The sequence below is a fragment of the Sphingobacterium bambusae genome (genome assembly GCF_033955345.1).
In the GTDB taxonomy this organism is placed as follows: Bacteria; Bacteroidota; Bacteroidia; order Sphingobacteriales; family Sphingobacteriaceae; genus Sphingobacterium; species Sphingobacterium bambusae.
Window position 1 is genome coordinate 3,978,284 of the sequence record NZ_CP138332.1, and the last position, 57,671, is coordinate 4,035,954.

General features: G+C 46.0%; 36 protein-coding genes (1 of these 36 cut by a window edge). 31 read left to right on the forward strand and 5 right to left on the reverse strand.

Going from position 1 to position 57,671, the window contains the following annotated elements; translation table 11 throughout:
• The 10 genes from SCB77_RS16565 to SCB77_RS16610 all read left to right on the forward strand — a co-directional run.
• Nucleotides 1-679: the 3' portion of a DMT family transporter gene (locus SCB77_RS16565; RefSeq protein ID WP_320183112.1), read on the forward strand. Its footprint begins 221 nt before the window's first position; 679 of the gene's 900 nt are visible here — the last part of the coding sequence; the start codon falls outside the window, past its left edge; the stop codon is at nt 677-679.
• Nucleotides 680-1,006: 327 nt separating this feature from the next.
• Nucleotides 1,007-1,714: a hypothetical protein gene (locus SCB77_RS16570; RefSeq protein ID WP_320183113.1), complete on the forward strand. Its 708-nt coding sequence runs from the start codon at nt 1,007-1,009 to the stop codon at nt 1,712-1,714.
• A gap of 302 nt (nt 1,715-2,016) precedes the next feature.
• Nucleotides 2,017-3,207: a BamA/TamA family outer membrane protein gene (locus SCB77_RS16575; protein WP_320183114.1), complete on the forward strand. Its 1,191-nt coding sequence runs from the start codon at nt 2,017-2,019 to the stop codon at nt 3,205-3,207.
• A 164-nt stretch (nt 3,208-3,371) separates the two neighbouring features.
• Nucleotides 3,372-3,962: an RNA polymerase sigma factor gene (locus SCB77_RS16580; protein ID WP_320183115.1), complete on the forward strand. Its 591-nt coding sequence runs from the start codon at nt 3,372-3,374 to the stop codon at nt 3,960-3,962.
• A gap of 129 nt (nt 3,963-4,091) precedes the next feature.
• Nucleotides 4,092-5,117 (forward strand): FecR family protein, encoded by a 1,026-nt coding sequence (locus SCB77_RS16585; RefSeq protein WP_320183116.1) that lies wholly within the window; start codon nt 4,092-4,094, stop codon nt 5,115-5,117.
• A 64-nt stretch (nt 5,118-5,181) separates the two neighbouring features.
• Nucleotides 5,182-8,778, forward strand: coding sequence for a SusC/RagA family TonB-linked outer membrane protein (locus tag SCB77_RS16590; RefSeq protein ID WP_320183117.1), 3,597 nt, complete (start codon nt 5,182-5,184; stop codon nt 8,776-8,778).
• A gap of 72 nt (nt 8,779-8,850) precedes the next feature.
• Nucleotides 8,851-10,260 carry a RagB/SusD family nutrient uptake outer membrane protein gene (locus SCB77_RS16595; protein WP_320183118.1) on the forward strand — a complete coding sequence of 470 codons (1,410 nt, stop codon included), beginning with the start codon at nt 8,851-8,853 and terminating at the stop codon, nt 10,258-10,260.
• Nucleotides 10,261-10,314: 54 nt separating this feature from the next.
• Entirely contained in the window at nt 10,315-12,246 is a 1,932-nt protein-coding gene (locus tag SCB77_RS16600) for a peroxiredoxin family protein (protein WP_320183119.1), read from the forward strand.
• Between the two features lies 1 nt (nt 12,247).
• Nucleotides 12,248-13,336: an alpha/beta hydrolase gene (locus SCB77_RS16605; RefSeq protein WP_320183120.1), complete on the forward strand. Its 1,089-nt coding sequence runs from the start codon at nt 12,248-12,250 to the stop codon at nt 13,334-13,336.
• Nucleotides 13,333-14,610, forward strand: coding sequence for an aspartyl protease family protein (locus SCB77_RS16610; protein ID WP_320183121.1), 1,278 nt, complete (start codon nt 13,333-13,335; stop codon nt 14,608-14,610). Before SCB77_RS16605 ends, SCB77_RS16610 begins: the two co-directional genes overlap by 4 nt.
• Before the next feature lie 98 nt (nt 14,611-14,708).
• Here SCB77_RS16610 and SCB77_RS16615 read toward each other — a convergent pair whose 3' ends face one another.
• Both SCB77_RS16615 and SCB77_RS16620 read right to left on the reverse strand, forming a co-directional pair.
• The gene (locus SCB77_RS16615) at nt 14,709-15,098 is read right to left on the reverse strand and encodes a response regulator (RefSeq protein WP_320183122.1); all 390 of its coding nucleotides are present in this window, start codon (nt 15,096-15,098) and stop codon (nt 14,709-14,711) included.
• 198 nt (nt 15,099-15,296) lie between these two features.
• Nucleotides 15,297-15,875 (reverse strand): Crp/Fnr family transcriptional regulator, encoded by a 579-nt coding sequence (locus SCB77_RS16620; protein WP_320183123.1) that lies wholly within the window; start codon nt 15,873-15,875, stop codon nt 15,297-15,299.
• A 388-nt stretch (nt 15,876-16,263) separates the two neighbouring features.
• Between SCB77_RS16620 and SCB77_RS16625 the strand changes: the two genes are divergently transcribed.
• The 7 genes from SCB77_RS16625 to SCB77_RS16655 all read left to right on the forward strand — a co-directional run bounded on the left by SCB77_RS16625 (nt 16,264) and on the right by SCB77_RS16655 (nt 29,441).
• Nucleotides 16,264-17,634, forward strand: a complete 1,371-nt coding sequence (locus tag SCB77_RS16625; protein WP_320183124.1) for a DUF6055 domain-containing protein — start codon at nt 16,264-16,266, stop codon at nt 17,632-17,634.
• Between the two features lie 294 nt (nt 17,635-17,928).
• Nucleotides 17,929-21,063, forward strand: a complete 3,135-nt coding sequence (locus SCB77_RS16630; protein WP_320183125.1) for a SusC/RagA family TonB-linked outer membrane protein — start codon at nt 17,929-17,931, stop codon at nt 21,061-21,063.
• A gap of 10 nt (nt 21,064-21,073) precedes the next feature.
• The gene (locus SCB77_RS16635) at nt 21,074-22,684 is read left to right on the forward strand and encodes a RagB/SusD family nutrient uptake outer membrane protein (protein ID WP_320183126.1); all 1,611 of its coding nucleotides are present in this window, start codon (nt 21,074-21,076) and stop codon (nt 22,682-22,684) included.
• A gap of 21 nt (nt 22,685-22,705) precedes the next feature.
• Complete coding sequence (locus SCB77_RS16640) at nt 22,706-23,386, forward strand: hypothetical protein (RefSeq protein WP_320183127.1); 681 nt, start codon at nt 22,706-22,708, stop codon at nt 23,384-23,386.
• Between the two features lie 17 nt (nt 23,387-23,403).
• Nucleotides 23,404-24,393 (forward strand): DUF5007 domain-containing protein, encoded by a 990-nt coding sequence (locus SCB77_RS16645; protein ID WP_320183128.1) that lies wholly within the window; start codon nt 23,404-23,406, stop codon nt 24,391-24,393.
• Between the two features lie 255 nt (nt 24,394-24,648).
• On the forward strand, nt 24,649-27,945 hold the full coding sequence (locus tag SCB77_RS16650; protein WP_320183129.1) for a SusC/RagA family TonB-linked outer membrane protein: 3,297 nt from the start codon (nt 24,649-24,651) through the stop codon (nt 27,943-27,945).
• Between the two features lie 11 nt (nt 27,946-27,956).
• Entirely contained in the window at nt 27,957-29,441 is a 1,485-nt protein-coding gene (locus tag SCB77_RS16655; protein ID WP_320183130.1) for a SusD/RagB family nutrient-binding outer membrane lipoprotein, read from the forward strand.
• Nucleotides 29,442-29,517: 76 nt separating this feature from the next.
• Here the strand turns inward: SCB77_RS16655 and SCB77_RS16660 are convergent, their stop codons facing one another.
• From SCB77_RS16660 to SCB77_RS16670, 3 genes are all read right to left on the reverse strand, one after another.
• The gene (locus SCB77_RS16660) at nt 29,518-30,063 is read right to left on the reverse strand and encodes a hypothetical protein (protein WP_320183131.1); all 546 of its coding nucleotides are present in this window, start codon (nt 30,061-30,063) and stop codon (nt 29,518-29,520) included.
• Nucleotides 30,064-30,067: 4 nt separating this feature from the next.
• Entirely contained in the window at nt 30,068-30,682 is a 615-nt protein-coding gene (locus SCB77_RS16665; RefSeq protein WP_320183132.1) for a hypothetical protein, read from the reverse strand.
• A 152-nt stretch (nt 30,683-30,834) separates the two neighbouring features.
• A complete protein-coding gene (locus SCB77_RS16670; protein ID WP_320183133.1) occupies nt 30,835-33,555 on the reverse strand; it encodes a DUF5695 domain-containing protein in 2,721 nt (906 codons plus the stop codon).
• A 421-nt stretch (nt 33,556-33,976) separates the two neighbouring features.
• Between SCB77_RS16670 and SCB77_RS16675 the strand changes: the two genes are divergently transcribed.
• From SCB77_RS16675 to SCB77_RS16740, 14 genes are all read left to right on the forward strand, one after another.
• Complete coding sequence (locus SCB77_RS16675) at nt 33,977-34,840, forward strand: AraC family transcriptional regulator (RefSeq protein WP_320183134.1); 864 nt, start codon at nt 33,977-33,979, stop codon at nt 34,838-34,840.
• Nucleotides 34,841-34,936: 96 nt separating this feature from the next.
• Entirely contained in the window at nt 34,937-35,836 is a 900-nt protein-coding gene (locus tag SCB77_RS16680) for a dihydrodipicolinate synthase family protein (RefSeq protein WP_320183135.1), read from the forward strand.
• Nucleotides 35,837-35,840: 4 nt separating this feature from the next.
• Nucleotides 35,841-37,301, forward strand: coding sequence for an aldehyde dehydrogenase (NADP(+)) (locus tag SCB77_RS16685; RefSeq protein ID WP_320183136.1), 1,461 nt, complete (start codon nt 35,841-35,843; stop codon nt 37,299-37,301).
• A gap of 103 nt (nt 37,302-37,404) precedes the next feature.
• Nucleotides 37,405-38,403: a 4-hydroxyproline epimerase gene (locus SCB77_RS16690; protein WP_320183137.1), complete on the forward strand. Its 999-nt coding sequence runs from the start codon at nt 37,405-37,407 to the stop codon at nt 38,401-38,403.
• A gap of 24 nt (nt 38,404-38,427) precedes the next feature.
• Nucleotides 38,428-39,687 (forward strand): NAD(P)/FAD-dependent oxidoreductase, encoded by a 1,260-nt coding sequence (locus SCB77_RS16695; RefSeq protein WP_320183138.1) that lies wholly within the window; start codon nt 38,428-38,430, stop codon nt 39,685-39,687.
• A gap of 25 nt (nt 39,688-39,712) precedes the next feature.
• Nucleotides 39,713-41,479 carry a DUF885 family protein gene (locus tag SCB77_RS16700; RefSeq protein WP_320183139.1) on the forward strand — a complete coding sequence of 589 codons (1,767 nt, stop codon included), beginning with the start codon at nt 39,713-39,715 and terminating at the stop codon, nt 41,477-41,479.
• Between the two features lie 8 nt (nt 41,480-41,487).
• On the forward strand, nt 41,488-42,909 hold the full coding sequence (locus SCB77_RS16705) for an APC family permease (RefSeq protein ID WP_320183140.1): 1,422 nt from the start codon (nt 41,488-41,490) through the stop codon (nt 42,907-42,909).
• Nucleotides 42,899-45,142, forward strand: coding sequence for a S9 family peptidase (locus tag SCB77_RS16710; protein ID WP_320183141.1), 2,244 nt, complete (start codon nt 42,899-42,901; stop codon nt 45,140-45,142). Before SCB77_RS16705 ends, SCB77_RS16710 begins: the two co-directional genes overlap by 11 nt.
• 478 nt (nt 45,143-45,620) lie before the next feature.
• Nucleotides 45,621-48,743, forward strand: a complete 3,123-nt coding sequence (locus SCB77_RS16715) for a SusC/RagA family TonB-linked outer membrane protein (RefSeq protein WP_320183142.1) — start codon at nt 45,621-45,623, stop codon at nt 48,741-48,743.
• A 50-nt stretch (nt 48,744-48,793) separates the two neighbouring features.
• The gene (locus SCB77_RS16720) at nt 48,794-50,290 is read left to right on the forward strand and encodes a RagB/SusD family nutrient uptake outer membrane protein (protein WP_320183143.1); all 1,497 of its coding nucleotides are present in this window, start codon (nt 48,794-48,796) and stop codon (nt 50,288-50,290) included.
• A gap of 20 nt (nt 50,291-50,310) precedes the next feature.
• Nucleotides 50,311-50,961, forward strand: a complete 651-nt coding sequence (locus SCB77_RS16725) for a hypothetical protein (RefSeq protein WP_320183144.1) — start codon at nt 50,311-50,313, stop codon at nt 50,959-50,961.
• 8 nt (nt 50,962-50,969) lie between these two features.
• On the forward strand, nt 50,970-51,950 hold the full coding sequence (locus SCB77_RS16730; RefSeq protein ID WP_320183145.1) for a hypothetical protein: 981 nt from the start codon (nt 50,970-50,972) through the stop codon (nt 51,948-51,950).
• A gap of 39 nt (nt 51,951-51,989) precedes the next feature.
• Complete coding sequence (locus SCB77_RS16735) at nt 51,990-53,855, forward strand: DUF4859 domain-containing protein (protein ID WP_320183146.1); 1,866 nt, start codon at nt 51,990-51,992, stop codon at nt 53,853-53,855.
• Between the two features lie 231 nt (nt 53,856-54,086).
• Nucleotides 54,087-57,509, forward strand: coding sequence for a family 43 glycosylhydrolase (locus SCB77_RS16740; RefSeq protein ID WP_320183147.1), 3,423 nt, complete (start codon nt 54,087-54,089; stop codon nt 57,507-57,509).
• Nucleotides 57,510-57,671: the final 162 nt, after the last annotated feature.

Below are 57,671 nucleotides of genomic sequence, written 5' to 3' on the forward strand. Positions count from 1 at the left end.
ACACTGGGTGTTTTTCTATGCAAGTATCAAGTACGCTAATATTTCCGTCGGTGTAGTATGCTACTGCTTGACGAGTTTCTTCACCGCTATATTCAAACCAGTGATCGATCGCAGCAGATTCCGTTTGTCCGAGCTGCTTTTAAGTTCAATGACACTCGCCGGCATATTGCTCATCTTCCATTTCGATGCTTCTTATCAAATTGGTATCGTCTGTGGTGTGATATCTTCCGCCTTTGCGGCGCTTTACACGATCTTTAATGAACGACTGGTCACGAAATACGATAGCCGGTTGATCAATTACTATCAGATGTCTACAGGGACCATCGGCCTAGGGCTTTTTATGCCTCTCTACTTGTACTACTTTCCGGTAGAAAATCTCCTGCCAAGTGCTATGGATACCTTTTATTTGCTGTTGTTGGCACTCTTTTGCACCGTTGGCCTCTACGTTATTTTTGCGGATGTGCTGAAGAAAATATCGGCATTTACGGTTAATCTAACCTTCAACCTTGAGCCTCTGTACGCCATCATCTTAGCATTTCTTTTCTTCGATGAAAGTAAAGCCGTGAATTTTTCCTTTTACCTCGGGCTCGGTTTTGTCTTGGCTTCCGTGGTCTTACAAATGTATTTTTCATCGAAAGAGAAAAAGACACCTGCGTTGGAACCTACCGCTTTGCAGTAAGTAGTCAAACCGCAGTACTAGGCTGTCTCTTATTTTTCCTGAATACAAACATAAGAGACAGCCTAGTACATGTTGTGCATGTCAGTCTAGAATTTGATCTTTCTAAAAACAAATTGGGGATGGCAGCGTGCATGGGATAACCCCTAATTTACATGGCTATGAAAGCAAGAATAAATTTTATCACATTGGCGGATCGGTGATTCGGCGATAGAAAAATCATGCTGCGGACAAGCTTTTAATTTCCGCTGTCGGACCGTAATTAAATTATTGACTATATTATTACAATAGTCAAAAAGTTAATTCAATTCGCTTTGCTAATTTTGGCGCATGTTACGTCCAACACTATTATCACTATTTGAAATTCTATTTTTGATTTTTACGGCCACGTTGGTGGCCTCTGGGGTTATAATTGCCAACATTAATACGGGTTGGTTTGAAGATGTTTATGCTGTCGAAGATGGATTTGTAGAAAACTGGACGTTGGTTCCGCTGCTCATAGCCTGTGGATATGCGCTGTATAAGATCTACACGTTGGGAAGCTACCGAAACTGGCGTTTTAAGCTGCTGATGGTATTGATTGCCTTATTTTCTTTCTTTGTGGCAGGAGAGGAGATCAGTTGGGGGCAACGGATCTTTCAGATCGAGAGCTCGGACTTTTTTAAACAGCACAACACACAGGCTGAAACCAATTTGCACAACATGGTTATTGGCGATAAAAAAGTTAATAAGGTGGTGTTCTCCCAATTGCTGACAGTCGGTGTCGCCGCTTACCTGTTGATATTACCGCTTTTGTACCGCAAGCATGCAACCACGCGACATTATGTGGATCTATATGGCTTGCCTATCGCGCAAAACTATCAGATTGTGGCCTGTATTGCACTTTTTGCGTCGATATCGCTTATTCCCTCTGGAAAAAATGCGGAGATTTTGGAGGCAGGTATTGCTACGCTGTTTCTGTTAATATTCCTCTTTCCTTTTAATGCGCGAACTTTTCAGCAGACAAATGCCGTCGACTATAGTAATCATCATGGTTAGAGGCAGGATAAGCGAGTTCCTCGTTAAGCTAATAGCATCTGTTGTTATTCTTTTACGGCTGAGGGGGAACAACTGGGCTTCAAGTGGGATCTTTTTTGACGAAGGAATACGTATTTGATTAACAACATAAGCTTTGTTTTTCTTTGTATAAGAATTCCTGCAATAGCTAGCAAATTTCAATGATAAATGGTACAATTTGTGCTATTGCTGTAGCCGTGCTACACGCATAACGAAATATGCTCCATTGTTACTGGTTTTCAAAAATTCATAAGATTCTGTTTGTCTTGATCGGCATATGCTGTATGTGTCATGGTGATCTGTTTGCGCAACGTCCCGTAAACGAGATTGAAGTGACTAAGTTTTCGGTCGATACAAGTAAGCAGCTCGATTTAATCGACTTGGGAAAATGCCTGTTTGAAATCAAACCGCCCGCTGCAGTGGATAGCACAGGCCAGAAAATCTATTTCTCCATTCTTCCCTTTTCACAGAATGTACCGGGTGGTGGCCACGCGCTGATCACATCGACTACTGCGGGCTTTTACCTCGGCGACCGTAAGACTACCTATATCTCACGAATTAACTTCACGCCATACACCAATTTCGGCAAGCGTATCGGTATTCCTATTCGGTCTTATATTTGGTTGAAGGAAAACACCTGGGTGATTGATGGTGATATACGTCTGTTAAAGTATCCGCATGAAACATGGGGGCTAGGGCGCGAGCATCGTGCCGATGAAAAGATCATGCTAGACTATACCTACCTGCGCTTTTACCAACATGCGTTGAAGCGCATTAAAGGCGGATTTTTTATGGGTCTTGGCTACGATTTAGACTACCGCATGGGTCTGCGCAGTGAAAGCGAAACTTCCTTGGCTGATTTTACCTCCTATCCTTATGGAACGGAAAACAATGACTCCTATATCTCCTCCGGTCTAAGTGTCAACATGATCTACGATACGCGGGCAAACTCCATCAATGCTTGGGATGGTAATTATGCAAATCTCCAATTTCGGGTCAACCCCGAATTTATGGGGAGCACCCAATCTTGGCAATCGCTGTTCGTGGAGATGCGTCGATACCATCGGCTGACGGACAACCCTAACCGGCAGAATATGATTGCCGTGCGCAATTTCTTTTGGTCCGTTTTCGGCAGTAGAGCTCCTTACATGGAACTTCCAAATCTCGGTTGGGATCCCTACAACAGCTCGGGGAGGGGACTGCCATTGAGCAGGTATCGGGGAAAGTCGCTTTACTATATGGAGGGTGAATATCGGCGGGATATCACAGCGAATGGCTTTTTGGGATTTGTTGTTTTTACCAATATGACGACGGTTAGTGGTCCAGGGAGCAAGCTGTTCCTGAATTGGAACATCGGTGCGGGGGCGGGCGCCCGGATCAAATTTAACAAGAAGTCGGGCACGAATATCGCAATTGATTACGGCTTCAGTAAGCATCATCGGGGTGTTCACCTGTCTTTGGGAGAAGTCTTCTAGCGTCCAATCGATTATCGTTTAGTTCACGGATATCGGTTCTTGGCTATCTGCTAATTTTACAGCAAGCTTACGTATCTTTTGAAACGTTTAATTACTAAACATTCTTACATTTGCTTTATGGCTACATTCGTCTAACTAACAGAAGCGGGCTATATTGCAAAGACATGCCAAATACAATTGATGCATATTGGGTTGATTTTCTCGCAGGAGAACGATCTGCTTTTGAGCAGATCTATAGAAACCTTTTGCCTCATCTGTATGAATATGGTATGCGTCGTACAGCCGACGAAACGCTAGTTAAGGACGCTATCCAAGATATCTTCGTCAAATTGTGGGAAGGTCGGGAAAAATTGAAAACTGTCAGTAGTCCAAAACATTATCTGTTGGTTGCCCTTAAGAATAGCCTCTTAAATGCACAACTTCGCGACGGTAAGCTTGCTCCGATCAGTGAGAAGGAAGAGTTTGCCCTACACTTTAATTTGGAAAGCCAAATAATAAAGACCGAAGATGATCGTATCAAGGCGGCCAAGCTCGCACGTGCACTGGAACAACTTACACCTAAACAGCGCGAGGTCATCTATCTTCGTTATTTCGAGGAGCTGAGCTATGAAGAGATTCATGTACTCACGAATATTTCCGTAAAAAGCTTATATAAATTAAATCATCGTGCTATCGAAACGCTGAAGGATTTTTTGGCGATGCCGAAGGGCGATGTTATCCTATTGTTATCCCTCTTGCGATTTTTATTTTCATAATATTTTCACTTTATCTTTTGTTCTTTTTTGCTCGTTAGCGTGCTATTTTAAATTTTTTTTAAAAAAAGTTTAAATCTCATGGGATAAAATGAATCATTCGTTTGTCTTACACTTAACACAGCCGTAATAATGGAGAAATATAACGTTTATACGACACAGGATTTTTTGGACGATTTGGATTTTGTGCAACATGCAAAATACCCCGATCGTCTAACGTCCCGACAGTTGACCGATTGGCGCGCTTCCGAGCCTACCAATGCGGCTGCTTATGACGAGGCTATGTTTTACATGCGTGGAATGTTGGGACTGCAGCGGTTGCAGCCTACGGATGCATTCGCAGATGCGTTGTATGAAGATATTAACGAGGATATCCAAAGTCGGCAGCGCCGCCGGGTGCAACGCTTACGCTTCCGCTGGTTATCGGGCGTGGCGGCAGCAGCGGTGTTGCTACTGAGCGGTGTGTTCTGGTATTTTACCTCCATGATCACCATTGCGACGGGCAATGGCGAAATGGCTACTATACTGCTTCCGGACAGCAGTACGGTGCAACTGAATGCCAATTCCAGTATTGCATACAGAAGGGCTTGGTCTTGGCTGGGCAACCGTGAGGTGTACAGCACAGGAGAAGCACTGTTTCATGTGAAGCACCTCAATGCGGACACCACAAGAATAAAAGAAGGTGAGCGATTCTTTGCCCATTCGAGCGACCTCGTTGTGGAAGTTCTGGGTACAAAATTCAATATCAAGAATAGAGATAATAGTATTGCGGTTTCTTTGATCGAAGGTAGGATTGCCCTCCGCCATAAAGATCGTCCCAATGAGATGCAAATCCTAAGTCCGGGACAAATGATCCACTATATGGATGGAACTTTTCAACAACCAAGCCAAGAGCCTGAACGTGTAGCACAAGCGACGTCTTGGGCCGAGAAAAATTTAGTAGCGGAAAATCTATCTGTAGGCGAGCTGATTAATGAATTTCGCTACATCTATGGGCGAGAGATCGTGATTCGCGATTCCAGTTTATTGGCCAAACGAATTGACGGACGTATCTCGTTGAAATCGCAGGAAAGTGTCATCTATTCCTTGGCGAACATCTTGCAAGCTGATGTACAAATGGAAAAGGATACCGTATACCTGACTCCTAAGAACGAATAAAGACTAGATAACAAATTTGAATACCCTAACCTATCAATTAAGAATGAAAATGAAATCAAACCCCATGAAACCAAGACGCAGGTTTCTCGTGTTGGTGCTCGCTGGATTGCTATTCAGCATTTGGCAGCCTGCTGTTGGGCAGCAGCGTTTGTCATTGCAAGATGCGATCAAACAGATCGAGCAACGCTTTGATGCCAACCTAAGCTATGAACACAACCTATTGCAAGGTAAGTTTACCAATACGGAAGCACTAAAAGGAACTAAGCTGGAGGAGGTACTCAAGAAAGTCCTTTATCCAAATCAGCTTGTGTTTCTCTATGTCGACGAAAAATCCTTTTCTATTGTAAAACGCAGCGAGCGAGATGTGGAAACAACGCCACAAGCACAGCCTGCGACAACTCCCGATGTAACAGATCGGCTGTCTGGCGCCGTGCGCTCGGCTAGCGGAAAACCTATTCCTTTTGCAAGCATTTGGGTGAAAGATACACGTAAGGGCGGTAAGAGTGATGACAACGGTCGGTTTTTCGTTTACGATATAAAGCCTTCTGATGTTATTATTGTTACGGCTTTGGGCTATAAGGATGCCAGCATAGTTGCTGGAAACAGAACGGAGCTTTCCATCATTATGGAAGAAGAAGAAAATGTATTGGAGGAAGTTGTTATCTCTACCGGTTATCAAAAAATATCAAAGGAACGTGCTACCGGTTCAGCATCCGTCATTACAAGAAAAGAATTGGAAAAAATCCCTTCGCCAAACCTTATTCAGCGTATGGAAGCACTCGCTCCCGGCGTTCAGGTGACTGTAGGTTCTGGCGACCGTAGCTTTAACTACAACAATAACCAGCTCTCGTTGAATTCTACGACCCGCACGGTAGGACAGAATGACTACAGCCTTACGGTTCGTGGGGTCGGATCTATTTCCTCGGAGACCGAAAAATCGCCGCTTGTGGTGATTGACGGAGCTATTTCAACCATGGATCTTGCCACACTCAACCCGAACGACGTGGAGAGCATAACCATTCTAAAGGATGCTGCGGCAGCATCCATCTATGGTGTGCGTGCAGCAAATGGGGTGATCGTAGTAAACACAAGACGAGGATCAGTGAATGGCGTGCCCCGCATTAATTTTTCGGTGAATACTGCGTTTTCTGGTCGTCCGGATTTGGGATACCTCAAACGCATGAACAGCGCAGAACTGATCGACTACCAAGAAGAGCTTGTTGCCAAAAATGTGTTGAACAACAATAATATCGCAACGAATTTATACGCCTACGCGACCTACTATCCCGGTGCGGTGGCCGCAGCGGCTATTCAGTTGAAGAACGGTACAATCACCCAAGCTGCGTATGATGCCTTGGTCAATCCCTTCAAGGAGATTGATAATACAGCGCAAATGCAAACCTACCTGTTCCAACCGATGAACAATCAGCAGTACAATATATCGATCAGCAACGGAACGGAAAATAATAACTACTTCTATTCGGCTTCCTATGCCAACGAAAATCCCTACAGCAAAGGAGATAACGGAAAACGATTGACGTTGAACATGAATAACAGCTGGAAGATATTTAAGATTGCAACCCTATCCACCAGTATCAAAGGAAGCTTTCTTCGTCACCAGAATAATAGTCTTGGCCTAAGTGTCTTCACGGCAAATTCAACTACCTTGTTGCCCTACCAGCTCTTGGCGGACGAACAGGGCGGCGGTATATATTACGATCGCATGAATCCAGATTTTGTTACTGGCCTTGGATCTGCGTACAGAGATTGGCGCTATAATTATCTGCAGGAATTGGCGCTCAATGACAACGTCGTGAAAAACAATAATTACTTGGCAACGATAAACTTGGAGGTGCCCATTTTTAAGGGACTGAAAGGAAATGTCATGTACGCCAATGAACGTACTTTTGGTGATAACCGCCTTTATTATGATGAAGATTCATATTACAATAGGAACCTGCTGAATCAGTTTACGCCGATCGGTGCAAGCGGGAACGAAATGGGAATTACCCGAGGCGGTATTTACAGCATCATCAACACGAATGTCAATAACTATACCGTGCGCGGACAATTGAGCTATGATGGCACCATCAACCAAAAGCATGAGATTACCGCCATCGCTGGTTCGGAAATTAGACAGACCGAGTTAGGGCAGGGCAGCAGCACGATGTACGGCTACAATAAGGAAACTGGCTTTAACACAACGGTCAGCTACTATAGTAATGCCTATACAAATATCGGCGGTTATCTTTCCGGCTTGGGCGGAGCTCCGCAACAAGGAGATCGCCGTCGTCGCTTCCTCTCTTACTTTGGAAATGGGGCATATACCTACAGCGGCAAGTACACGGTCTCTGGAAGTGTTCGGTATGATGATTACAACAATTTTGGTTTGGATCGTAGCTTCCGGGCTACGCCGCTATGGTCTTCAGGTCTGAAGTGGAATGTCGGCAAGGAAGAGTTTTTAAAGGAGCAGGCTTGGCTAAACCAATCGAGTGTTCGTGCTACCTACGGAGTGAACGGTAATATTTCGCAGGATGCTCGCCCGTTTACCTACATTGCGTTGAATGAATCTCGTGACCTAGCAAATCTGCCGTCCGCTGATATTATTTCGCTTGCCAATCCGCAGCTACGCTGGGAGAAAACCTATGTAACGAACTTTGGTCTTGATTTTGGTATGCTGGATAGTCGCTTGTTCGGATCTGTGGATTTGTACTATAAAGACGGTCGCGACCTGTTGTACACTTTCCCTATTGCATCACCTTATGCAGGATCCATCAATAGTGGCTTGTTACAGCGTAACACAGCCACGATGACCGGTAGAGGACTGGATGTTGGGTTAACAGGTGTTCTGTTACGCAAAACAGATTGGCAAATGGATCTTACGGCCAATTTCTCTTATAATACCAATGAGATTACTGACAACCGCTTCGATCCAGCGGATATTGCACCCTATACATATTCCTATACGCCGATCGGCATTAGCTACTTGCAGGGGTATCCCAGCGATAATGTGTTCGTGTTCCGGAATGCTGGCCTTGATGAAAGAGGTCTGACCCAAGTGTACAATAAGAATGACGAGATCGTTGCCGTCAACCAAATGTTGACGGGCGTGGAAGATTTGAAATATGCCGGACGCCGCGTAGCACCTTATTTTGGTAGCGTGCGTGCTAACTTGCGTTACAAACAGTGGTCAGTGTTCGCCTTGTTCACCTATCAGTTTGGCAGCGTATTCATGAAGCCTAGTATTGAAAGCTACATGACGCCAAGTCGCGGAATGACCATTCCTAAGTTTGACCTCAGTGCCGATATTGCAGATAGATGGCGCGAAGCGGGAGATGAGGATATTACAAATATCCCGGCGGTTACTGCTGATATCTATGGACAGTATAGTCTACAGCGGTATACGTATTCCGATATCAATGTGCTTAAGGGAGATTATATCCGCCTTCGCGAGATTTCCCTGAGCTATGCACTTCCGAAATCACTGCTAAATCGGCTGAAAGTAGAACAAGTGTCGCTATCGGGGTCGGTACGCAATCTCGGCTTGGTCTGGACGGCCAACAAGGAGGGATATGATCCCGATTTCGTCAACTACGTGGGCAAATCATCCAATCTTCGGCCAGTACCTTCATACAATTTTGGATTAAACATTAACTTTTAACACGAGGGAATAGCGATGAAAACAGTTTTAACAAAAGGCTCGGTTTTTTACTTTTCTTCTAGAAAGACGATCATGAAATCATTATATAGGGCAACTCTTGCGGCGTTATCTTTATTCGTTTTGGGCAGTTGCGAGAAATATGTCGATATAAAAACGCAAGGACAACTGGTACCCGGAACCATGGAGAACTACCGGTACTTGCTGAATAGCACAACAAATTGGGAGTCGGCACCGGCCATCTCCGATATGGCTTCCGATGATCTAGAGATTTTGGATGGCTCTGCGCAGCAGCAGTCTTTGGCCAATAACGACTACTACGGTTACTATAAACGTGCGTACCAATGGGACGATGTGATTTATCCCATCGAAAATCAATATTACAAAGACGATAACTGGACCCGCATGTACCATAGTATTGCCTATGCCAATACCGTAATTGCGGAAGTGCCCAATGCAAGTGATGGTACAGCGCAGGAGAAAGCGGCATTGATAGCTGAAGCGAAGATACACCGTGCATCGGCCTACCTCATGTTGGTGAATACCTATGCCAAGCCCTACAATCAGGGAAGCGCGAGTACTGACCTCGGCGTGCCTTTGGTTTTGGAGCCCACGACCGAGCAGTCCTTGGAGAGAGGGACGGTGCAGCGTGCTTACGAAACCATATTGGCTGATATCGAGGCTGCGTTGCCCGCTTTGCCTACAACACAGGAGTATGCCACATTACCTTCCAAGGCTTCGGCCTATGGGCTGTTAGCACGGACATATTTATATATGAACCGCTATACAGAGGCTGCGACCGCGGCTGATCAGGCGCTAGCGATCAATAGCCAACTGATCGACTTGACCAGTATAGCAGAGCTCACGGCAACAAGCTATCCGCAACGTTTTTTCAATCCGGAAATTCTCCTGTCGAAAGTCCCCGTCAATGGGATATCGGCCTACACACCGACCGCTTTTCGATTAAGTGCGGATTTAGAGGCGCTATTTAATGACAGCGACCAGCGATATAACCTTTTTACGGTTCCGGGTGACATTATTTCTTCTTGGGATGTCTACGAAGGTCGTTACTATTACTTGGATTACATCATGGATGAAGGCCGGAACGTAGGGCCGACGGTACCCGAAATGCTGTTGATAAAGGCCGAAGCGGAAGCTCGTAACAATCAGCCTGCAGCGGCAATGACTTTGGTTAACCAATTGCGTGCAAGCCGGATACTTCCATCGGGTCAGGTTAACCTCACGGCGAGTAGTGCCAATGATGCGTTGCTAAAAGTGGTGCAGGAACGCCGTCGCGAGTTTATGTTTCGTATGCTTCGTTGGTGGGATATGCGCCGGTTAAAAGATGATCCGTTATTCCAAAAAACATATACAAGGACTGTGGGCGGGCAAACATTCACTTTAGCGCCAAATAGCAACCGTTACGTGTTTCGCATTCCACAGTATGAGATCAACTTGAGTCCAGAAATTGAACAAAATCCATAATTAAAAAGAGTGAAACTTTTCTATCAAAGAAGTATGAAGGATAAGCGTAGTATTATGAAGAGAACATGGAACACATTAGCGGTAGCACTGTTGATCAGTGGTAGTGCTATGGCACAGCAGAAAGAACTTTTTACGGTCATTCCGCAGTTCCCGAAAGAGCGCGACACCGTCCAGTTGGTATACGATGCGCGCACAACGGTATTGAAGGATGCCCCGGCAATATCGGCCACATTAACGGGATTCCAAGATTTTAAGTGGATGCAAGATCAACTGAAGTTTACGAAAACAGATTCGCTATGGCGTGCAACTTATGTATTGCCGCCGAACTTAGGATTGATGAATCTTGTTTTTCAGTCGGATTCGTTAACGGACAATGGCGGCGAGCAAACTTATTCTTACATTCTCACAGCCAACGATGGCCGTCAGGTTTCTGGAGGAATGCTTGGCTGGGGGATGTTACGTACACCTAATATCGTAAAAGGTGTGCCCTATGTTGTCGACACCGCATCGTATAAAACAGACGAAATTTTATTGATGTGGGCAAAATATGAATTGCAGTACCATCCAGAGAATAGATTTCGCGTACTCTATGCGGCAGCCAGCGCGCTCAAGCATATGAATACCGAGGAATCATTAGGGAAATTGCAAAAAGAACTGGAAACCTTGCAACAGATTCCGAATTTGCGCGAGGAAGATCTTGTTGAAATCTTTCGCGTCTACAAGGAGCTGCTGCAGGATACGGTAAAATCAAGCGAACTTGAAGCACAAATTCGCCAACAGTTTCCTAACGGGCAATATGTGAACGATCAACAGCGCTTGGCTGATTTCAAACGTATTCAAGAGGCAAAGACCGATGATGAACGTCGCAACGCCGCTACAACATTTATCGATAAACATCCCTATAAGGAATCGGAGGCCGCATTCAACGATGCCAATCGCATCAGTTATATCAGTGCCTACTGGATTATCTCGGTGTACACCAGCATGCAGAAGGATTTAGCAGCCTATACAAAATATATTTCGCAGGCAGCGCCTTATGAATCGCTTTCCAATGTCATCTATCGATCATTAGATGTTCCTTACATTTCCCAAAAGAGCATGGGAGCCGCGGAGATTTTACCCTATGCGCGTGTCGTGATGGATCGTTTGAATTATTATAAAGACAATTTTCAAGGCGATAAATACGCGAGCTTGTATTATATCAACGCGCCGCTCTTCGCCAAAATATTGGTCGACAATAAGCTTTTTGATGAGGCTTTTGTGTATGCCGCAGCAGCACAGAGCAACGCGAGCTACGAAAATGCAGACTTGAACGACACCTACGTACGTTCACTGGAAGGGCAGGGCAAGGACAAAGAGCTGTTAATGGCCTTGGAAAAAAGCTATTCGTTAAATCAGAGTTCCACGTATATGCTGGATCTGATGAAAAGCCTGTATGTTGCACGCAACAAATCAGAAAAAGACTATAACAGCTACCTCGCTAGTTTGAAAAATGCGGACAAAGGCAAGGAGTTGAAAGAGAAAGTGCAGAAGCTCCTCATCGATAAAGAAATCGCGGACTTCGAGTTGTTGGATCAGTATGGTAACAAGGTGAAACTCTCGGAGCAGAAGGGAAAGGTGGTTGTGTTGGATTTTTGGGCTTCTTGGTGTGCACCATGTAAGGGTGCGTTTCCCGGAATGAAGCTCGCCGTAGAGCATTTTAAGAATGATCCAAATGTAGCCTTCTTTTTTATTGATACGCAAGAGAAGAAAGATATGAAGGAGTATGTGACCAACTACATGAAGGAAAATGATTATCCCTTTACGGTGTTGTTGGATTCCGATAATAAAGTGTCCAAGGCATCGGGCGTAGGTCCTATTCCCCACAAGATGGTAGTAGGACCAAATGGAAAACTTCGTTTCTCGGAAGTGGGTTATATGGGAAGCACTTCTGAGCTTGCCGATGAGATTATTGAAATGGTAAACGTGCTAAAAGCAGAGAAATAACATGAGTAAAAGTAATAAACAGTGCTTGCTGATTGGGGTGTTTGTCCTCTTGGTCAACATGCTCTCCGCACAGGGGTTTAAAAGTGAAGAGGTCATCTTTCAAGCTAAAGGTGATACCATCAGCTTCGGTGCTACGATAACGAGCCCGAAGGAAAAGGGAAGTTATCCGGCCGTAGTGTTGGTTTCGGGTACTGGCCCTCAAAACCGGGATTGCGAAATGGCGGGACAGCCACTTTTTGCGCAGATCGCTACCTACCTCAGTGCGCGTGGCTATGTGGTCTTGCGAATGGATGATCGTGGTGTAGGCAAAACGACCGGCAATTACATGATGGCCACGACTGCAGACTTTGCAAAGGATGCACTACAGGCGGTGGATTATCTGAAAAACTATCCGAACGTCGATACTAAGCGTATTGGTTTGCTTGGTCATAGTGAAGGGGGAGCGGCAATTTCCATCGCTGCATCCCAATCCAAAGACGTTTCTTTTTTGGTTAGCCTCGCCGGATTGGCTACCAGCGGATTGGAATCGTTGTTCCTGCAGAACGAAAGTTTGGTGAACAATTCACCGCTCACCCCGGTCGATAGAAAGCGCTCCAACGAGATCAACCGTTTGATGTTTGCTGTCGCCTATCAATATGCCGAGTCGGATAGTTTGGAGAATAGACTTAACGAGACATTTAATTATTGGAAAGAAAAGGATAACATCTATTTTGCGACCTTGGGAATCGAGCATGATCACTTTCGTTTTCCAATTTGGTCTTACGTGCAGCAGGCTATTGGCCCTTGGTACCGCTACTTTGTACGTTACAATGCGCAGATGGTGTTGAGCCATGTTGATGTTCCTATTTTGGCTATTAACGGAGATAAGGATCTTTTTGTCGATCCGGTGAATCTGGATTGTTGGAAGAATTACAGCAAATCGGGGCAAGAAGGACGTGTGACGACGAAGTTGTTGCCCAACGTGAATCACCTTATGCAAGCCTGTAAAACTTGTGATGTACGTGAGTATAGCACTTTGGGAGCTATGCCGGATTCTACTTTGGTCGCGATCATTGATTGGTTGGATACAACAAATGGTATTACCAGATGATAATAAAAATTAATCTTTTAGGCGGTTTGTTGATGTTTTCAGCAACCGCTTTTGCGCAGGTGGCGAAGGCACCGGCAGAGGTCGAGCAAGTTGTTGCATTGTTGAATGCGAAGGATAGCCAAGGACTGCTTGGCTTGATGGCCGATAGTTGCCGTATAGGCAATCTCCCCGAGATGGATAACACCATGGTGATACCGGAAATCTTGTCCAAATTTAGCGGTATATCGAGCTACGAGATGCTTGGCGATCAACATCAGTCACAGGGTAATACACTGTTTTCACTATTGGTCACTTACGAAGATGGTAAATCGGGAAAGCCTACGTTTTTATTCAATAAGGATGGCAAGTTGGTTAATCTAGGTATTATCAAGGCACGGCTGAGAGGGAATCCTGACGAGGCGCTCGCGCAGTCAATGGCAGCAGCGGAAAAGCCGGATAGTATGCGCGTGCGGTTTGAGCTTCAAAACGGACTGATTTACATCCCTTCACGTCTGAATGGCCAAGATGGTTATTTTATGTTTGATAGTGGTGCACCCGTACTTATTTTACGCAAGAAATATGTGGCTAGTACACATATTAACAAAGATGTCTCGGTAGATTTTACCGGTATGGGTGGCATGATGCAGGATGTGCAGTGGTCCGTGAACAATACCTTGGCTTGGGGAACGATCGAACTTAATGGACTTGATGCTCCCGTAGCATCGATGGACGATATGGAGTTGGATAATGGTGCGCCAATCTTTGGATTGATGGGCTATGGTGTGCTGAAAGGCTATCAGTTGACGTTCGATTATGCTAAACAGGAACTCTTGATGGAGCGTGTGGATGACAAAGGACAGCTCATCGGTCGCGGTTTTGATAAGGGGACGGCTTACGGATCAGCGCCTATGCGCATGAAAAGGCATATTCCCATCGTCGACTTATCGTTCGATGGCAAACTTTATCCTATGGGGATCGACTGTGGCGCCAACGCTAATGTATTAAAACAGGATTTGGCGCAGGATCTAGTGAACTTTATTGATTATGAAGAGGAAAAGGTGGCCATTGCGGGAGTGGGAGGAGTGCAAGCGGATAACCATGTCGCTTATCTAACCGATGCCAAAGTCGGTGATGTCAAGCTTCAAGATATGTATACCGTGCTCACCAAGCAGGATATCGGTGCCGGAAAGGGAGACGATGCCTTACCAATAAAAGGTTTGTTGGGTACACCCTTCCTCAATCAATACAAAACCACATTAAATTTTGTGAAGGGAGAGATTACCTTCTATCCATAAGATATCCATTGATTTAGTTGTTTAGTTGATGGAAAAGGCTGCCTCTCTCGAGTGCAGCCTTTAATTTTCATAAGCAACAGTGACTTTATTCATGTCGTTTACCCTAAATCGGATAGGTAATCGTGAATGTGGTTAAGTAATTCGCCAACGCTCACTTTGTTTTTGTCAAAAACGGCAACCACCCCGGCTGCTTTCATGTCGCTGATATCCTGCTCTTCTGTACTGGTTGAATAGCCTATCGTCACGATATCCGGAAAACGCTCCCTGATCGATGATGCTGTTTCGATGCCATTGCCCGGCTGCATGTATAAATCTAGTATACATACCGCAACTTGTTGTTCGGCGATGGCCAGTTTCTCTAGGAGCATATGTCCATGTTCAGCTTCTATAAGGAGCTCGAAACGATTGTCCTGTTTGATCAGAGTTTTTAAGAGCAGTTGGGTGATGGTGGAATCTTCGGCGTACCCAATAATTATCTTTTTCTTCATTTTTTCCTCTAATGTCATTCCAGGCGCTGCGTTGTTAAAATGTGTAATAAAAAGTTAGACACTACATGTATTTAGTGCGATAAGATCCTGCGTAGTCGGGCAGGTATTGTGTTTTTCATAGTAAGGAATCATAGATGATGACCCGATCAAAAATAGGGGCAATGGTGCTTAAAAAAAAGCACCATTTGGTGCATTTTTCTAAAGCTTGTGCATCGCCCTATTGAACGTATTACGATGAATACCTAGATAGGAAGCAATGTAGGCCGACGGGAACAGTTTGAATATTTCCGGAGATTGCGCTTTAAGCAGGCTGATCTTTTCGGGAGCACTTGCGGCATGGAGCATTTTGCTTCTAGAAAGTGCTTGAAGAAATTGCGGTTGCATGATCAGCATCTCCAGTTGGTAAAAACGAGGGAACTGTTCGTACAGTTCCTTGACCTTTTTGGTGTCCAAAACAATCATCGTGGCATCTTGATAACATTTGTAAGATACTTCTGAAGGACTGTTTTGTATATACGCTTCATAGTTGAAGACTACGTCGTGCTGGGAAGCGGCGTAGAAAAAACCGTGTACATGTTCCTCTTCATTGCTGTCCATGTTATAGGCATACATCAGCCCTTTGATCAATAAGCCGATGCGTGAACTGCACTCACCTTTCTTTAGAAAAAAGCTGTTTCGTTTGAAGTGTTCCAAATGAAGGATCTTTCGAGTTTCCTTTAGTTCTTCCTCGCTCAAGTCAAAATGAGCAAACTTTTCGATAATGTGGTTTATAAACATAGCTGTGATGGGAGTTTTGCTTTGCTTTATTTGTTGCCGAGGTTGTTGATGTTGTACTCTTCTTTTCTATCCATAGGTGGTAAAAACTGTTTTTCATGTGCATATGGGTCAGGGAGCACTAAAGGTACAAAAAAGCATGATGTAGACAATGTTTTGCCTATATTTCCCGTTGGAAGTGTACCGCTATGCATTCCGTAAACAATCCCGAATATCGTTATTTTGTGTCAAATATAGTGTAGCTCTGGTTAATATCTTGGCACGAAGATTATTGGGCAAGCTTTAACTTTGGATCGTGCTCGCGCGTAGAAGCAATGGACTGCAATTGTTACCACTGCAGCAGTTCGATTGTCGCAAAGGCTTATATTTTACTTAAATCATGATACCCACAATGAAACTATTGTTAACCTTACTGTCCGTCCTAATCTTGCCTTCATGGCAGTCCGTGTTGGCACAGTCAACCGCACAGTCAGCTGCTTTAACTATAAGCGAAAAACAAGCCTACATACCATCCAAGGTGTGGCGTGTGCCGGATGACAACGACTATAGTGATCCAAACAGCGAATACAGTAACGATCGAAGAGTCGAGTCAGCAAATATCATAATTTTCTGGGCAAAAGAATACGGTGCCGATCCGACGACAAATGCGGAAGTGAGCAAGCGGTTCGATCCAGCGGAGCTTTTAAAAACATCCGAAGAGTTGTACGGTTTTTATACCAAGGAGCTCAAATTTGTGGAAGTTGGAAAGTCTGTGTCTGATCGGTATAAATTATTGATGTACGTATTTGGAGGCGATGATGGCACGGCTTACGGTGGTGGCGCGGAAGACAAGATCGGGGTGCTGTGGACGCCTGCGGTACGCGTGGCCAAGCCTCCTTATGGTGCGCTGGCGCATGAGATGGGGCACAGCTTTCAATATTTGGCCAAATGCGACGGCAATTGGGCTTTTTCTTCTCCGCCAAAAGGCAGTCGAGGAAATAGTATTTTCGAAATGACCTCTCAGTATATGCTGTGGCAGGTGTATCCAGATTGGGTTACTTTTGAAAACTATCACCTTAAAGGCTTTATGGAAAAAACACATTACGCTTTTTTGCACGAAACCAATCAATATCATTCCCCCTTCGTGTTGGAGTATTGGGCAAGCAAACATGGCATCGATTTCATCGGCAAAATGTGGCGATCGGTCAAAGAGGGCGAAGATCCGGTTATGGCTTATCAGCGTATGACAAATACCTCACAAGAAGCATTCAATGATGAGTTGTTTGACGCCTATCGCCGTTTTGTGACTTGGGATCTGCCTCGTGTAGAGTTGGCTGCTAAGCCTTACGCCAACCAGCATAGCAGTAAGCTACTCAACGAAGGGAAGGGCACTTGGCGAATTGCTCCTTCGCACGCTCCTCAGGACTATGGGTACAATGCTTTCCGTTTAACATTGCCTCAAAAGTCATCTACGGTGTCGCTTCGTTTCGAAGGATTGAAAAATGCGGCCGGCTATCGTACTATACAGCCCGAGCGCGCCGGTTGGCGTTATGGTTTCTTGGCTGTTTCTAAGGAAGGTAAACGTACCTATAGGCCTGTAGAACATAAACCACAAGGTAAAGTTAAATTCAAGGTGCCAAAGGATACGGAATATCTGTGGTTTATTGTGATGGGCGCACCTGACACGCATGCGATTCACCTCGTGGATGGTAAGGAAGAAACAGATGAACAGTGGCCTTATCAGATCGAGATAAATAATATGTTGTTATTCGATAATAAATAATTTTTATTTTTCGGTTTTAATGAATTAAAAAACGCCTTTCGATGATCTCGAAAGGCGTTTTTTTATGCTTTTAGAATGTTTTTATGTCTGTTTTGCGACAAGTTTTTGTTGTTAATTCTTTGGTGTTTGATTTTATTCCTTATAAGAATCTATTATTCTTTATCAGAAATCAAAAAATAGTGCATAATAACCTGTTAAAAAATGGATATGCTTGGTTAATATGTGAGGGAGCAAGCTCTTTTTCGCCACCTATATTTGGTTAATTAATAACTACTAACTACCTAACTAGCCACTATGAAAATTATAGTCTCACTATGGATTTCGGTTTTGGTGTCGGTCAATGTGTATGCGCAACAAATTCGGGGAACAGTTCTAGATCAGAACAAGTCACCGATAGCGGGAGCATCCGTAAAAAACCTCAGCACCTCATTAACAACACAAACCGATCAAAAGGGCGAATTTGCCCTCACTGCCAATGGGCAGCAAATTTTGGAAATCTCTTCCATCGGGTATGAGAAGAAACAGGTGTCAGCGGGTCAGGTGCCGCTGGTCATCACCCTTACTGAAACACTCAGTACCTTGGAGGAAGCCGTGGTTATCGGTTACCAAACGGTAAGCCGTAAGAAAGCCACCGCAGCAATCTCTAGTATCTCGGGAAAAGATTTGGAGAATTTGCCCGCCGCCAGTTTTGATATGCTCCTGCAAGGGCGTTTAGCTGGTGTAAATGTGCAGAATTTCTCGGGAGCGCCCGGCGCTTCACCTACCTTGGCGGTGCGTGGTACCTCTGCGGTAAGCACGCAGTACTCAGGTGATGACTACTATAACGTTATCAGCAGCCCTTTGTATGTTATCGATGGTGTGCCACAGCCTACCGAACAATTCGTTGGTCCAAATACCGGAACAGGTACGAACTACCTAGCGGGTCTTAATCCCAATGATATCGAATCGGTAGATGTGTTGCGGGATGCCTCTGCGGCGGCGATCTATGGATCAAGAGCGGCCAATGGTGTGGTGATGATTACCACCAAGAAAGGTAGAACAGGGGAGCCGCGCGTTATGGTTACCGGCTACACCGGCGTAACGCAAAGGCCCGAACTACGGGACGTTACCTTAGGTGCCTTGGAGCGCAGACAGAAGTTGGAGATCCTGAATCGTCAATTGACCTACAACGACCTGCGTAATATGCCACGATTGTTAACGGACTCGTTGAATCCGGCCTTTAATGGTAATACCGATTGGCAAGATCTTTTCTACCAAAAGGGAAGTGTCAGTAATGCCAATCTTTCCTTGTCTGGTGGTGGAAACTCGACAACCTATCGCTTCAGCGGTGATATGTTCGATGAACAGGGTATTGTGAAAGCTACCGGCTTCAAACGGTATAATGGTCGCTTGACCCTATCGACGAAAGCCTTGAATGAAAGGTTGACGATCAATCCTAACGTTTCTTACTCGTACAACTCGAGAGATCGTGGTAATGGCAGTAATACCAGTCCAATAGCTTTGGGTGCTGGGAACATGCCGACCTCTTTGTTGAACCTGTCCCAATCCAAAAGAGAGTTTTTGTTGGGGCAGTACAGCTCGAACTTGGACGTGAACGAGAATACCAACTTGAACGTTAACCTAAACCTCAGCTTACTATTGGCTCCAGGCTTAACTTTTACTTCACAGTCTGCCTACATTGCTAATGACGCGAAGCGCGATTACAACCGCCCTAGTGAGTTGATGAGTGGTGCGGGAAATTACTCGTCATCGACAGCCTACGGCGATGCACAACTTCGTATATCGAACATTTTGAGCTACTCCAATACGTTCGGAAAACATTCCGTAAGTGCACTTATTGGACAGGAGGCAGAGAAGAACAGGATCGAATCGGTGAGTGCATGGGGTAGTTTAGGGGTTTCTGACCAGATTCAAGTGGTCAATGGATTCCTGCAGAACAACATCGGTGCCTACTCCGATCTGCAACGCTACTCCTTATTGTCTTACCTAGGTCGTTTTTCCTATGATTACGATAGCAAATACCTATTTTCTGGAGCGTTTCGTACCGATGGATCTTCTCGCTTTGGAGAAAACAATAAATGGGGTTACTTTCCGTCGGCTTCGGTGGGCTGGATCCTTACCGAGGAGGAGTTCTTGAAAGAGTCTTCTTGGTTGACCTTGTTGAAGATCCGCGGAAGCTATGGTTTGACCGGTGCGTTGCCGCCAAGCAACTATTTGCAGTACAATCTTTATAATGTAAATGCTGGAGGTTTCTCCGGTAATGGTGGTGCAGCTTCGTACAACGGACAAGTGGTGATCATGCCTAATTTCAATAATGGTGTGGCGCAGAAAAACCTGAGCTGGCAGAAAAACAGACAGTGGAACCTCGGGGTAGATATGGAGCTGTATCGTGGTCGATTCACGATGATGGTGGATTTATTTAACAAAGAAAACTACGACGGGCTGTTTGATGTGCAGTTGCCATTGACCACCGGTTACGATATCGCGCAGACAAACTCTGTCGCTATCCGTAACTCGGGTGTGGATATTCAATTTTCCGCAGATGTGCTTCCGCGCGATTCTAAATTTAGCTGGCGGTCGAACTTCAACATCTCCTATGTGAAAAACCGTATCATGAACCTGCCGAATGGCGGTCGTGATCTGATCATGGAGGGAGATCGTTTTGATAAGTCACATATTCTATCTGTGGGTTCGCCGATCAATGCATTCTACCTATACAAAACCTTGGGCGTGTTCAGTACCGTGGACGATATTCCGGTAAATCCGTATACAGGTGAACGTTTCCGTAATTCAAACGGCACCTTTGGAGCAGGTGATTTTCAGTTTGCAGATCTTGATGGAGATTACTTTATCGATATTTTCAATAGCGGTATCAACCCCGATAAAATGCCTATTGGTGATCCGAATTTCAAATGGGTCGGTGGATGGAACAACGTGCTTTCTTACAAAAACATATCGTTGACCTTTATGTTCACCTATGGCTTTGATCGTGATGTATTGAACTTGTTCGAAGCGGATCAATTCTCGAACTCTACTTCCGGAAATGCACTTTCCAATTTTGTGTACTACTCCACACCAGATTTGGATAAGCTGAACATTTGGAGACAACCCGGCGATCAGGCTGAATATGCAAAATATGATTTAGGTACTTATCGCTACTATTACACGTCGGCGCAGACATTTTTCTTAGAAAGTGGATCCTACTTAAGATGGAAGAACTTTATTGCTTCCTACAATTTGCCGACCAACCTGCTTAAGCGATTGTCTATATCAAACCTGCGTGTTTTCGGTATCATGGACAACGTCTTGATGTGGCAAAAATCCAAAAAGCTTCCTGATGCAGAAGCGGTAAGCCCTTATGGTGAATATAATGGTGGCGGATACCCGATTCCGCGGAAATATACATTAGGTTTAGAAATAACACTTTAACACAGTGAACATGAATAAGATTTTATATGCTGTAGCCCGCTGCCTATTGGTGGCAACTACGATGCTATCCGTATCATGCAAGGACTTTTTGATAGAGGAACCTGTAAACTCGACCTATTCCGAGGCCTTCTGGAAAAGTTCTCGCGATTTAAGCAGTGCATTGGCCGGAAATTATGCGCTTGTCAGAAGCGTGATAAGCTCTGGTAACGGCGGTGGCCCTCGCTATTTTATGTATGGCGATGCCGTTGCAAGATATTATTTCACCCTGCAATATACGGGAGATGGTTTAGAGGGAATTCAAACGGGTGATTACACGTTCCAGTATAATGTGGAGAGTTTCGGTGATTGGCGTGGGTATTACAAAGCGGTTACCATGAGCAACATCATTTTGAACCGTGTGCCTAAAATAGATAACGCGCTGCTGACCGATTTGGCAAACCCAGAAAAATTTAAGAACGAAATCATGGGCGAAGCTTACTTCTTGCGTGCCTTGGTTTACTTTATGATGGTGCGCAACTGGGGTGATGTGCCTATCGTGACCGAAGAATACGAAGATCCGATATCCGCACCTGAACTTGCGCGTAGTCCGAAAGCCGAAGTAATGGCTTTGATTGAAGCTGACTGTAAAAAGGCTTTGGAGCTGTTAGATTGGAATTATACATCTTTGGGCGATGCAAAGGTTACTGCAAACAAAGGATCTGTAGAGGCCTTGTTGGCACATCTTTACCTTTGGCGTGCAACAACGACCGACGTCACAACGGATCAGCCTAATATGCAGGACGTTTTGGCTGCCGAAACGGCGATCGATGCGATCACGACAAATGGTATGTATAGCCAAACGGACACGGCAAATTATTACAGCACATTTATTGGGAAGTCCAGAGAAGGGATTTTCGAAATCGCCATCAACGATGATGTACGCGAAGGAAGTAATGCGCATATCGGTAACATGTTCTTGCGTACGTCTCACATTCAATACTATGGCACAAACTCTCGTGCTTATGTGAATTTGGATTATTTTTCCGATCACTTCTACAAATTTGATAAAGTTTGGAACTGGTACTGGAATGCAACCATAGGTCAGTGGGAATGGCGTGAGGGTGACGTGAAGGTTGTTGATGATAAGGATGTTCGTTTACGGAAGAATTTTACAGATATGGCGACCGATCGTCCAACTTGTATTAAGTATAGCAATGTTTCTTATAGAAATACGGCGCAGAACCAAGACGCCTACCTCAGCAACAACATTATTATATTCCGATTGAGTGATATGTTGCTGTTGAAAGCCGAGATTGCACTATACAAAGGTAATACGTTGGCAGCAATCAATATCATCAACTCCTTCCGTACGCGCAATGGAGCCGATCCGACAGCAATGTTGCCTACTACCTTATCCAAAGACGAAGTATTGTACGAGTATGCATTGGAACGTGGTAAGGAGATGTATTTAGAAGGACACTTGATGTATGATCTGATCCGGACCAGACAGTATGCAAATTTCGTGTCTTGGTTATCGGAAAGTCGATTCAGACAAGAAGGCTTCTACTGGCCGGTGAGTCCTGATCTGTTCCGAAACAATAACAAACTGACGCAGACGACCTATTGGAGAGGAAAGGTTTAATGCTATTTAAACATGAAAGATATGAAAAAATTAATCTTACTAATGGTACTGGCAGTAACGGCTTATGCTTGTCAGAAAGACGATTATAAAAAAGATGGAGGCCAGAGTGATCCTCATGTAAATATGACGACCTACGATTTCTTGAAAAGTCATGGTAGTTTTGATTCGTTGGTGCGGATGATCGATCATGCCGGAATCAAGGATATCGTAAACTCGGATGTGACCTTTTTCGTGACCACAGACTATGGTGCACGGGATTATGTCGCTGCAAAAAAGCAGGAGAAGATTGTGCAGGTTGGTAATGAAAATATTTCTTTTTCGATTACCGATATTCCTGCCCAGCAGCTGCGCGATTCGATGATGATGTACTTGTTTGACGGTGATCTGAACCGTGATAAATTGAGCACGGAGAACACCTACTACACGTCCAAGTTAGGTAATATTCCCGATGTTCGTTTTAACATCAAATTACGTAGAACACGTGATTTTAACACGTATTTAGATTACGTGGATTACGTAAATTTTACCAAAGTGATCAAAACTTTGGACGAAGAAGAGGCCGATTACAATGCTATACCTGATGCGGAACTGGATCGCTCTTTTGATTGCCAAACGTCTGGGCTGATCACCACAACCGGCATTGTGCATGTGTTGGACAACTCGCACAGACTATTTTTTAACCGAGGCAAAATGGCTCAGTAATTTAACGGATAAAGATTATGAAAACTATTATAAAGACGATACTCGCCGTGCCACTGGCCTCGGTTATGCTGTTTTCCTGTTCGAAGATCGAGAATGGATTCCAAAGCGATAATATTCGATATAAATCCAATGTGATCTTTTGTAAACGTGGTATGTCGCTCACGATGTCTGACCGGATCAATGCGGACGGTTCAACGCCGCCTTATAACTTTGAAATGATGAACCTGCGGGATGCTTCAACGGGGCAGGCTGCACCAGCCGAGTTCTTTACGGACTATGAAATGTTGGTATTCAAAGACGGAATGGTATTCAACGCCGAAACCGATACCACGGTTGAACTGTTGAATAAAAAGCGCGAAACGGTAAGCAGGCCACCCATGGAGTTTAATCCGGTGAGCGGACAGCTGATCTTTAACCGTGCCTCGGCCAATCTTCCTTTGGGACGCTACGCTTTCGATGTGAACTTTACCAATACCCGCGGTGCAAAACTATTCGAGAACTTGGCTACCATTGAGATTGTGGATCCAACGATTGAAGATATGTTTGAAGTTACCTACCAGGCGGCAACAGGTTCCAGTGCTAGTGAAGTGTTCACGACGACCACCGCACCGCGCCTCAGCTGTCGGAAAGTGTCCAATGAAGGGGCGCGTGTGATCTTGAAGATCATTGATAAAAATGGGAACGCTTTTAATCCTAGAGCCGGCGAGATCGTAAAACGCGGTGACCGCCCCATGTTTGAGTCGCATGTGAAATTCAACCCGGTCGTCACAACCGATACGGCGTTGATCTGTGATTTTGAAGTGGCTCCTTTTCCGCTTACGAAATTGATCGCTAGTAATGGCACGGACTGGGGGTATCTAAATTATTACCGTATTCCGATGGCTTATGCATCGATCGACAACCTGCCTAATAATAACGTCAATCCGGTGTTTGGTTTCCGCGTGTTGATGGAAGGTACGTATATCGTGGAGGTAAGGCTTCCAAGCGTTACCCGTGTGCCCAGATAATATTGTTTAGTTAGTCTAGTTGGGCCGCCTATTTTAAATAGCGCGGCCTTTTTTTGCTTTGGTGTCTCTTGTTGATTGTGTTGGTTTCTGTTTAGCTTGTTGTTTTTAGTTGTTTTAGCACTTTTTTTTGTTTAAAAACCTGCTATTGGTTAATATTTGTATTTTATTTATCAAAAATAGGTAGCTAAATCGTGTTTTATCTGTCTAGATTAGTTTTTGTTAAATGTTGATTGACTAACTAAACGATAAGATTGCATGAACAGACGAAAAATTGCTTTTTTAGCAGCAAGTCTTTTCTTTTCTACAGCCTTGTTTGCGCAAACGCAGTTGAAAGGGAGAGTAGTGGATGAAAAAGGTGTGCCCATTGCTGGTGTAACCGTCACGTTAAAAGATGGGACGGCCACACAAAGTGGTACCAATGGTGAATTTACGATTACCTACAAACAGGCTGGTCCATTGCGCCTGTCTGCGGTGGGGTATGGGCAAAAGGAGGTGGATCTTTCTAGCCAAACAACGGTGGAAGTGATCTTAAATGCTGATAGTGAAGGATTGGAAGAAGTTGTGGTGACAGCTTTAGGTCTTTCCCGCGAAAAGAGATCCTTGGGCTATGCGATTCAAGAATTGAAAGGTACTGAACTTACGCAGACCAACCAACAGAATGTGCTCAACTCGATGTCCGGTAAGATATCCGGCATGCAGGTTACCGCTGCTAGCGGCGCCGTTGGTGCGGGCAGTCGGGTCGTGCTACGTGGAAATAACTCCTTTGGCAATAACCAGCCTTTGTTCGTGATCGACGGGGTGCCTGTCAGTAACTTCTCAACCGATGTGGGCTCTGGCGGCTCCGTGGATTATGGTACAGGCATAGGTGATATCGATCCGAATAATATAGAGTCGGTATCGGTGCTAAAGGGAGCAAACGCTGCGGCACTTTATGGGCAACTGGCCGGAAATGGTGTCATTATTATCACCACCAAGAATGGAAAAGGAGCTACATCCCCAGTTATTTCTTATTCCGGAGGGATCTCTTTTGAGAATCCTTACATCCTACCACGCTACCAAAATAGCTACGGACAGGGTAAATACGGCGAGGAATATCTATGGAAGTTATACCAGCAAGGTGACTTGCAACTCTCGGATATCGGATCGTCCAATAGTTTAAATCCAACGACCTATCAGGAGTGGGCCGAACAGATTGGCTTCCGTTATGTCGACGGATTGGGGAATGGCGTAAACGATGGTGTGGACGAAAGCTGGGGCCCGCGTTTGGATGCTGGACTTCTGCTACCGCAGTACAATAGCCCACTGGATGCAAACGGAAACAGAACAGCTACACCTTGGGTGTCCAATCCAAGTAACGTGCGCGACTTCTTCCAAACTGGCCACACGATGGACCACAGCGTATCCTTAAGTTCTGCTTTCGGTAAAGGAACAAGTCGCCTGTCGCTCGGTAATCAGAAGCAGGCCGGCACCGTTCCCAATACCGATCAAGATCGCTATACCGTCTCGCTAAATGCTACGCAGCAACTGACCGATAAGCTGGAGGTCAATGCTGTCATGAACTACGTGCGCTTGGAGAACGATAATTTGATTGGACAGGGCTATAACAGTTTTAACCCTATGCAGTCCATAGGCGGTTGGTTCGGCCGTCAGGTCAATATCAAAGACTTGAAGGCCAATTGGGATTCGGAGTTCGAAAATGGGTTTCCCTACAACTGGAACAATAATTTCCATGACAACCCTTTCTTCAACACCAACAACAATACCAACTCCCGTTATAAAGACCGTTTGTTCGGAAACGTGAACGCTTCGTATAATTTCCATAAATGGTTCAAAGCGATGTTGCGGGTCGGTAACGACTGGTCTTACGAGAAGCGTATGGCGCTGACGTACAACAAGTCCAACTCGACGTTAACAAGCATGGCAAACCGTACCTGGGGCGGCGGCAAGTTTCGTCAATCCAATTACGGGCTGAACGAGCTTAATGCGGACCTGATCTTGACAGGTTCTGGTAATATCTATCCGAAATTAAACCTGTCTTATACTGTCGGGGGCAACTACCGCGACTACAAGTATAGTTATGATTTAATGGGCGCCGATCAGCTGACGGTTCCGAATTTGTTCCGCATAGGAAATACCAAAGGATCGCCGGTTACGGACATGTCTACCCAGCACCTGCGCTCCAACAGTTTGTTTGGTCAGGTTTCTGTCGGTTATGACGATGCCCTTTACTTGGATCTGACAGCAAGAAATGACTGGAACTCGACCTTGCCGGCCAACAACCTTTCCTACTTTTTTCCTTCGGCCAGTTTAAGTTGGATATTCAGCAAGTCATTGAACATCAATCCTGAAATTCTAAGTTTTGGAAAGATCCGTGGTAGCTGGGCCTCGGTAGGTAAAGGTGCGGGTAATGCCTATTATACGCAGGGGACATATGTGCCCAACACGGCGGCATTCAACGGAGTAAGCTTGTACAGCATCAGCAGTATACTGCCACCGCTTAATCTTTTGCCCGAGCGTGCAAATAGTTTGGAGATAGGTGCAGAGCTACGTTTCTTGAATGATCGTATCGGGTTAGACTTGACTTACTATGACAAAAAGAGTCTCGATCAGATTATGCAGGTTGATATCTCCGGAGCAACAGGCTTTGGCTCGCTTCGCCTAAATGCTGGTGAAATACAAAATAGAGGTATAGAAGCGCAGCTTAATCTGGGTATCCTGCGTAATCCGGAAGGTCTGCAATGGGATATGAATGTCAATTGGGCGAAAAATACAAGCGTGGTGAATGAGTTGTATACAGATCCGAACACGCAACAGGCATTGGAGTCGTTCAATATCACTTCCGCCTGGAGTATGACGGTAGATGCAATTCCAGGGCGCCCCTTTGGCGTGATGCGCGGAACGGCATTCCAGCGCGATGAATCGGGTGCTATTTTGGTTGGTACGGATGGTCTTCCCAAGTATACATCCTCACCACAAGAGTTGGGAAACATTACTCCAGACTGGGTAGGTGGTATAAACAATCGTTTTACATATAAGGATTTTAGATTGAGCTTCTTGATCGATATGCGCAAAGGAGGTGATGTATTCAGTGTTACCCAGTGGTTTGGGTTACAGTCTGGCGTATTAGAGGAAACCGTTAAAGGTGGAATCCGTGAAAACGGCATGGTGCTCGGTCAGGATTACATGAGCGATGAGCGCTTTGTGATGGAAAATGGCCAGCAGAATGATATTCGTGTTGGCGCACGTGATTACTTTCAGAGTCTTTGGGGAGGTCGCGAAACAGGTATCATAGACGGAAGCTTTGTGAAGTTGCGGCAGATCGAGTTGGGGTATGACTTTCCTCAGCATCTATTCAGCAATTGGAAAATTGTCAAACGAGCTGGTGTTTCTCTTTTCGCCCACAATGTGGCCTTGCTCTACACCTCGAAAAGCAATTTTGCACATATCGATCCAGAAACTGGATTTGGTGTGGGCAATGATGGGGTCGGCATCGAGCAATACCAGATACCGTCGAACCGAAGCATCGGGATGAAACTAAACTTAACCTTTTAATTGCGGAAGACATGAACAACACTATATTTCGAACATTTAAAAAATGGAATAAATCGACCTTGCTCTTAGGGCTTGCAGGCTTGGCATTGACGCAGGCATGTACCAAAGACTTTGACGCCATCAATACGAACCCCAATCAGCCAGTAGAGGCGCCCATGACCAACGTATTGGCCTATGTGCTGCAAGATTTTTCAGCAAATTTTTACGATGCTTGGGGGAATATGAACGAGCCGTCGACTTATAGCGGGCATCTGGGTAAGATTGCTTATATCGATGAAGCGCGTTATATGTTTAGAAGCGGTACAATCTCTGACCTTTGGAATAAATTCTACCGCGATGTGAAAAATGCACAATTGGTAATCGATCGTGCAGAAGCTGAAGGAGCAACGAACATGCGTGCTGTGGCACTCACGTTTCAAGCCTACATGTGGCAGCTGGGAACGGATCGTTGGCGAGATATGCCTTTTACGGAAGCTATCCGTGGCGATGAGGGCTTCGTGACGCCGAAGTATGATCGTCAAGAGGATATTTATCCTGCTATCATCGCACAGTTGGAACAGGCGGCCGACTTGTTCGCTGAAGGATCAAGCGATCAGTTGGGAGATGGTGACCTCCTTTTCGGGGGCGATGTGGAAAAATGGCGTAAATTCTGTAACGCATTGCGCCTACGCGTTGCATTGCGCTTATCTGCGGTGGATGCTGCTGGCTCACAGAGTACCGTGCAACAGATCTTTGCCGATCCGCAGAAATATCCCCTTATGGAATCGAATAGTGATAATGCCTATTTCTATTGGGTGGGGAGTAACCCTTATGTAGAGCCATGGAACAATGATTCTCGAACACGCGATGATCATGGTGTTAGCGTTAATATTGTGGATACCTTGAAGAAATATGCAGATCCGCGATTGGCGGTGTATGCGAAGCCCGCACCGTCAGATGGTGAATATCGCGGTGTAATTATCGGTCCAGCAAGTTCGCCTACGGTGTCGCTTTACTCCCGTATTGGTGCTCGTTTCCGAGACGATGCCGCAGGCTTTAGCCCATTTATGAACTATGCCGAGCTCAATTTCGTGATAGCCGAGTTGGCGCAAAAAGGTTGGAGTACCGGAAGTATCACCGCACAGGAGGCTTATGAACAGGGGATTACGGCATCGTTCCAAGAGAACGGGCTTTCCGCCGCACAGTCTTCGGCCTACCTCAGCGCGCCGATAGTGGCCTGGGGTAATCGCCCAGCGCAGATTCACCTGCAAAAATGGTTAGCGCTATTTAAGAATGGTCATGAAGCTTGGTCGGAAATGCGCCGAACGGATTTTCCATTGTTACCCGCAGCTACAGGATCTGCTTTTCCGGGACACAACAGGCCGCCATTGCGCTACCCATATCCTGCAGAAGAAACAACCTTGAATGGACAGAACAGCGCGGCTTCAAGAGCTGACGTGGACGATAATTTCTGGGGAAAGCAAATGTGGTGGGATCAACGAACCGGAGTCAACTAGACTGCTGACGCTGATCTGATCTATAGCCATCGCCTTTCACGGGCGATGGCTTTTTCGTTCTAAGTGACGAGTAGAATCAATCCGTTAGTTGTGAAGGTATGTTTAAAATCACCTCTTTAGAAAATGAAAAGCGAATGTTGTCCGAATTTTTTCCTGATAGGTGGAAGGTGGTTATTCCTGGCTCGAAATTGCAACGCGAAAGAATTTCATCGGTAAAGTTTATTGATAACATCGCAGCAGCATAATCGTCTCTGAAATCACGACTGTCGCTAGGAAATAGATCCTGCAGTATGTCCCGTCCTATAGTAATCTCCTCGCCATCAATTTTCATCGGTCGATCCATCGTTACCGTTATCGAAGCTTGATCGATAGCGTTTACATAGGTATTGCTCATATCTCTGCGAAATGCATATGCTGTGGGCATAATTTGCCAACGGCTTCCAAGGCTTAGCGTTTCAAACTCCACACGCATGGAAAATGGCGCCCTAATATGGTCTGCTTCGGAATCTACAGGAACAAGATGTTGTATGCTGAAGATGCCATTTTCGGTGATTACCGTAAGGTTAGGCTCGCAAGACAGTATAGGCAATATCAAAAATAGAAGGATATATACTTTTTTCATAGCTTTAGTTGATGGTAAAATTAAAGAAGCCTCCTTGTGATTTTCTTCTAAGCGGAGCGGGGTTTGAAATCTGATACACCGTGTGGCCTGTGCCATCTGTGCGGTAGGAAGTGGCTTGATATTGCATAAAATCGTTGTAGTAACCAACATGAATGATGCCGCCAAATGGAAAGCGGATAGCCAAGCCAAAGGATCCACCGCCCGTAAAGCTATGTCGCGCCGTTCGCTCACCGTACAAACTTCCTGCACGTGCTTCAACCATCGGGCTAAACCGCTTTTTTTCGTTGAAATAATACCGGAAAGAACTACTTAGTACCAGTTTTGTTTCCTTTTTTAGAAAGATGTTATCGGCAGCTAGCGATCCCTTATATGTTTTTTGATGCGTGTTCATATGGCTGGTACCTAGCCGAACACCAAGCCATATTTTGGGATGTATGACATAATGCATCGCTACTGCGGGACTAATAAGTAGGTATTCGTCCGTGTAGTTGCCTATCTTAAAATCATAACCTATCCGGAATTTTTTGTACCGATCGATGCTGTCTTTCTCTTGTGCGAAGCAAAAGCAGCTACAGCAGGATGTTATTGCACATAGCAATGTTAATAAAATGGTTTTCATGGTATAAGCAAATATAGTGTATGTAATAGATTTTGGAAAAATTAATTACATGAAATAACGAGATCAGCCTTATCCACACGCTGGCGAAAAAAAAAACGTGCCCTCCGGGAGGAGTGGCACGCTTACAGTTAAAACTAGAAAATAAACAATATTTATTTGCCGACCTTGACGAGTTTAACCGTTGCGGTCTGGCCAGGAATCACATATCGTCCCTGTTGATCTTTTTGTGCGTCTTTTATGGCATAGCCGCTCGTTGCCGATAGGTTTAGCAAGGTTGCAGGCGTAAAGGCCGGATTGTCAACGCTAAGCTGCAGCTCTATCTCTTTGCTCTTCGTGTCGTAGCTCAAGGAAGCGATCTTGCCGGCATCGGTAGTTAGCCAAAGTTTTTCTTCGGCAAGGAATACGCGTCCTTTGGAAGCTGTTTTTACATCGACTTTTATCTTGTCCTTTTCTTGGTTTAAGCTGCCGCTAAAGGCCAACCAACCAAATTCTGGATGTCGAATAATGTACGTGCCCGAGTTGACGGCATAGCCGTAGAAGCCCGTGCCATAATCGCCAGATATTCCATCGTTTGCCAAAGTAGAGGGGTAAGAGTGGAAAGCGCCAGGGGCAAATCCATCCTCTGTTACGTTTGCCAATGCACCCATCATGCCGGCGTGTCCTACACGCAACAGATAGAAATCGTCTGGATGTTCACGGTAGTCCGTTAATACCGGAATAGCATTCAAGGCCGAACCATAATGGTGAATCTGCCGTTCGATACGCGCTAGCTTTCCTCCATAAACAAAGTCCCAGTATCTTCTAGCGCTACCGTTGTAACCCCAGTGTGGCACAGTAGGCATATAAGCCAAAATCGCATTTAAAGTAACCTGCGCCTTCTCGTCAAAGCCAAAGTATTTAGACCATACATACACTTCTTCTTGGCCAGTCGAGTCCCAAGGCATTTCACTGCCGAATGGATAGTTCAGCGTTTTCCAGTGCAGGGCCCTTTCTTTCATCAAGGCTTCTAGTTTTTGCGCCGATTCGTTAAGCCCTTCCTTCTTAAGATCCATCAGGATCAAGAGAAAGACACTGCCTTCCATCTGCCCAAACTGCGCATAGTGTGGAGCCTTCTCAACCATGGCAACGGTTGTCTGAAAAGCGCGATCGAGGTAGGTTTGCCATGTCTCTTCCGGTACCAATTGTTGGTAGTTTCGCGCTAGACGATAGAGCACCCAATGGGCTGCTGCAACGTGTGGATAGTTGTAGGAACGACCAATATTGTCGGCCTCTTTTTTCGGCCATGCTGCCCAAGTTTTGTAATTGATGGCATCGCTGTATGTTCCTTTGGGAAGGGAGTCAGGCTCATAGTAAAAAAGGCTCTTCACAACAGCGTATTTGTTCTTTCCTTCCTTGTGCTGTATACGTCCAAACATGGTTTCATTGGCGAATCGTTTCAGCTTGTTGATTTCCTCCACGTTGGGCTGCAAAAGTTGTTTCATGATGGCCGCCAACCAGCTGGCAGCACCCGCTTCGTCGCTGAGGCCTGCAAACCAGGCATTCTGGTGCTGTGTGACCGGCGTTTTCGTCTCGTAGTCGTAGGTAATAACGGATGGCGAACGTCCAAAAGGATCGTTGGGATTCTCATACCATTGCGCTGTTGTCAAGAAGTGGCCAAGGTCTTTTACGACCTCCTCCTCAGGCTTAATAACTTTGTATTGTATGGTCTGTACCAAGCCGTCTGCGTAGGTAATTTGCAAACGGGAGCGTCCCCAAGTATTGCCCTTTACGGTATAGCTAGCCCATTTGCCGGCCGTTTGTGGCTGCGCTTCCACCGATAGCGACCCCGAAGGGAAAACAGCAATGTTTTTTACCTTTTTACCGTATTTCAGGAAGAGTTTTGCAGGATTGTCCATCGGTAGCAAGTAACCAGGGGCGCCGACAGCTACGGGTCTGTTTTGTCGAACAAGCTCTTCCTCGATCTGCTTAATGCTTGGTGCCAGCACAAAGCGTACGGCAAAGCTCTTTGATTCACCAGGCTTTAATGTGGTCGATGTTGGGTCGTTCCACTGCTGTACACCCTTCCAATCTGTTTCTGCATAGGCCTTGCTATGTATTGTCCACTCGTGAAAGCCTTCAAAAGTAATGCTACGCGGAGTAGGGTCGCTGTTTAACGGGCTGTAGGCCTCGAAAGCGGCATTTTCCTGCGGAATGACCAGTAGGCTTGGTCCACGGCCGTGTAGGCGGTTGACTTGTAGATAGCCCGCATCCTTACCTATATAAGGATCGAAGAATACATTGTCGGCATGCGCGCTGTCGAGATTCTTCCAATCCATGTTGTTGTTGAAGATCATTGGGATGCCCAAGGCTCCAATTTCATAGGTCTCTTTGGTGCCGTTTTTGATTTGAAAACGAAGAACTAAATCGCCATCTTTATTTTCCCAAGACCGTGTAATTTGCAAAGGGATGCCGCCTAAACTGGCGCTGATGTCGGCTGCAGCCAATGTTTTTCCCGATGCCTTAAGTGGACTCACCGCCTGACGCTCCTTCGCCGAGGAGTAAGCTGTCCATGCAGAAGAACCAGCCGTGCGGATGGAAAGATTGATGTCGCCTAGGTGAAAGAATTTATTACGATCTCGTTTGTCCAACAACTCGTCTGGTGTGTAGTCAAATTGTGCATCGTCTTTCAACTTCAGGGAAGCTACCGTCTGCGATGCTGTCAGAATCTGTAATTTAAGTTTGGAAAGCTGGAAGCTATTGCTCCCTTTTTCGATGCCCAAGGTGGCCGGTTGTTTCTTTACCTGCTCCCAAAATGGATTTTGTGCGTACACACTGCCGCTAAATGGTGCCTGTAATAGCAGGAGGACTAGTGGAACTTTGATTGCTTTACGCATATGCATGATTTATTTTGTTTTTAATTTAAGGTCGTTTTCACATGGACTAGGTTAGCTAGCCTCAACAAAAGTAAGGCCTTGGACGTAGTTTTTTTTGTCGGATATTGGCCTTCATGCCGCAAAAATTAACCAAAGCTTTTCAGACATCGGTATCTAGGGGTGTTTGGTCGTGTCTGTGGTGTTTTATGGGGTGTTGTTTTTGATAAGTATCATCTTTTGCGAATGGGTATCCCTAAGAGAAAGAAGAAATAAAGATAGAAAGGGAATGCGAGAATGCGCTTATTGTATTTTAACCAAACATGACCTAATTTTCACCATAATCTTCCTTAGCTCTTGTTAATATTATCTTAATGTCGTAACTTTCATTCATACTAATCTGGAGTGTTAACAAAGGTTACTCACGATCTAACAAGGTTCTATTATGAAAATGATTCAATTTAATGTGCCCTCTCCAAAGGATAAGTCCGTGTATGTGCAGGAGGATAAGTTGTCTGACTTTTATCCTTATTTTCATAAACACGAAGAATACCAGTTCATGTGGATCGTTAAGGGCGAAGGGACGCTGTTTCTTGCAGATAGCTTTCATCCTTTTCGGGAGAACGATATTTTTCTTTTAGGACCCAACCAACCGCACGTTTTCAAACGCAATGCCGACTCTTTGGAACATACCGAAGTCGAGTCTGTATCTATCTTCTTTAATCTGAAAGGCTCACTATCCAGCTTGTTCCATATGCCCGAGCTAGGAAGTATCCTTGCCTTTATTTTGCAGAATAACAATGGCTTTAAAGTGCCCAACGCTTACACGGGCAGAATCAAGCGAAGAATCGCGCTGCTTAAAAAAGCTGACATGATGGATCAGTTACTCAGCTTTTTCTTCTTGCTAAAGGAGCTCAGCTTGGTATCACATGAACTCAAGCCTTTGTCGGTCACTACCGTGCTTAATAAAGACGATGGATTCCTACGTATCAACGATGTTTGTCGGTATATAAAGGATAATTTCAGAAGAGCGATCACCTTAGAAGAAGCCGCAGATCATGCAAACCTCACGCCGCAGGCTTTTTGCCGTTACTTTAAAAAACACACCGGCTTGACCTTTGTCAGCTATTTAAGTGAGTTGCGTATCCAAGAAGCTTGCAAACTCATTACCTCGCAACGGTATGAGAGTATCGGACTCGTTGCCTATAACTCCGGATTTAATAGTATCACAAATTTTAACCGCGTTTTTCGCTCTGTAACAGGTTTTTCTCCGAAAGAATACTACGGTCGATACAAAAATAATGTGTAGCATCGGGCATGTGTTAAAATATGGTGAGTTTTGATTAAATCTCGATTAGCAAATTACTCGAATAGGCCATAGTTTTGAAAAAAACAATTATTATTTATGGCTAATTTAAATTGGAGTGGAATTTTCCCGGCGATGTTAACACCATTTCACGAAAATGGTGAGTTAAACTTAGAAATGCTTTCTGTCAACATTGAAGCGCAGCTTGCTGCGGGGATTCATGGGTTGATTTTAGCCGGATCTTTGGGCGAAGCAAGTACATTGACTACAGACGAGAAATTCGAGTTGCTAGCATATACGTTAAAGGTGGTGAATGGCCGTGTTCCCGTATTGCTTAATCTTACAGAGAATACAACGAAGGCAGCAGTAGAGTTTGCTAAACGGGCAGAGCAGGAAGGTGCGGATGGTTTGATGGTGCTTCCTCCGATGCGTTATAAAGGAGATGATCGTGAAGTCGTTGCTTATTTCAAAGCAATAGCACAAAGCTCGGCATTACCGATCTTGGTGTACAATAACCCGGTTGATTATGCTACCTATATATCGTTGGATATGTTTGAAGAGTTGTTGCAGGAGCCAACCATACAAGCGGTCAAAGAATCAACAAGAGACTTAACAAATATTACTAGATTACGCAACCGCTTTGGCGATCGCTTAAAGATTCTTGGGGGTGTAGATACTATTTTCTTAGAGTCTATCGCACTAGGAGCAGATGGTATCGTCGGTGGATTGGTAGATGCTTTCCCGAAAGAAACCTACGCTATTTACGACTTGGTAAAAAAAGGTGAATTAGAAAAAGCATTAGAAATCTACAGATGGTTTATGCCGCTTTTGGAACTTGATATCCACCCTAAGCTCGTGCAATACATCAAACTTGCCGCCAGTAAAGTAGACCTTAGCACACCGTTCACACGTGCGCCTCGATTGGAGCTTGTCGGTGAAGAAAAAGAAGCTATTACTAAAATAATCGACGATGCATTAGCATCAAGACCTCAACTTTAATTTTATGCGTATTGATATGTCCAATGAACAAATCCATGCTATAGTTCAAGATTCTTTAATTGGATACCAGTATTTACAGAAAATTTCGCTGGCAGAGCGTGCTTCCTTGATGCACGCCATTGCCGACGAAATCGAAGCTTTGGGCGATGAGCTTATCCAAGCGGCCCATGCCGAATCGGCGCTACCCTTACCTCGATTGCAAGGTGAAAAAGGTCGTACCGTCAACCAGTGGCGATCATACGCCAACGCGGTGAAGACTGGTATCTATGCCGAAGCCCGTATTGATAAGGGCGATGGTGCCGCGAAGGCAGATATTCGAAAATATAACAAAGGGATAGGGCCTGTAGCCGTTTTTGGTGCAAGCAATTTCCCTTTCGCGTTTTCTACGGCCGGTGGTGATACCGCTAGCGCTGTAGGAGCGGGCTGTTCCGTTATTTTCAAGGAACATCCTGGACACCCCAATACTTCGAAGATCATGGCTGGCGCTATCGCGCAGGGCATAGCCAAATTTGGCGCTCCAGCCGCTGTGTTTGGCTATGTCGAGGGCGCAGCACATGCCGTAGGCGAAGCGCTGGTTCTCCATCCTGCGGTTAAAGCGGTGGCTTTTACAGGTTCTTTTCGTGGTGGTAAAGCCTTGTTTGACCTTGGCGCACAACGCCAAGAGCCTATTCCTGTTTTCGCAGAAATGGGTAGTGTAAACCCCGTGTTCGCACTGCCGAATTATTTGGCAGAAAATCTAGAAGCTTTTGCCACGCAGTACGTCGGATCCCTCACATTGGGCGTAGGACAATTCTGCACCAATCCAGGCCTCCTCATTGCCGTGAAAAGTGAAGCCCTCGATGCATTTAAAGAGCGCTTGGAAACCGAGGTGAAAAAAGTAGCCGAAGCAACAATGCTTCATGAAGGCATAGCACAAGCCTATGCGCAAGCAAAGGGCAAGCTGTCTAGCCAACCCGATGTGGCACTTATTGCAGAAGGTCTTTCTTCCGATTCATCGCAAGCCGTAGCTGCTCTTTACAGCACTTCTGCAACTACCTTTTTGGCGAATGCTGTTCTTGGCGAGGAAGTGTTTGGGCCTACTGGTCTCTTGATCGAGTGTGATGATGAAGCACAGTTGATTGCAGTGCTGCAGGCGCTAGGCGGCCAATTGACAATTACCTTTGCGGCTACCGTAGCGGATATTCAACAACAGGCTGACTTATTTGCGCTGGCGCAGGAAAAATGCGGTCGTTTGCTTTTCAACGGTATGCCTACAGGCGTAGAAGTGGTTTATGCCATGCAGCATGGCGGCCCTTTCCCTTCCACTACCGACAGTCGTTTTACCTCCGTTGGTCCAGATGCCGTAAAACGATTTTTACGCCCATTAAGCTTCCAAAATTGGCCGAACGAGTTTTTACCGTTGGAGCTTCAAGATGAGAATCCCTTGGCTATAGAACGGGTCGTTGACAACAACAGAACCGTCTAATAGTCGATATATACCGAGGCACAGCATAGGGGCACGCAGAAGATTTCAAGATCTTCACTTGGCCCTATGCTGCTACCGGTTCTTTTAGCAGTTAAGTAAGCAAATGAAAAAGACATTTTTTTGTATAGACTCCCATACATGCGGTTGTCCTGTTCGCTTGGTAGCAGGGGGCGCGCCACTTCTTCGCGGAAACTCCATGATGGAGCGGCGTTTGCATTTTATGGAGGAGTATGATTGGATCCGTAAAGGACTGATGTTCGAGCCTCGTGGTCACGATATGATGAGCGGAAGCATGCTTTACCCTCCGGTAGATCCACAGAACGATATTGCCGTGCTCTACATTGAGACAAGCGGCTGCCTCCCTATGTGCGGGCATGGTACCATAGGTACCGTGACGATAGCTATTGAAGAAGGCTTGGTTATCCCGAAAATTCCCGGCAAGCTACGCTTAGAAACACCAGCAGGCCTGGTGTTGATCGATTATAAGCAGGTGGGTGAGAAGGTGGAAACCGTGAAGCTGACCAACGTACGGTCTTTTCTGTACAGTGAAGATCTTGTTGTCGACTGTCCCGATCTTGGTGAGATCCGAGTGGATGTGGCTTATGGCGGTAACTTTTACGGTATCATCGATCCACAGGCAAATTTTGAAGACATCAGTGCTTTCACAGCCAGCCAGTTGATCCACTATGGAAAGATCATCCGTCGCCTGTTGAATGAGAAATATGAGTTTATCCATCCAGAAGATGCCAATATTCACGGGCTAAGCCATATACAATGGACGGGCAAACCAACGAAGGAAAATTCTTCGGGGCGCAATGCGGTACTCGTGGGGGAAAATGCGCTCGATCGTTCTCCCTGCGGAACGGGTACATCAGCACGTATGGCACAATGGTTTGCAAAAGGTAAGTTGAAGGCGGGCGAGGCATTTATCCACGAGAGCTACATCGGTTCTCAGTTTACGGGCAAAATCGAAGACGCCGTCACGGTGGCTGGAAAACCGGCTATTATCCCTTCCGTAGAAGGATGGGCACGAATAACGGGCTACAACACCATATTTATCGATGATAATGATCCTTATAGAGAAGGATTTCAAGTAATGTAATTTTAAAATAATAAGAAGCGTAACGTGGAAACAAATAAAGGAACCGTGGTGGTTATTGGTGCTGGGATAGCGGGGCTGTCATCAGCTTTTTATTTAGTGCAGGAAGGATGGAAGGTTGTTATTCTAGAGAAAAATACGCTGGAAGACAACTGTTCCTATGGCAATGCGGGGATGATCGTTCCGAGCCATTTTACACCGTTGGCGGCACCCGGCATTGTGGCGCAGGGGATAAAATGGATGTTCGACAGCAAAAGTCCGTTTTACGTTCGGCCAAATTTGAGCTGGAACTTGGTAGACTGGGGACTCAAGTTTTTAAAGCATGCCAATAAAGCTCATGTGGATCGGCATGCCGAAGCAATACGCGATCTGAACCTATACAGCAGCGGCTTATACGACGGCTTGGCGGAAACGCCCGGTTTTGATTTCGAGCTCGAGCAAACGGGTATTATGATGCTCTATAAAAGTAAAGAAGTACAGCATGAAGAAATAGAACTCGCAAAGCGTGCACAAGATTTGAACCTGGATGTGGACATCCTCGATGCCCAGCAGGTGCAAGCCTTGGAGCCTCAGCTGAAGCTGGATGTTTTGGGCGCTGCCTTTTACAAATGTGACGGTAAGCTGTATCCACCGAAACTGATGCAGCAGTTGATTGATTTCTTGAAGGCGCGCGGGGTAGAGTTTCATCCGCAAACGACTGTAACCAACTTTGTGCGATCTGGACAAAAAGTGAAGGAGGTATTGACGAACAAAGGTAGTTTTGCCGTTGATGAAGTGATCGTGACGGCTGGCGCCTATTTGCCGCAATTAACCTCCAAATTGAGCCTCAAAACACCGTTGATGCCGGGTAAAGGCTACTCCTTTATGTACAGCCCCGAAGAAAATAAAACATTGAAACATGCGGCGCTGCTCTTGGAAGCGCGTGTGGCAGTGACGCCGATGAATGGCCAAATCCGCTTTAGCGGCACCATGGAACTGGGATCGGCTAATGACACGATATACAGCAATCGAGTGAAAGGTATTGTTGAATCCATACCGAAATATTTTCCCGAGCTTGATGTGGCCTATCCAGAAGACAAGATATGGTTTGGCTATCGTCCATGCCCGCCTGATGGCCTTCCTTATTTGGGCCGAGTGTCCAAGTTGTCCAATGTCACGATCGCTGCCGGTGGCGGCATGATGGGACTCAGTCTAGGGCCTGCATTTGGAAAGGCTGTCGCCGACATATTGGCCGGCCGAAAAACCGAAACCGATATCAGCGCTTTCAGTCCGGATAGATTTGATTGAAAAACATAAATAACCTCTGTAAATTATGACATCGATACGTAAACTAACCAGAAATTCAGTCCTCTGTCTTTCGCTACTCTTTTCCTACCAAATGACCACTGCACAAAACGAAGATCTGTATGCACATACCACGCCGATAGAACCACTCATCGTCCAATACGGGCATGATGTGCAGGCGATAAACTATTTTTATGGGCCTATGCCCAAAGGCTGGGGAAACCAGTATGCGGCGGCATCTCCCGAGCAGATACAGCGTTTACTGACGCTTGATCAATCCTACCTCGACAAGCTTAAAGCATTTCCATACGCTAAATTGGAAACCAATGGTCAGGTAGATTTTGTTTTGCTCAAGCGCAAGGTGACGCAGGATATGGAGGAACTACAGGGCAATAAACAGACCTATGAACGTCTGGCAAAGTTCTTACCTTTTGACAAGGCAATTTACGATTGGGAGAAATTGCGGAGAAGGGGTACGGTTATCGATGGCGAGGCTATCGCAAAGACACTGGACCAAGCGGCCAAAAGTGTGGACAAAGCGCAGGCCGATCTGGAGTCGGTAAAGTCCTTGCCCTATCAGGATGTTAATTTCCTGAAGGAGACGTTAAACTCCCTAAAGCTACGCTTATCTAGCGCTTACGACTTTTACAATGGCTACGATCCGATGTTCTCTTGGTGGGGGCCTGCTGCCTATAAGAAGTTGGTCGAGAAATTGGATGCTTACAGTGAAAAGCTGGCAGCAAAAAGCGACTGGAAAGTATTTGACGATGGTAGCATGATTGGCGGAACGCCCATTGGTCGTCAAGAACTGAACAAACAGTTGAAGGACGAGATGATCGCCTACACGGCAGATGATCTGCTTCGCCTTGCAAACCAAGAGTTTGCTTGGTGCGAGGCCGAACTACTCAAAGCATCCAAAGAAATGGGTTTTGGCAACGATTGGAAAGCCGCTCAGGAGAAAGTGAAAAATTCTTACGTACCGGTAGGCCATCAGCCCGAGCTGATTTTGAAATTGTATAATGATGCCCAACAATTCATCCAAAAGAATGAACTGATGGATATCCCTGCCTTGGCTGATGAAACTTGGGGTATGATCATGATGACCCCTGAGCGTCAGTTGGTGAATCCCTTTTTCACGGGAGGGCGTGAAATCAGTATCTCGTACCCAACAGATGGAATGACGCAGGAGCAGAAGCTCATGAGTATGCGTGGCAACAATCCTTACTTTTCACGAGGAACGGTGCAGCACGAGCTGAACCCTGGCCACCACCTGCAATACTTTATGAACAGAAGGCATAAGCCCTATCGCGAACGGGCCTTCAATACGCCATTTTGGACGGAAGGATGGACCCTATACTGGGAGCTCTTACTATATAGCAAAGGGTTTGCCCACACGCCCGAAGAGCGTATCGGTATGTTGTTTTGGCGTATGCACCGCTGTGCTCGGATAACCTTCAGCATTAAGTTCCACTTAGGCGAATGGACCCCACAGCAATGTATAAACTATTTAGTCGATAAGGTCGGATTCGAGACTGCAAATGCTCATGGTGAGGTGAAGCGCTCGTTCGAAGGTGGTTACAGCCCGTTGTACCAGTTGGCCTACCTCGTGGGCGGGCTACAGTTGATGAGTATCAAAAACGAGCTGGTCGACAGCGGCAAGATGTCGTATAAACAGTTTCACGATCAAGTGATCAAGGAAAACTATATGCCCATGGAGATGCTACGCGCAATCATGACCAAGCAGAAGCTTGCTGCGGATCATGAGGCTACTTGGAAGTTTTACAAGTTCAACTAGAGACATCCATGGAAAACACGAATACGTCGTTCCATAAATCTATGGGACTGTTGGATGCCACCATGCTGGTTGCCGGCAGTATGATCGGATCCGGAATTTTTATTGTTTCGGCCGACATTGCGCGCAACACCGGTTCGGTGGGTTGGATGATGTTGATTTGGGTGATCTGTGGATTTATGACGCTTACCGCTGCGCTGACCTATGGGGAGCTAAGCGCCATGTTTCCCAAAGCCGGCGGACAATATGTATATCTTCGGGAGGCTTACAACCCACTGGTCAGTTTTGTATTCGGATGGACCTTCTTTGCGGTTATCCAAACAGCGACTATTGCTGCGGTAGGCGTAGCCTTCGCGAAATTCACTGCTTACCTGTTTCCTTTTTTGGATGAGGATGTCTATGTGCTGGTCTTGGGCGATTACCACGTATCCTCTGCGCAGTTACTTTCTATTGGCGTGATCATCCTCCTGACTTTTATTAATTCCCGAGGTATTAATAGCGGAAAAACTGTTCAAACCACCCTGACCCTCATCAAAATCGTTAGTTTACTTCTGTTGATCCTTTTCGGATTTTTGGCGCTTAAGCATGAAATTTGGAAGATCAACTGGTTGAATGCAGATATTTGGAACCTTCGCCGCTTAAATTTTGATGGTTCTTTTGACGATTACAGCACATTTGGTGCGTTCGGCGCCATATCTGCCGCCTTGGTAGGGGCGCTGTTCAGTAGCGACTCTTGGCATTCGTCATCGTCCGTTGCCGGCGAGATCAAAAATCCCCAACGCAACATTGGATTAAGTTTAGCCTTGGGAACCACCATTGTGACCGTTATTTACATCCTGACCAACTTGATGTATACCGGGGTGTTGGATCTGCATCAAATGGTCAATGCGCCGAAGGATCGCGTGGCCATGAGTGCGGCGCAAGAAATCTTCGGGCCGGTAGGCATTACTATTATCGCCGTGATGATCATGATCAGTACCTTCGGGTGTAATAATGGAATCATCCTTTCCGGTGCCCGTGTATACTATTCTATGGCGCAGGATGGACTGTTCTTTAAGAAGGTCGGAACCTTGAATAAAAATGCTGTCCCTGCTTATGCCTTATGGATTCAGTGCTTGGTGGCCTGCCTTTGGTGTTTGAGCGGCAAGTATGGCGATCTGCTGGATATGATTACCTGTGTGGTCGTTGTATTCTACGTTCTTGCCGTTGCGGGTGTTATCCGCTTGCGCATCACGCGGCCTGATTTGGAAAGACCTTATAAAGCTTTCGGCTATCCAGTGCTGCCCATCATTTACATCATTATGGGCTTAGCCTTTATTATCCTTATGTTGGTGTACAAACCCGATTACACCGTCCCAGGTATATTAATTGCGTTGGCCGGCGTCCCTATATTCTATTTTGTTAACAAGAAGCCTAAGAACCATGTACAATAAATATTTTCAACTCCTTGTTTTCCTTGTCGGAACAGCCAGCGCCTCCATGGCGCAGGGCACCGTCGACGACTACAAACGGGCTCAGGAGCTCCGCGGAAAAATCAGTAATAAAGTCTACCATGTGCCAACGCAGATTCAGTGGAATGAGTCTGGAACATTGGCTTGGTACGAAAAGAATACGGCATCGGGCAAGAATTACGTGCTTGTAGATCCGGTAGCAAAAACAAAGAGCCCACTTTTTGAGCTCAAAGCCCTGACCGATGCTTTGCAAGCGGCGACCGGTAAGCCGGTAGACGAACGAGCAATCTCGACCGAACGTATGAAACTGGTCGACAAAAACCCGCTGGAGTTAGTCTACGATGGCTATACTTGGGCTTGGGATCGGACTGCGGAGAAACTGCAAAAAAAAGAAGAGGTAAAAAACGATCGCCGAGGCGGCTATTGGGGGCAGCGTTTTGATGATAGCAAAGCTGAACCCATAGAGTCACCAGATAAATCACAAGTAGCCTACATCAAAAATAGCAATATCTATGTGGCTAAGAAGGGAGATCCGAAATCAGAAAGACAGCTGACGTTCGATGGTAGTACAGGTGAATATTACGCGGCGCATTTACATTGGTCGCCCGATGGCAAAAAGATAGCAACAAGCAAAGTACGCAAGGCCGAAGTGCGGATACTCACGTTGTTGGAATCGTCGCCACTTGACCAGTTGCAACCGAAATTGCAAACGCGTGACTACCCAAAACCAGGGGATGCCTTATCACAGTATTGCCCTGTTGTATACAACTTGGAAAAGAACAGCCTTTTCCAAACCGACAAAGCATTGATCGATAATCAATTTTCGGTCAGTCGCATCGACTGGCGGGACGATAGTCGTGCGATCACTTTTGAATTTAACAAACGTGGACACCAGCAGTACGCTGTTGTCGAGTTGGATGCGGTAGTGGGAGCTAGTAAATACCTGATCAATGAGACCAATAAGACCTTTATCGACTACAGCGGAAAGCGCTATCGTTTCGATATTCAAGACGGTAAAGAAATTATATGGGCTTCCGAACGCGATGGATGGAACCACCTTTATCTTTATGACGGGCAAACAGGAGCCGTAAAAAAACAGATTACCAAGGGCGAGTGGGTCGTTCGCCGCGTTGTCTCGGTTGACACCACAGCGCGTGAAATTGTTTTTGAAGCAAGCGGCAAAAATAAGGGCCAAGACCCGTACTTCACACATTACTACCGCATTGATTTTGATGGTAAGAACATGAAGGAACTCACCAACGAGAATGCAAACCATACGGGTTATTTCAGCCCTGGTAGTGCCTATTTCGTTGACGTATTTTCGCGGATTGATCAGGCACCACAGGCGGTATTGCGTGATCAGTCGGGTAAAGTGTTGATGCCCTTAGAGCAGGCTGATGAGCAAGCGTTGCTTGCTACCGGTTGGAAAGCGCCTGAAGTTTTTACATCCAAGGCGCGCGATGGAAAAACGGATATCTGGGGTATTATCATCCGCCCGACTAATTTCGATCCGCAAAAGAAGTATCCCGTTATTGAATACATTTATGCTGGTCCGCACAGTTCCTTCGTTCCGAAAACTTTTATCCCGAATCCTAGCGGCATGCAAGAGCTTGCTGAGCTTGGTTTTATCGTGGTGCAGATCGATGGAATGGGAACCTCAAATCGCTCAAAAGCATTTCAGGACGTATGCTGGAAAAACCTCAAAGATGCCGGTTTCCCGGATCGTATCCTATGGATGAAAGATGCAGCAAAAAAATATCCTTCTATGGACCTCGAGCATGTGGGAATCTATGGGACCTCCGCCGGAGGGCAGAGCTCCACTGCAGCGGTCTTGTTCCATCCCGAATTTTATAAGGTTGCTGTTTCATCCTGCGGATGTCATGACAATCGTATGGACAAGATTTGGTGGAATGAGCAGTGGATGGGATGGCCTATTGGACCCGAATATGCCGCATCATCCAATATTGAGCATGCATCTAATTTGGAGGGTAAGCTCATGCTTATCGTTGGTGAACTGGATGACAACGTCGATCCTTCCTCAACCTACCAATTGACGAATGCTTTGATCAAAGCCAACAAAGATCATGAACTGATCCTCGTACCCGGTATGGGGCATTCCTCCGGCGGTGACTATGGCGAGAAGAAAAGGAGGGACTTTTTTGTGAAGCATCTCCTTGGAACCAATCCACCAGCGTGGAATAATAATGCCAAGTAGTCCATGTCAGGATTAAGCTGTTGGTAAACATAAAGCTACCACCTAGCTTCCCCGCAAACGAATAATCTAGTCAACCCTACATCATAACCCGAAGCCACCTCATTCTGCAGGTGGCTTTTTTGTTGTTCCTACCGCAAAATCAACGATAGATCGTCTCTTCTTTTATCCATTTTTCAAAACTCTTTCCAGCAACTCCTCCGCTTAAAATTGGGATTTATAATAAGTGTCAATTTAACAGTTAAAATATGGTAATGAGTAGGCAAAATCCGACTAAAATATAGTCTTACGTTCCGCTAAATTTGGTTTATAGAGTTGTAACTAATCAATTACAAAAGCTGCTAACCCTTGCGCGACCGACAACAGTCGGGCGTGGCTACCATGTGACCGAAATTCTATAAGTATTTGACGGATAGTGAATTGATTTTATTGATTGACATTTTTGAACATAACTATATACTTATTAAATCAAATTATGAATATGCATGAACACCCCCCAAGAAAAATCCTGTTTGGAATTTTAACCCTGTTGTTTCTGCTGGGCAATCAGCTTTATGCACAACAACGAATGATCAGCGGCCTAGTGAAAGACGAACGCGGGAATGCCTTGGCGGACGTCTCCGTTTCGGAGAAAAACAGCAAGAACGGAGCTAAGACAGATGTCAGTGGAAAATTTCAAATCAATACCAGTACAGCCCTTCCGGAGTTGATATTCAGTTCGGTAGGTTATCTAAAGCAGACCTCGGTCGTGGCTGCCGGTTTGGCGGAGATGAACATTGTGTTAAAGGAAGATGGTGCCGGAATAGAAGAGGTGGTGGTGTTGGGATACCAAGAGGTCAGCCGGAAGAAAGTGACTGCTGCCGTGACTACCATCAAAGGGAAGGAGATTGAAAATATTCCCTATCCTACCTTTGACCAAATGTTGCAAGGACGTGTGGCCGGCTTGACCGCTTTGAGTGCATCGGGCGAGCCGGGAAGCAACGGTGTTGTCAACATTCGGGGAAGCAATAGTGTTACCTTGGGCGGCGTCAGTTACCCTTTATATGTTATCGACGGTATGATCTATGACGTTAACGATATGCCCAATGCCTACGGCAACAACCCGCTGATTTCGATCAATCCCAATGATATCGAGTCCATTGACGTGCTCAAAGATGCCGCGGCTGCAGCGATATACGGCTCTCGTGGCGCAAATGGCGTGATCATGGTGAAAACCAAAACGGCGAAAGCTGGTGCTCCACCACGATTCAACCTCAATTTCTACCAAGGTATAGCCACCAAGCCTACCTTGCGGTCGGTTACCGTTGGTGCGGGCGAGCGTCGGCAAAAAATGGATCTGCTGCATAGGATGGGCGTTTGGGAAAATTTGGCTAACCTCTCCATGTTCCTGACCGACAGTTTAAATACGGCTTTTAACAACAACAGCGATTGGCAGGGTATTTTCATCAAAACAGCCCCCACAACCAATGTGGATGCCAGTATGGATGGCTCGTCGGGTACCACGCAATATCGCCTGTCTATGGGATATTACAAGGAAGATGGTTCGATGATTGGTTACGGCCTGCAACGCTTTGCGCCAAAGCTCAACCTCACGATCAATCCCTTTGAGCGCGTTCGGCTTACCACAACCTTAAATCCAACTTTTGTGGATATAAAACACGGCTTCGGCGATGGTAATAATTTCCCCTTTACCACTTGGAGCTTTCCTTCCTCGTTCTGGAAGCTAACTGATCAACAAATCACGGCCTACCGAGGCGAATACGATACCATGGATGAAGATGTGACAGCGACTATTATGTCTAACACGCAGCTCAACATCGATATCTTAAAAGATTTAAGGTTTACCAGTTCATTTTCCTACACCTATAATAACAACCGTCGCGATTGGGTGCACAGTCGTTTTATCAACGGTACGGGTGCAGACAATGCCTACAATTGGGGGAATCTCACGAAGGTTTGGGAAATCGAGAATTACCTAACTTGGACAAAGACTTGGAAAGACCATACCCTAAACATAGTGGCTGGTCAGCAGGCGCAGCAGCAAAGTAATAAAAGGACCTATGCATACGCTTACGATGTGACGGGAAGCACCATTTACAATATGTCGCCGGGAAATGATCTTTTCGCGGAGACCTTTGTCGAACAGAGGGAGCGCGTAGCCGCTTTTGGACGTTTCAATTACGATTATAAAGGAAAATATATCTTTTCGTCCAGCTATCGCCGCGACGCCTCTTCACGGTATAATGTTTCCAAGCGCTGGACAGATTTCTATTCCTTTTCGGTAGCCTACAATATGGCCGATGAGGATTTCTTTGAACCGCTAAAAGCGACGATGAACCAGTTTAAATGGCGTGCCAGCTACGGTGTGACCGGAAATGACCCGGCCAACTACTATGCGCAGTATAACCTCTTATCCAGTAATGCAACCTACTATAATTCATCGTTTGGACAAGGCGCTTCAGCGAGAGCGACTACCTATAATGGAACTACCGTCCTGCATCCAAATTATGACTCCTATGCAGGTAATCGTAACCTGACTTGGGAGAAATATCCCCAGTTCAACGTAGGTCTTGATCTCAGCTTTTTTGAAAGTCGCTTTAATCTCACGACAGATTGGTATGTTCGGGATGCCCAAAATGTGTATTACAGTGATCTCGTTGCACCGACCACTTCGGGCTATGCCCAATATAGCGGCAACGTGATCGACCTGCGGAACACCGGCGTGGAGTTTACCCTAAACGCGGATATCCTGCCCCGCAGCAATAAATTCCAATGGAACAGCACTTTTACCTTGGCGATCAATGATAATTACATCACCAAATTGCCCAATGGTGGACAGGATCTTGTCGTAGGCCCGGCTTGGATGCAACAAACACTGACCGTAGGAAAGCCTCTATTTGCTTATAAAGTATGGGAAGTGGATGGGGTATATGCAACCGATGCGGAGGTACCTACGGATCCTTTAACAGGAACGAAGATGACCATGTTGGGGGCAACCATGCGCGCTGGCGACCCTATCTTAAAAGACCAAAACGGAGACTATCGTATTGACGAAAACGACAAAGTGGATTATGGTAGCCCCAATGCGCGTGTCACGGGTGGATGGGTCAACACATTTGCGTACAAAGGTTTCTCGATGTCGGTACTATGTAGCTTTATACAAGGACGTCGGGTTTGGAACGGATACACTTCGGATAAGTTGAACGGAACGGCGGCAGATATCTATCAGCGCTGGGGCACCATTGCTGGACCTTCTACCTTGGACGGGCTAAATTACTGGGAAGGCCCAGGTGATACGGATGCGGAATTTGGAAACATCACCAACACCAGCATAGACCGCTGGCATATCGCCCAATCGCACTTCGTGGAAGATGGTAGCTTTTTCCGCATCAAGAATATTATGTTGGGCTACGCACTTCCGACGGATTTGGTAAGCCGCTGGAAGCTCAAAAGCGCCCGCCTGTTCGGGATGATTGATAATGTGTATCTAAAGAACAATTCCACGCTGCCCGATCCAGAGGCCGTTCGGCCCAATGGTTACAGCGATGGAAATGGATATCCGCTGGTACGTAAGTTTACGCTCGGTGTTAATTTGATCTTTTAACAATAACGACCAAATAACACGATTTAAACATATTTCAAATGAAAAATCCGATGAAGAAATCATATATATTTTTTGCAGCACTCGCTGTCACCTTATGCCTCACGGCATGTAATAAATTTTTGGATGAGGAGCCCATCAGCTCCAAATCCAGCGAGACCTTTTGGGAAACCGAAAAAGATGGCAATTCGGCCGTTGCCAGTATGTACGCGCTACTACGCCAAGGGATGAATAATGGTCTTTTCCATTACGCGCACGGCGACTTACCCACCGATATTTTTAGCTCGGATCGGGACCTTGGCGGTGAAGACTTTAACTACATCCAAGATGCCGATTGGTCTATCGCCATCCCGGCGGCTAGCACCTGGCGCGTCATGATGCGGAATCGGCGCTTTGATCATTTTTACAGCGCCATTGTGCAAGCCAACAATTGTTTGGCCAACCTGCCTCGGATTCCTGCGGCAAACTTCGATACGGAATACGAGACCTCGATCCGTCATTTTATTGGCGAAGCCTATTTCGTACGCGCTTTTGCCTACTTCTATATGGCGCGTGTTTGGGGCGGTGTTCCTATTGTCAGCGATCAGGTGAGTACGGGTCTCGACATGACCAATTACCAACGCGCCAGTGCAGAGGATGTCCTGAACAAAGCCTTGGAAGATGCCTTGACGGCAAAAAGCTATCTCGGGTGGGATAACGTATCTACCGTCGATAAACATGTGCGTGCCAACAAAGGAGCGGCCTTGGCTTTGCTGGCGCATATTTACGCTTGGAAAGCCGACTATGCAAACTGTGAACTTGCTGCCAAAGAGCTGATGAACAGCAACTATTATAGTTATGCCTCGCGGACGACCTACACGGATATTTTTAAAGGAAATTCTACCGAGGGGATTTTTGAAATAGCGCAAAACAGCAGCACGGAAGCCGCCGCCGCCATGATCGGTTCCTTTACGCTAAAGACACCTTATTTAACCACGAATACTGGTAATGCCTTATGGCCATTAGATACCCTGACCTTGCGACAAACCCTTTTCACCGATCGCAGTGACCTACGGGTGCAGCATGGTTTTGATTTCTTTGATACGGGCGATCCGATCTGTTTAAAATATAAAAACCTCTCCTATACATCTAGTGGTACAGCTGTAATGCCTTTGTATATGAGTAATATTATAGTCTTTCGTTTGTCGGATATTGCCTTACTACTGGCCGAGGCCCATGCCTACCAAGGCGAGTATAGCGCTGCCCGCGACTTGCTGAACCGCATTCGGGGCTTAGCTGGCTTGGGATCATCTACGGTAGCTAATGCGGATCTCTTTGAAGCGGTAATCAATGAACGAGGAAAGGAGCTTTTTCTGGAAGGACATCGTTTCTATGATCTTGTGCGCCTAGCCAAAATAAAGGGCGTCTATCGCTTTGGCTCCGGTGGATCTGCGAAAATTTCAAGCAGTGAATTTCAACAGGGGAAATATTATTGGCCTATTGATCCGCTCTTGATCAGCAATAACCCCCTATTTGCACAAACCGCATACTGGTCTTCTGAAATGCAATAAACACGATTAGATTTTGTAGAATGAAAACATATATCAAACTTATTTTGTCGGCAGGGCTATTATCCTTGCTGCTGTTCCAGACCTCCTGCAGTAAGGAGGACTATTTGACGGATACGGGGTTGCATCAAGCGCAAACACCGCTCGATGCCTACGACTATTTAGCTGCGCATCCCTACCATTATTTTGATACGCTGCTGACGATCATCGATCATTACAACCTGAAAGAAGAAGTCAATTCCGCCGGTACTTTCTATGCACCAACTGATCGTTCGGTCAACCTGTTTATCCGGCAAAAACAAACAGCGCTGCGTTTGGAGGACGAGGATGCTGTTTATACCTTGGAGAGCCTTTTTGAGGATCTTCCGGCCGATTCGGTCAAACAATACCTTTTTAATGAAAAAATGACCTTAGATCAGCTATCAACAACGGAGACGACCTACAATACCTTGGGAACGACCGCTGTCAAGATACAAAAAGTGTTACAGACAGATGCAGCTTACTATACCTGGTCTACCACCCCCGTCTACTTCTTGTATTACATTAAGGATGTGGGTGCTGCTACACCCACACGGGTGCAATGTCAAACAACGGGCATATTGACCAAAAACGGGACGGGAACTATTTTACATGTGTTGGCAAACACGCATGTGTTTTCAAGCTTTACCAATTAATGTTTTAGATGATGAAGAAATTTTTAATCAAACCAGTACTATTCGTCGCTTTGCTGGGTGTACTGGTTGTTTACGCATGCAGCAAGCCCGAGATCGGCTACCTTAGTGAACACATCTTTTACTTGGCCAATCCATTCCGTGTGGAGCAGGGAAAGACAACCTATTCCTCGCCGATTGTCGGTAATGGATCCACGAATCCTTTATCCGTGAGCTTGCTGAAGGTGAAAGACAATAGCGGTAAGGACATCACCGAAGATTTTACGGCGCCCCGCATGATTTACACCTTCGTGGATCAGATAACGAGTGAGGATAATACCCTGGAGAAGCTCGGTCAAAAAATCAAAGATAGCTTGGTAACGCCCTTTCAGATCAATCCTTTAGGCGGACGCCTAGAGTTTTCTGCGGCCACTTCCTATTTACCGACAGGTACATTCAATATCGATGTGGAGGTAAGCAATAGTAAAGGTAAAAGAACCTTGAGCGATGCCTGTGCCATAGAACTGATCCCTTTAACGACCACCCATACGATTGCCTACAAAAGGGTGAACAACGATGATGTGTATTATACTGAAGATGCTAACATCTTCGTGGATGTAAAGCACGAGTCGGGCACAGAAGGTTCTTGGTGCATTTACAAATTTGTTGACAAAAATGGTGAAATCTTGAGCCCTGCAGATGGTGATATCGTCCGCCGATCAAATACCTTTCCTTATTTTACGGACTGGAATCCTTATTACCCGTTAACCGTTACCGATACAGCACTGGTTCATCAAATGCCCGACTATGGGATCACCTTCCCATATTTCTCGGTCCTTTCTGTGGGGGGCACCCGCTGGGAGGATGCCAATATGCGGAATGATTTTAAGATTCCTGCCGGACGCTTGAATGAAACTAGCAAGGACCTCAATGGCCTGATATCGTTTAAGTTTTATACCTCGGGTACTTTTACCATAACTACGCACTTACGCAGTTTCACCAAAGCGAATTAAAAGATCGAAGCGAGTTATGATGTTCATTTAAAAACAGAAATGATGAAAAACAAACTGATAAAAATAGCAATGCCGCTGCTCATGCTGCTAGGCGTGGGAATGACGGCATGTAATAAAGCACTCTTGGATCAGGCTGCAGCCCAGCAAATTCAACCTCTTCCTGGAGAAGAAACGCCAGCCGACAATGATACGCTTGCGATCTACGTACCGCAGGAGTTCGGCGATATGAACCTGTACAATAACGTCAGTACTTGGTCTTATAACCGTAGCCGCGAATCCACGCACTTTATTGTCTTTTGGGGAGCGGGATACGGTACAAACGACCCCAATGCAGCGGCGGTGCCCGAAGTGTACCGCGTGGATATCGACGACCTGCTTAGCAAGGCCGAGCAGTTTTATGCCGTCAATATCAATACGCTTAAGTTTGCCGAACGGGGCGTCGGCAAGTCCAACTTGGACAAATACAAAATGATGATATTTCTGCATTACACCACCGAATGGATGGCCTATGGCGGCGGCTATGACGATACCATAGGCGCACTGTGGATCAATCCGGCGACCTGTAAGCCCGTCGGTTCGACCATTGCCCACGAGATCGGGCATAGCTTTCAATATCAGGTATTTGCTGATTTGAAAGGTGGCGCCGGTTTTCGCTATGGATATGGTGGCGACGGAGGCAATGCATTCTGGGAACAAACAGCACAGTGGCAGGCGCACCAAACTTACCCAGCAGAGGCTTTTTCCACATACAATTTCACCGTTTATACGGAGAACTACCACCGCCATATTCATCATGAATGGCAGCGTTATGCCAGCTATTTTATCCATTGGTACTGGGCGGATAAGCATGGTATTGATATCGTTGGCAAAATTTGGCGACAAGCTGTGCAACCGGAGGACCCTATACAGGCCTACATGCGCATTACCGGCATTAATGTCAATCAATTTAATAATGAGATCTATGAGGCGGCCACTCGTTTTGTTACTTGGGATCTACCTACTACCAGAACTATCGGCGAAGCTTACATCGGGAAGCATACCAACAAATTCGCCTTGCAGCAAAATGGCAGCTACCGCGTCACCTACGATCGTTGTCCCGGTACAACAGGCTACAATGTAATTCCTTTAGAACTGCCCGCGGCAGGCACGCAGGTGACCACCACCTTCAAAGGTTTGGCCAATGCGGCGGGATTCAATACTGTAGATGCCAGTCGTGCGGGCTGGCGCTACGGATACGTTGCGCTGTTGAACAATGGCACCCGTGTGTATGGCGATCGTCATGAAGGGACAGAAAACAATGTTTCCTTTACTATTCCGGCCAACTGCAGTAAGCTGTGGTTTGTGGTAACGGGTGCACCGTCGGTGTATCAACCACATGCTTGGGACGAGGAGGAGAGCAATGACGAACAGTGGCCCTACGAAGTCAAATTCACCAATACCGGTATTCTAGGCTTTATCGATGCTGGGGCAGAACCCCGCAGTGTAACCTTGAATAAAGAAGTGAATTTCGCCTATAGCGCAACAGATTACTCTGGTGCTACCGTCGCTATCGATGCCGCACAATTGGCCGCTGCATTTGCTATACAGCCAACCGAAGTAGCTACTTTGCTTAGCAGCGGACAGATCAAATTCTACGCCGTAGAAGCAAATGGAACGCTCAATGCCACAACAACGGCCAATGGCTATGGACACTGGCTAGATGCCAATGGCAATGTAACCACTTGGGGAAATAATTCGGTTATGTTTTCCGAGTTCAATGCAAATGATCTCAGCTGCTTTATCGGACAATATCCAGGTGCCATGGTGAAAGGAAATCAATATACCATACGGCAGGCATTGGTCTATACCTATGCGACAGGCAAGACAGCACAGGCTACTTTTGTCTTCAAGGTGAATGTGCAATAGCGCATATTTAAAACATACTACATGAAACTAAAATATCGGGGGTCGCTGACGCAACCCCCGAATATTTATACCCTTGTTTATCAACAATCTCCTTGTCCGCCAATCGGCCGTCTCGTTCTGTTCGCTAGCTTGCTGGCCGTCGCTTGGTCAATATACGATTGTGCTTGGTTAAGATACTCTAAGCAATCGCCCTGCTGAATGGCTAATTTAGCAAGTCAATACTACCTACATATGATTTTACGATACATACTTTCCACTATTTATACCTGTTGTGCAAGCATCGCTGTGTTGGCGCAAACGTCGGTGTCTCATCTTTCTGCGAATGCGGGGAACCCTATTTTGCCGGGATACTTTGCCGATCCTACCATTAAAAAAATAGGGGATACCTATTACATGTATGCGACCACCGATGGCAATGGTGGCGGTTTTGGTCCATCGCAAGTGTGGACTTCTAAAGACTTCGTACATTGGACCATACAGCCCATGAACTGGCCAAATACCCACTGGTATTGGGCTCCTGATATGACCAAAGGCTACGATGGTCGTTATTACCTGTACTATAGTCAGCCGGTAGAGCTCTTTGGGGCGGTTTCCAACTCGCCCGTAGGACCTTGGACATCCTTGGTGGAAGGTGATAAGGCCTTTGTGCCCAATTACATGATTCCTGGAGTCATCACGCTGGATGGGCAAACATTCACCGATGACGATGGCAAGATCTATATGTTTTGGGGAACATGGGGCATCTATTCCGATCATGGCTGTGCCGTAGGATTGATGAATGCAGATATGAAGTCCTTCGAACGCGTTGAGCTCATCCCAAACACGATCGCCAAAGATTACTTCGAAGCACCCATCATGTTTAAGCGTAACGGCATCTATTACCTGCTCTATTCGTCGGGTCATTGCGAAGATCACACTTATCGGGTGCAGTATGTAAAGAGTACAGTAGGGCCGTTTGGCCCTTACGAGTATCCCGCTGAAAATCCCATTTTGGTCACCAATACGGATGGTAGCATCCACGGGCCGGGACACAACGGTATACTGGAAGAAAACGGTAAGTACTATATCGTTTACCATAGACACAATAATCCACATTCGGGAGGCGGTTTTCACCGGCAGGTGGCCGTCGATGAATTGTTTTTTGACGGTAAGGGCAACATCAAAAACGTAGTGCCTACGCATGAGGGGGTAGGGCTGTTGGCAAAGAATACACGTCCTTTTCAAGATATCGCCTTTGGAAAAGCGGTGACGGCCTCGTCGTCTTACAGTGACGATTTCCAAGCGGCCTACGCGTTGGACAACAACAACGGCACCCTATGGCGGGCGGAAAACAACAGCGGATCAGCTTGGCTACAGGTTGATCTCGGTAAGGTAGAAACAATCAAGACGGTATTGTTGGAAATGGAGTATCCAACCTATGCCTACCAATACCGCATTGAAGTGTCCAACGACGGTAAAAAATGGGCAACCTTTAGTGATAACAGCAAAAATGATAAATGGGCCAGCCCGATCATCGCGAAAGCCAATGCCAAGGGACGTTTCGTGCGTGTTACAATTGATAATACGCAGATAGTGGGGCTACCTCGTGGTATCTGGAATATCAAGGTGTATAAAAACCAGCTTGCTGAAGAAACCATATGGTCGGACGCGCAAAACATGCCACAAGCAACTGAAGCGCGCGGAACGAATTTGGTTCAGCTGCAGGCATCAGTCTATCAAGAAGGAGACGAAGTTACTTCGATCGCGAACAAAGGTGCCCTCACGGGGGAATGGAAAGCCTCGTCGCCTGTCCCGATCAAAAGTTACCAAGGAAAGCCTGCATTTTACCTCGACGGATCCAACAGCTTGTCCAGCGAGTTTACCATCCCTGAATCTCTCGATGGCAATGCCTCTTTTACCTTTAGTGCTTGGGTGAACAACCCAAAAGTAGCACGGATAGAGCCTTTATTCAGCTGGTCTAGACCGGGGCATGATCTGACCTTGGCTACGGTGGGCTATGGTAGCGATCCGGCTAGAGGAGCGATACAGCATGGTGGATGGGCAGATATGTCTTTTCAAAAGACACCAACGGAAAATACTTGGCACCACCTTGTGGTGAGCTTCGACGGCTATATGGAGCGTATTTATGTAGACGGTAAGCTCGTGAAGGAACAAAATAAGATGTTGTTTGTTCGGCGTGCCGAACGGTTCAGCATTGGCGGATCCGGCGAAGATTTTTTCAGTGGCTATCTCGCCGATGTGCAGCTGTCGGACCTCGCTTGGTCGGCGGATAAAGTTCGGGAAGTTTTTGAGCAAGAGGAAGCCGCGAGTAGCATATTCGCGCTGGAAACAGCCGATGCGGCTTTTGGTACGCAGGAACGTCTCGCATTTTTTGCGGCTGGCGAACCTGCAGAAGGCCATGCTGGCTTGGACAACGGTCGTATCGAGGTTGTGAAAGGTCGCGTGGCGCTGCGAAGTGACGCGCTACAGCTACCCAAACTTACGCAACTATTGCGTGCCAATGCGTACCTGCTGGAGTTGGATATTTTTATGGATGGGGCATGGAAGCAGGTGTTGCTATCTAAATCGGGAGACCAATCTCATGGCTATGAAAACGGCGCGGAAAAGACGGGAGCAAGTCTACGGGACTATCTTCAGGTCAGCGGCGATCAGCTGTCCTTAAAGCAGGGCGCAGCGCTCCATGCTTTGCGCGTCTATGCCGATGCCGCGGATGCGAATCGTGTGGCCTCGATGTATGCCGGATGGAAGCGAAAAAGTGATGGACGTTTTGTGCGTCAATCCCTTGAAACGGATACGCAACCCTATCTGATAAACGACGAGCAGTTGTTTGTCGCGATGAAACCATTGAATAAGCTTGTAAGCTATGCCTTTGATTATGCAGGTCAAGGTTCGGGATGGCAGCAGGAGCCCTTTTATCTTTTCACAAAAGCCGCTGGTAATGATCTGATCGAAGTTCGGGCAAAAGATATTTACGGGAACGTCGGTAAAGCTGTTCAGCTAAAGCCTTCTTCCGCTGTAGTACGCGATATCTTGCAAGGCAAAACCAAGGCTGCCGGAAACCAAGATAACGCATTAGGCTTTTGGGATGCCCTTGCACAACCTGCCGATCGCGACAGTACGGCGCTAACTGTATCTGAAAAAGATGGACTGTGGCGTTTGTCTTCTAAAGATACCAAATGGGGCGTTGAAGGATGGAATGGGCCGTTTTTGTATAAAGAGCTAACGGGCGACTTTACGGTGGAGGTACAGCTGCATGATGTCGCGGGCTTAGCCAGCGGTACACGCACGTCCAGTGAAGGAGGATTGATGATTCAAGATGCCGGTCATCGTGGAGCCTACCTCAACAATACGATTTTGACGGGCTGGAACCTTGGTAATCTGGTACGTAATATCGGTGATCGCCGACATCAAGAGCTTAACACCGGAACGGGGATGGCCTTCGATCCGTTTTTACAGATTCAAAAGATCGGCGCCAATTTCTACTTGCGGAGCTCCAAAGACGGCAAGCGTTGGACAAATTTGCCCAGCAGCCCATTCTTGCGTCCGGATCTTAACGGTAAATCTTTGCGCGTGGGCATTTATCAGGTAGCGAATAATAACCAAGTAGGATTTGCGGAATTTAAGGGGATAAGGGTTTGGGAAACTATTCGTTAATACCCTTTTTTACTGAATATTATTAACATAGTAATTGAAATAAGTGTCGCTTGGGTAATATCGGGGTTGAATTGGTGAAATTCTGCGTGTGCAAGCTGTTCTTGTCTTATTAGTTTTGTTTTTAAGCCTTTTTATGTTGGCGCAAGTCAAGAGCACTCTTTC

Excerpts from the sequence above, each read along its gene's own strand:
- SCB77_RS16570 (WP_320183113.1), top strand. The coding sequence starts at position 1,007 with ATGTTACGTCCAACACTATTATCACTATTTGAAATTCTATTTTTGATT.
- SCB77_RS16575 (WP_320183114.1), top strand. The coding sequence starts at position 2,017 with ATGTGTCATGGTGATCTGTTTGCGCAACGTCCCGTAAACGAGATTGAA.
- SCB77_RS16580 (WP_320183115.1), top strand. The coding sequence starts at position 3,372 with ATGCCAAATACAATTGATGCATATTGGGTTGATTTTCTCGCAGGAGAA.
- SCB77_RS16585 (WP_320183116.1), top strand. The coding sequence starts at position 4,092 with ATGGAGAAATATAACGTTTATACGACACAGGATTTTTTGGACGATTTG.
- SCB77_RS16590 (WP_320183117.1), top strand. The coding sequence starts at position 5,182 with ATGAAACCAAGACGCAGGTTTCTCGTGTTGGTGCTCGCTGGATTGCTA.
- SCB77_RS16595 (WP_320183118.1), top strand. The coding sequence starts at position 8,851 with ATGAAATCATTATATAGGGCAACTCTTGCGGCGTTATCTTTATTCGTT.
- SCB77_RS16600 (WP_320183119.1), top strand. The coding sequence starts at position 10,315 with ATGAAGAGAACATGGAACACATTAGCGGTAGCACTGTTGATCAGTGGT.
- SCB77_RS16605 (WP_320183120.1), top strand. The coding sequence starts at position 12,248 with ATGAGTAAAAGTAATAAACAGTGCTTGCTGATTGGGGTGTTTGTCCTC.
- SCB77_RS16610 (WP_320183121.1), top strand. The coding sequence starts at position 13,333 with ATGATAATAAAAATTAATCTTTTAGGCGGTTTGTTGATGTTTTCAGCA.
- SCB77_RS16615 (WP_320183122.1), bottom strand. The coding sequence starts at position 15,098 with ATGAAGAAAAAGATAATTATTGGGTACGCCGAAGATTCCACCATCACC.
- SCB77_RS16620 (WP_320183123.1), bottom strand. The coding sequence starts at position 15,875 with ATGTTTATAAACCACATTATCGAAAAGTTTGCTCATTTTGACTTGAGC.
- SCB77_RS16625 (WP_320183124.1), top strand. The coding sequence starts at position 16,264 with ATGAAACTATTGTTAACCTTACTGTCCGTCCTAATCTTGCCTTCATGG.
- SCB77_RS16630 (WP_320183125.1), top strand. The coding sequence starts at position 17,929 with ATGAAAATTATAGTCTCACTATGGATTTCGGTTTTGGTGTCGGTCAAT.
- SCB77_RS16635 (WP_320183126.1), top strand. The coding sequence starts at position 21,074 with ATGAATAAGATTTTATATGCTGTAGCCCGCTGCCTATTGGTGGCAACT.
- SCB77_RS16640 (WP_320183127.1), top strand. The coding sequence starts at position 22,706 with ATGAAAAAATTAATCTTACTAATGGTACTGGCAGTAACGGCTTATGCT.
- SCB77_RS16645 (WP_320183128.1), top strand. The coding sequence starts at position 23,404 with ATGAAAACTATTATAAAGACGATACTCGCCGTGCCACTGGCCTCGGTT.
- SCB77_RS16650 (WP_320183129.1), top strand. The coding sequence starts at position 24,649 with ATGAACAGACGAAAAATTGCTTTTTTAGCAGCAAGTCTTTTCTTTTCT.
- SCB77_RS16655 (WP_320183130.1), top strand. The coding sequence starts at position 27,957 with ATGAACAACACTATATTTCGAACATTTAAAAAATGGAATAAATCGACC.
- SCB77_RS16660 (WP_320183131.1), bottom strand. The coding sequence starts at position 30,063 with ATGAAAAAAGTATATATCCTTCTATTTTTGATATTGCCTATACTGTCT.
- SCB77_RS16665 (WP_320183132.1), bottom strand. The coding sequence starts at position 30,682 with ATGAAAACCATTTTATTAACATTGCTATGTGCAATAACATCCTGCTGT.
- SCB77_RS16670 (WP_320183133.1), bottom strand. The coding sequence starts at position 33,555 with ATGCGTAAAGCAATCAAAGTTCCACTAGTCCTCCTGCTATTACAGGCA.
- SCB77_RS16675 (WP_320183134.1), top strand. The coding sequence starts at position 33,977 with ATGAAAATGATTCAATTTAATGTGCCCTCTCCAAAGGATAAGTCCGTG.
- SCB77_RS16680 (WP_320183135.1), top strand. The coding sequence starts at position 34,937 with ATGGCTAATTTAAATTGGAGTGGAATTTTCCCGGCGATGTTAACACCA.
- SCB77_RS16685 (WP_320183136.1), top strand. The coding sequence starts at position 35,841 with ATGCGTATTGATATGTCCAATGAACAAATCCATGCTATAGTTCAAGAT.
- SCB77_RS16690 (WP_320183137.1), top strand. The coding sequence starts at position 37,405 with ATGAAAAAGACATTTTTTTGTATAGACTCCCATACATGCGGTTGTCCT.
- SCB77_RS16700 (WP_320183139.1), top strand. The coding sequence starts at position 39,713 with ATGACATCGATACGTAAACTAACCAGAAATTCAGTCCTCTGTCTTTCG.
- SCB77_RS16705 (WP_320183140.1), top strand. The coding sequence starts at position 41,488 with ATGGAAAACACGAATACGTCGTTCCATAAATCTATGGGACTGTTGGAT.
- SCB77_RS16710 (WP_320183141.1), top strand. The coding sequence starts at position 42,899 with ATGTACAATAAATATTTTCAACTCCTTGTTTTCCTTGTCGGAACAGCC.
- SCB77_RS16715 (WP_320183142.1), top strand. The coding sequence starts at position 45,621 with ATGCATGAACACCCCCCAAGAAAAATCCTGTTTGGAATTTTAACCCTG.
- SCB77_RS16720 (WP_320183143.1), top strand. The coding sequence starts at position 48,794 with ATGAAGAAATCATATATATTTTTTGCAGCACTCGCTGTCACCTTATGC.
- SCB77_RS16725 (WP_320183144.1), top strand. The coding sequence starts at position 50,311 with ATGAAAACATATATCAAACTTATTTTGTCGGCAGGGCTATTATCCTTG.
- SCB77_RS16730 (WP_320183145.1), top strand. The coding sequence starts at position 50,970 with ATGATGAAGAAATTTTTAATCAAACCAGTACTATTCGTCGCTTTGCTG.
- SCB77_RS16735 (WP_320183146.1), top strand. The coding sequence starts at position 51,990 with ATGATGAAAAACAAACTGATAAAAATAGCAATGCCGCTGCTCATGCTG.
- SCB77_RS16740 (WP_320183147.1), top strand. The coding sequence starts at position 54,087 with ATGATTTTACGATACATACTTTCCACTATTTATACCTGTTGTGCAAGC.